Here is a 56,421-nt window from a genome sequence, read left to right as displayed (position 1 = left end):
TGAGTAAGGTGCTCCGGCATGAGCGCAACACGACGCGAGGTCGTGCGGGATGTCGTCGCCGACACGGCTCCGGGTGAGCTGGTTCTGCTCGACGGCATGAGATCCCTGAGTGACCGGCACGTCACGGACGTGCTGAAGCGCCGGGGCAGCCACCCGGACACCCTCGGCTTCGGGCTGACGGACGCCGTGGTCCTGGTCACACCGGTGGTGTGGCTCGTGGTGGACGAGGTGGTCAGGCGTGGGGTGGGCGCGGCCACGGACAGCGCGCTGGCCCGCCTCGGGGCTCCGCTGCGCAGACTGCTGCGCCGGTCCGACGACGACGCGGACACTGTGCCGGCGCTGACCGCACCCCAGCTGGACGCCGTCCACGGGCGGGTGCTGGAGCTGGCGGCCGACGCCGGGATGGAGCGGGGAACCGCGCAGGGCCTCGCCGACGCGGTGGTGTCCCGCCTGGCGCGCGAGACCGGCTCCGGCGCTGCGCCCGACGAGCGGTCCGACCCGGACGAGCCGGTCCGCGCCGCGCGCTGAATGCGGGGGACCCACCACGATGAACCGCGGGGAGAACCGGCGGAACGCGGGGCACGGCACGACGCGGCGCTTCGTGGTGCTGCTGTTCGTTCTCCTGTCGTCCTGCCTCACCATGCTGGACCGGGCGGCGCTCGCCCTGCGGTCGGAGTCCACGTTCCGCGCCTGCGTCCGCGGATCCGGAGCGGATCCCGACGCGCCGGTGTGGCGGGTCAGCCTCTCGATCTGGTTCGACGACGACTTCGAGCACTGCCGGGTCCAGGCCGCCACGGAGGCCCTCCGCCTCGCGGTGCTCGGCACGGCGGCCGTCGTCCTCGTTGCCCTGGTCGTCTACTGGCTGCTCCCCGTCTGGCGGGTACGCCGCGGCCGCCTGCTGCCCGCGGAGGACTTCGACGAAGTCCCCGCCCACGCATCCGGCGCAGCCCGCGCCCAGGCACCGAGCGCACCCGGCGAGCCCGACGCGGTCCTGTCCTCCAGGTTCTCGGAGGGCGGCTGGGTTTCTGTGCGCACCCTCCTGGAGTGGACGCCGCAGCCGGTGGCAGCCCTCCAGCCCCGGAAGCCGCGGGAACCGTTGTGGCGGCACCTGGCCGCGCTGAGCGAGCGGGCCGAGGTGCCCCGCGCCCCTCGCTTCGTCGTCGACATGCGCCCGGCCAAGGCTTCCACCGCCGTCGCCTTCGGCCGCGCCGGCCGCTACCTCGTGGCCCTCCCGGCGGCCCTGCTCAGGGAACGCACTCACAGTCCGCGCAACTTCGAGGCCGTGGTCCTGCACGAGCTGGCCCACATCCGCAACCGTGACGTGGACATCACCTATCTCACCGTCGCCCTCTGGCGGACCTACTGCGTCCTGGTGCTCCTTCCCTACGCGGCGCTCCAGGGTTGGCTGGTCTTCCAGGAGACCGCGCTGGGCCGGGACCGGGTCTACTGGGCCGACGCCGCACCCTGGCTGGGCGAGGTGCTGTTCGCCGCCTTCCTCGTGGCCCAGGTGCAGCTCGGCCGCGCCGACGTGCTCCGCAGCCGTGAGTTGTGCGCCGACCTGGACGCCGTCGACTCCGGCGCCGACCCGAACGTATGGAAGGAGCAGCACGCGAGGGTCCGGGAGACGGGGCGGCTGCCGGAGTGGGCGGCGGACGCGGTCGGTTGGTCGGCGGGCCTGTGGCGCACGCACCCCGACTGGGCCCATCGGCACACCACGGTCATCCGGTCCACGCCGAGCGACCCGGGCGGCAGCTGGCTCCAGGCGGTCCTCTTCTTCAGCTCGCTCGCCGTCCTGCTCCGCGTGCCCAGCGCTCAATCGCGGTCCTGGGCGGCGGAGCTGCTGGACAACGCGATCTATGTGGCGGTGCCGCTGCTGGTGGCGACCTGGTTCGCGGTACGGCCGCCCAAGGACCCGACGAGAGGCAGGTTCGGAGGTGTCCCGAAGCAGCCGAGGCCCCGCAGGCAGCCGCGTCCCCGTCGCACCGCGATTCTCGTGGCGCTCTCCATCGGTGCCCTCCTCGTCATGGACCCGCTGTCCCCGGACGTCGGCGACAAGGCCGAGGACAGCCTGACCCGCACTCTGGAGGCCTTCGAGAAGCTGCCGGCCGAGTACCGGCCGGAGCCCCTGCCCTCGGTGGACGACGAGACCCGCGCGCGGGTGACCGAGTGGTCCGAGGGCGGCGGCCGCGACGCCGCCACCGGGCTGATCCGGGCCCTCGCCCTGCGGTCGTCCGGTCTGGACGACATGAAGGACAAGGGGCCGGACCGGTATGTGCCCTCCGTGCCCGACGGCTACTGTCCGGCCGTACTGACGGCCCTGTCGGTCGCCGACGCGCAGCCGCGGTATCCGGAGCCCGAGGGCAGGGAGAGCTGGGAGACCGGCCTGCGGAAGGCCCGTAGCGGCAGCGGCGTCCTGTGCGGACCCGACCTGGCCGGCACCGAGCCGGAACGGCTCTTCGCCCTGGAGTTGCACCTCCTCACGGCCAAGACGGCACTGGAGGCCCTCACCCTGAAGCTGGCGTACTTCACGGGGGACAGCCCGCCGACCGATCTCCCCTCACCCTCCACGTGGTAGCCACCGCACGCCGAAGGGCCGCCGCGGAATCCGCGACGGCCCTTCCACGACCTGGGGGTCGGCGTCCTATCGGGCCTTCGGTCCGCCCTTCGGGAGCTTCATGCCCTTGGGCATCGGACCCTTCGGGAGCGGCATGTTGCTCATCAGGTCACCGAGGGCGCGCAGCCGGTCGTTGGTGGCCGTCACCTGCGGGCCGGTCAGCACGCGCGGCAGCTTCAGCATGGTCGTGCGCAGCTTCTTCAGCGGGACCTGGCCCTCGCTGGTGCCCACCATCAGGTCGTGCACCGGCACGTCCGCGACGATGCGGTTCATCTTCTTCTTCTCCGCGGCCAGCAGGCTCTTCACCCGGTTCGGGTTGCCCTCGGCGACCAGGACGATGCCGGCCTTGCCGACGGCCCGGTGCACCACGTCCTGGCTGCGGTTCATCGCCACCGCGGGGGTGGTCGTCCAGCCCCGGCCGATGTTGTCGAGTACCGCCGCTGCCGCGCCCGGCTGGCCCTCCATTTGCCCGAAGGCCGCTCGCTCGGCCCGGCGCCCGAACACGATCGCCGACGCGAGGAAGGCGAGCAGGAGGCCCAGAATGCCGAGATAGATGGGGTGACCGATCAAGAAACCGATCGCGAGGAAGACACCGAAGGTGACGATTCCGACCGCCGCGAGTACAAGACCGATCTTCTTGTCGGCCTTGCGGGTCATCTTGTAGGTCAGAGCGATCTGCTTGAGTCGCCCGGGGTTCGCAGCGTCCGCTGCCGTGTCCTTCCTCGCCATGGCACGAAGTCTACGTGCCCCCGGGAGCGCCGACGACGGCAGTGCCCCGAGGAGCGGGGAACGGGTGCTTCAGAGGCGTGCGGTGGTGAACGTCTGCTCCAGGACGCGCTGGGCCTCGACCCGGTCCTTGGCGCGGCGGCGGTCCTCCTGGACGGACGTCCAGGCATTGCGGCGTGCGGTGCGCTGGCCACTGCTCAGAAGCAGGGATTCGACGGCGCGGAGTGCGTCGGTGAACGTCGGGATCGGTGTGGCGCGTACGGGCGCGGCCTGCATGATGGAGGTCCCCCTCGATACCGCTGCGGGTATGGGTGTACGTGGTGTAAGTCCAGGGTCACTGATTGGTGTTACCAGGGCATGACCGACCGGTCAAACGCCAATGAAGCCTTGACGCGGGGCCCTTGAACGACGACGCGGCCCTGACGTACGCCCTCATCAGCGAGGACGGTCAGGACCGCGTCGTATCGGTCACTACTGGTGGGTAGCCTCTTGTGCGCGAATTCACACGCTTGCCGCACACCCTGCTCGGAAGGCGGGTGACGGTGTGTCAGTGGAGCGGGGTGTCAGGAATCAGACTGCCTGCGAGGCGACGTACGAACCGCGCTTCTCGACGGCCATCTGGTACAGCCGCCCGGCGCGGTACGAGGAACGGACCAGCGGACCGGACATCACACCGGAGAAGCCGATCTGCTCGGCCTCCTCCTTCAGCTCCACGAACTCGTGCGGCTTGACCCAGCGCTCGACCGGGTGGTGGCGCACGGACGGGCGCAGGTACTGCGTGATCGTCACCAGCTCGCAGCCCGCGTCGTGCAACTGCCGGAGCGCCTCGCTGACCTCCTCGCGGGTCTCGCCCATGCCGAGGATCAGGTTCGACTTGGTGACCAGGCCGTAGTCGCGGGCGTCGGTGATGACCTTCAGCGAGCGCTCGTAGCGGAAGCCGGGGCGGATGCGCTTGAAGATCCGGGGGACCGTCTCGACGTTGTGCGCGAAGACCTCGGGGCGGGAGGCGAAGACCTCCGCCAGGAGCTCCGGTACGGCGTTGAAGTCCGGGGCGAGGAGCTCCACCTTGGTGCGGCCGGCCTCGCGGGAGGCCGTCTGCTCGTGGATCTGGCGGACCGTCTCGGCGTAGAGCCAGGCGCCGCCGTCCTCCAGGTCGTCGCGGGCGACGCCGGTGATCGTGGCGTAGTTCAGGTCCATGGTGACCACGGACTCGCCCACGCGCCGGGGCTCGTCGCGGTCGAGCGCCTCGGGCTTGCCGGTGTCGATCTGGCAGAAGTCGCAGCGCCGGGTGCACTGGTCGCCGCCGATGAGGAACGTGGCCTCGCGGTCTTCCCAGCACTCGTAGATGTTGGGGCAGCCGGCTTCCTGGCAGACCGTGTGCAGGCCCTCGCTCTTCACGAGGTTCTGCATCTTGGTGTATTCGGGACCCATTTTCGCCCGGGTCTTGATCCACTCGGGCTTGCGCTCGATGGGGGTCTGGCTGTTGCGGACCTCCAGGCGCAGCATCTTGCGTCCGTCGGGTGCGACTGCGGACACATCGGCTCCCTGTAGCTTCGATTCTTCGGCGTACACCAGGGTACGCCCGTGCGTTTTCGGTCCCCGGGGTGGGCAACCTTGCGGAACTGTGGGGCATTCCCGTGCCCGGCGCCGGTGCGGGCGTCTGGTGCCGCACCTCTCGACCCACCGAGTCGGGTTACGCCGGTGCCCGCTCCACCAGCCGCGGCTTCAGTTCCGCGTTCTCCAGCACATCCAGAAGGTGCCGCTCCACGACGGGCAGCACCTCCTCGATCGTCACCTCGCGCCCCAGCTCGTTCGCGAGGGAGGCGACCCCTGCGTCCCGGATCCCGCACGGGATGATCCGGTCGAACCACCGGTTGTCGGGGTTCACGTTCAGCGCGAAGCCGTGCATCGTGACGCCCTTGGCCACCCGGATGCCGATCGCGGCGATCTTGCGGTCCTCGCGGCGCTGGCCGGCGTTGGAGGGGGCGTACTCCGGCCCGTTCATGCGCGGGTCGAACTCCTCGTCGTGCAGGCGCGGGTCGAAGTCCAGGGACAGACCGCCGAGCGTCGGCCGCGTCTCGACCGGGTCGCCGAGCACCCACACCCCGCTGCGGCCCTCGACCCGGGACGTCTCGATCCCGAACTCCGCGCAGGTGCGGATCAGGGCCTCTTCCAGGCGCCGTACGTGCGCCACGACGTCCACCGGGCGCGGGAGCTTCTGGATGGGGTAGCCGACCAGCTGGCCGGGGCCGTGCCAGGTGATCTTGCCGCCACGGTCGACGTCGATGACGGGAGTGCCGTCGAGCGGCCGCTCGCTGTCCGCCGTACGCCGGCCGGCCGTGTACACCGGCGGGTGCTCCAGCAGCAGCACGGTGTCGGCGATCTCGTCGGCGAACCGCGCCGCGTGCACCCGGCGTTGCTCGTCCCACGCCTCCTGGTACTCGACGGCGTCCGCACCGAATCCCATCCGGACGAACCGCAACTCACTCACGGCAAGCGCCTCCTAGCAGCCCTGGCAGTCGTAAGGCACAAAGCGTGCCTACGCCACTGTACGACCGAGCGCCGCGCGTCAGCCGTGCGGTCAATCCTCACACGATCGGATGAACGAGCGTCGAAGTGTGCGATCGCCTGCTCACTCTCCGCTACATTCGCGCCGTTCACAGAGGCCATAAGGGCTGCTCACAGGCAATCCGGGCAACGCAGGCACCGCAGGCACGAAGCGGCCTCAGCGAGGCCCGAAGGCAGGAGACCGCACCGCAGATGACGGAACGACCCGCGCAGCGCACTCCCAACCGCCAGCTCGCCGCGCTCATCGCAGAAGCGGGGTTCTCCAACGCGGGACTCGCCCGTCGAGTGGACCAGCTCGGACTCGAACACGGGCTGGACCTGAGATACGACAAGACGTCCGTGACCCGGTGGCTGCGCGGCCAGCAGCCCCGCGGCACCACCCCCGCCCTCATCGCCGAGGTCTTCACCCGCCGCCTCGGCCGCAGGCTCACCGCCCAGGACCTCGGGCTCGACGCCTGCGCTCCTGTCTACGCGGGCCTGGAGTTCGCCGCCACGCCCGAAGAGGCCGTCGACATCATCAGCGGGCTGTGGCGCAAGGACTCCGGCAGTCACGCCGAACTCCGCAAGATCGCGTTCACCCCGGCCGGCCTGGTCGTCCCCAGCCGGGACTGGCTGATCGGACGGGCCGACGACAGGGTGGCCCGCGGCGAGCCGCTCGTCCGCGTCCCCGCGCAGGGGCGCCCCGGGGTGCCGCGTCAGCGCGGCGCCGCCGAGCGCGGTCCCGGCCAGAAGGTCACCGGCGGCGACATCGCCGCCCTCCGCTCGGTCGGCGAGCTGTTCCGCTCCCTCGACGACATGTACGGCGGCGGCCACGCCCGCCAGGCCCTCGTGCGCTACCTGGAGCACGAGTGCGAGCCGATGCTGCGCGGCACCTACGGCGAGCAGACCGGCCGCCGCCTGTTCGCCGCCGCCGCCGACCTCACGAGGCTCGCGGGCTGGACGTCGTACGACATCGCCGCGCACGGCCTCGCCCAGCGCTACTTCGTGCAGGCGCTGCGGCTCGCGCAGGCGGCCGGGGACCGGGCGTACGGCTCCTATGTGCTGGTCACGATGAGCCGGCAGGCCGTCTACCTCGGGCACGGGCGCGAGGCCGTGCAGCTCGCGCGGGTGGCCCAGCAGGGGGTCGGGACCAACGCCCCGCCCGTCGTGCAGGCACTGCTGCACGCGGTCGAGGCGCGCGGGCACGGGGTGCTCGGCGAGGTGCGCGCCTGCACCGCGTCGCTGGTACGGGCCGAGCGGGCCCTGGAGACGGCCCGGCCCGGTGACGAAGTCCCGCACTGGGCGCGGTTCTTCGACGAGGCGCAGCTCGCCGACGAGTTCGGGCACTGCCACCGGGACCTCCAGCAGTTCCGCTCGGCCGCCCAGCACGCCGAGCGCTCCCTGCAGCTGCGCGCCCCCTCCTACGCCCGCAGCCGTCTGTTCTGCCGTGTCGTCCTCGCCTCCGCGCGCCTGGGCCTGGGCGAACTCGACCAGGCCTGCGCGCTGGGCGCGGAGGCGGCCGGCCAGGCGGCGGAGATGCGGTCGGTGCGGGCCGTCGAGTACGTACGGGACTTCGAGCGGAGGCTGGAGCCGTACAAGGACGCGGCACCGGTGCGGGGGTATCGCGACAAGGTCGCGGCACTGGGGTAGGGGTATCGCCGCAGGGCTGACTGCTGTGTGCCCGGTGCGGGCTCGTTGCGGCTGGTCGCGCCCCGCGGCGGAGCCGCACATGTCACAGTCCCGCGCCCCTTCCGGGGCGCTTCAGGCGGCCTGTGTTGTGGGCAGCGGGTCCGCCCGGTGCAGTGACGACCCCGCCGCCCCCAGGTCCGCCAGGATCGCCGCCGACGCCCGGTGGGCCGAGTGCAGCGCGCCCTGGACGGTGCTGGTGTCCCGGTGGTCGCCGCACACGTACAGGCCCGCCAGCAGCCGTACCGGACGGCGCAGGTCGTGCGGTGGGCGCATCGCGGGGACCGCCTCGATGGTGTGGTGGACGGCGAGGGTCTCCCAGCGGCGGGTGGAGGTGCCGTAGAGGCGGGACAGGTGCATACGGACGGCGGTGTCCAGGTCGGACGGCGGCGGGCCGAGGACCGTCGAGGAGACGAGGGTGCGGCCCGCGGGGGCGCGGGACGGGTCGACGCGGCTGATCACCGCCGTGTGCGCGACCGGGCCGCCCCGGTCCGCGTCGAGCAGTAGGGCCGCGCCCGTCGCCGGCGGCTCGTCCGTCGTGTGGTGGACCACCGTCACCGGGTGGAAGTCCGGCACCCGCAGGCCGGGCAGCAGCTCGGCGGCGGGCCGGGCGTCGGTCGCGATCAGGACGGCACGGCAGCGGATCTCGCCGTGCTCGGCCGTCGTCACCGAGGTCGTGGAGATCGAGGTGGCCCGGACACCGGTGTGCACGGTGCCCGGCGGCAGCGTCTGTGCGAGCAGCTCCGGCAGTACCTCGGCGCCGCCCTCCGGCACGCACAGCCGCCCGGCCGCGAACGCCCTGAGCGCGAGGTCCGCGCACCGGCTGGACGTGGTCAGCTCCGGGTCGCACAGCAGGGCCGCGAGCAGCGGACGCAGAAACCCGTCGATCGTGCGGGCCGGCACACCGCGGGCGGCGAGGGCCTGCCCGGCGGGCAGTTCGGGACGGGCCAGCAGGCGCTCGACGGGAGTGTTCGCGATCCGGGTCAGTGCGGCACCGAGCCGAGCCTGGTCGACGGCGGTGCCCAGCGGGGCGGTCGCCCCGGCCTTCGGCACGGAGGCCGGCCGGAGGGCCGTACGCCCTTTGGCGGGCGCACCTGCCAGGGCGCGTACCGCGTGGAGTGCGCCCCGTGCGCCCCCCGCGTTCGGGGGCGGTGCGGCTCGGTGGTGGCGGCCGTCGCTGTGGAGCAGGACGCCCGGCGCGAAGGGCCGCAGCACGAGCGCGTCGAGCCCTGGGGTCAGCCGTAGTTCGGGATACGCCGTGGACAGCAGCTGTCCGATGCGGTCGAGCCGGAAGCCGTCGACCTTCTCGGTCGTCATCCGGCCGCCCACACACGGGGCGGCCTCCAGCACCGCGGTCGTCACTCCTGCGCTGGTCAGCCGATGCGCCGCGGACAGCCCGGCGACCCCGGCTCCCACGATCACGACGTCCGCCTGGTACGCGGGCTCAAGCACGTGCCCCTCCTCGAGGTTGCGCGGCCGGTGGAGACGTCATGCCCCCAACTGGCTCCGGGGAAAGCCGAGTTCGCGTCGAGGGTAGGGCCGTGATCGGTCCGTGGCAGTCGCGCATCGACAGGGCACGGTCGCACGACGGTCGCATACGATCGCAAGGGTCACTTCGCCGCCCGGATCGCCTCCTCGATCTCCGGGAACGCGAAAGTGAACCCCGACTCCAACAGCCGCATCGGCAACACCCGTTGGCTGCCCAGCACGTCCCCGGCCATCTCGCCGAGCACCGCCCGCAACACCGGCGCGGGCACCGTGAAAAGGGTCGGCCGGTGCAGCACACGCCCCATCGCGGCGGTGATCTCGGCGTTCGTCAGCGGGTGCGGCGCGGTCACGTTGAACGGCCCCGACAGGCCGTCGGTGTCGATGAGATGGCGGATCGCGGCCACCTCGTCGTGCAGCGAGACGAACGACCAGTACTGCCGCCCGTCTCCCATCCGCCCGCCGAGCCCGGCCTTGAACAGGGGGAAGAGCCTTCCCCACGCCCCGCCCTCGCGGGACACCACCAGGCCGGTCCGGGTGAACACCGTCCGCACGCCCGCCGCCCGGGCCGGTGCCGCGGCCCCTTCCCACTCCACGCACAGCTCGGGCAGGAAGCCCTCCCCGGGCGGGGCGTCCTCGTCCACGGCACGGTCGCCGGTCTCGCCGTAGATGCCCATCGCGCTGCCGTTGACGAACACCCGCGGCGGCCGGTCCAGGGAGGCGACCGCCTCGGCGAGGGCCGTCGTGCCCAGCACCCGGCTGTCCCGGATCCTCGCCTTGTACGCGTCCGTCCAGCGGCGCGACCCCACGTTCGCCCCGGCCAGGTTGACCACCGCGTCGCACCCGGCGAGCCCGGCCGGGTCGACGTACTTCCGCTCGGGGTCCCAGCGCACCTCGTCCGGCGTCCTGGGCTCCCGGCGCACCAGGCGCACCACCTCGTGTCCGTCGGCGGCCAGGGACCGCACCAGGGCTGCGCCGATGAGACCGGACGCGCCGGCCACCGCGATTCGCGAACGTTCCATGAGGACCATCCTTGCTCAGCCGCCGCGAAAAACCCCGGCGGGGTCCGCGGACCGCCGTCGTAGGGTGACCGGATGCCGGTTCCGTACATACGCCATGCCACCTCCGACGACGAGGAGCCGCTGGCCCGCCTCGACCGCGACACCTGGTCTCCGCTGCACGCCGTCCAGCCCCGCCCGCAGCCGCCCTACGAGCCCTTCTTCAACGAGCGGTTCGGCCCGCTGGACCATCTGGTCGCGGAGCTCGGCGGCAGCCTCGTCGGCTACGTCCGGCTGGCCTATCCGACCTCGCTCGCCTGCAACACCCACGTCCGCCAGATCCAGGGCCTCGCCGTCGCCGACAAGGCACGCGGCACCGGGGTCGGCCGGGCGCTGCTGCGGGCCGCGCAGGACGAGGCCCGGCGGCAGGGGGCGCGCCGCATCACCCTGCGTGTGCTCGGCCACAACACGCCGGCCCGGGGGCTCTACGAGTCCGAGGGCTTCGTCGTGGAGGGCGTGCTGCCCGAGGAGTTCTTCCTGGACGGCCGGTACGTCGACGACGTGCTCATGGGCCGCAGTCTCTGACCTGGTCCGCCGAGGCGGTCGTACGACGCCTGCGCGCCACCAGATACAGCGGCACCCCCGCCACCGCGGCCGCCGTGGCGAAACCGGCGAGCACCCAGCCCTTGCCGCCGGAGTCCGGCGCCGGAGCGGCGGCGGTGAGGGTGAGCAGGGAGACCAGGGCCAGGGCGGCGGCGGGACGGAGCGCGCCGAGAGCACGAGACATGGCTCAGAGGTACGCCCGGGAGTGTCCCGGCCGAGGGCATTGATCCGTACGAGGGCGACGCGAGGGGCGTCGAGTCAGGACGTGCCGGGCCCGTCACTCCGTCAGCGGCCGCATCCCGCCCATCAGCTCCCGCAGGCACCGTACGGCCAGCTCCGCGGGCGACCCCGGTCCCGTCAGGCCGGCGTCCGTGGCGGCCCACACCTCCAGTGCCACCCGGACGGCGTCGGTGGCCGCGGCGGCGGCCAGGCGGATCCCCAGCTCGTCCGCGTCCGGGCCCGCCAGTCGCGTCAGTACGGGGAGCAGCTGCTCCCCGTACTGACGGGTCTCCTGGTTCACCCGGTACCAGACGGCCCGCAGGGGTGGGTCGTCGGCGGCCGCCCGCAGCAGCGCCCGGGTCTGCCGGAGACCGTCGGCCGCGGGCGCGTCCGGGGCGGCGAGCGCCTCCCGCATGGCTCGCTCCAGCGCCTCGGGCACGGCCGCGCCCGGCTCGATCGCCGCGAGCAGCCCTCGCCAGCGGTCGCCGCCGGCCGCGAGCAGGGGGCCCACCGCGTCCTGCTTGTTGCGGAAGTAGCGGTAGAAGGTGCGCAGCGCGACCCCGGCCCGCTCGGCGACGTCCTCCGCCGTCGTGCCGTCCGGGCCGTGCTCGGTGAAGAGCTCGGCGGCGGCACGCGCGATGTCCAGCTGGGTCGCCGCCTTGCGGCGCTCGGTCAGCGAGGGTGGCTTGGCGCTCACCCGCCGAAGCGTACGCAAGCCGGGAGACCGCCAGGAAGCGCTTGCACTCATCTCGGGCGCCCCCGCCGGCCTCCCCCGAGGGCAGCTAGGACGTCACCAGCTCGCCCGTGTCCACCGGCGCCGTCGCGTCCGCCGCGCGTTCGGCGTCGGAGGCGACCTCGTCCGCCGTCAGGACGTAACCCGTCTCGGCGTCGGAGGTGGAGCGGGCGAAGACGACGCCGAAGACCTTGCCGTCGGTGGTGAGGAGCGGGCCGCCGGAGTTGCCGGGGCGGACGGTGGAGCGGATCGAGTAGATCTCGCGGGTGACGGTCGCGTCGCTGTAGATGTTCTGCCCGTTCGCCTGGACCCGGCCCGCGACGGTGGCCGCCTGCAGGTTCAGGTCGCCGTCCTGCGGATAGCCCGCGACGACGGCCGAGTCGCCGCGGGCGGCGGTGTCGTCGAAGCTCAGGACGGGGGCGCTCAGGTCGGGCACGTACAGCACGGCCACGTCCTTGTCCGGGTCGAAGAGCACCACGCGTGACTCGTACGACCGCCCGACCCCGCCGATCCGCACGCTCGGGTCGTCGATGCCGGCCACCACGTGGGCGTTGGTCATCACATGCTGCGGCGCGTACACGAACCCGCTGCCCTCGCGGCCCTGGGTGCCCGAGACGCCCTCGATCTTCACCGTGCTGAGCTTGGCGGCGTTGGTGGCGCTCGCGGTGACGCTGTCGCCGGTGGGCTCGGCGACCTCGGCCGTCGACTCGTTCTCGAAGGGGTTGAAGACCTGCGGGAAACCCGCCTCGGTGAGCGCGGACGTGGCCCGCGAGAACCAGGCGGGGGTGGTGTCCGGCATGGTGTTCTGCACGGCGCCGAGCAGGGCCGAGTCCCGGATCGCGGTCGTGACCAGCGGCGACGAGGACGCGCCGAGCACGCTCGCGGCCACCCACGCCACGATCAGCACGGCCACCGAGTTGGCCGCGGCGCCGCCGACCCCGTCGGCCACTCTGAGCGGACCGAGACTGGCACGGCCCAGCTCCCGCCGCAGCCGGAGCGCGAGCCGCCCCGCCAGCTCGTGTCCGACCGCGGCCGGGCCGAGCACCGTCAGCACCGCGGTCACCGTCGCCGCGGTCGTGCCCGGTGACGCCAGGTCCATCACCCAGGGCAGCGCCCACACACCGATGACCGCGCCGCCCACGAACCCGGCCAGTGAGACACAGCCGGCGACCAGACCGCGCCGGTAGCCGGCGGCCGCGTAGGCGAGGATCACCAGCAACAGCAGGATGTCGAGCAGGTCCACTGAGCCGCCTTTCTCCAGGAACCCTTAGTACGCACGGGATGCGCCCAGTGATCAGCCACGCGCGCGTGGCGTCCGGAACCCGCCACGCGTGCGTGCACCTGGAAAAACGTCCCGGACCGGGACGATGGTTCCACCGGGTGGCACAGCACACATCGCGGGCGGACCGGATCGGTCGGACAGTGGAAACCATGCGTGTCCGAAGACCGAAGGGTGCCCGGAAAACACGCGCGGTGCACATACCGAGGGCCGCGCTGGTGCTCCTCGGCTGTCTGCCCGGCCTCGCCGCGGCCGTCGTCCTGGTGCTGTGCGCGGGCGGCGTCGAGCGCTCGGCCGCCGCCGGTGCCCGGCAGGCCGAGGCCCGCCCCGCCGCGGCCCGCTCCGCGACCAGACCGCACATCGTGCCGCGCTCGGTCTGGGCGGGGGAGGACAGCACCCGCACCCGGCCGCCGCCGCGCTACGACGACAAGGTCCTCGCGGTGTTCATCCACCACACGGACTCGCCCAACGCCTACGACTGCGCCGAGGCGCCCCGCATCATCCGCTACCTCGCCGCGGGCATGACCGAATCCCGTCACTGGGACGACATCGGCTACAACTTCCTCGTCGACCGCTGCGGCACCATCTACGAAGGCCGCGCGGGCGGCACCGACCGCCCCGTCACCGGCGCCCACACCCAGGGCTTCAACCACCGCACCACCGGCATCGCCGCCCTCGGCACCTTCACCTCCCAAGTGCCGGTCCCGAAGGTGATGACCGACGCGATCGCCCACCTCGCCGCCTGGAAGCTGGGCCTCGCCGACATCGACCCCCGGCGGACGGTCCGTCTGGTCTCCAGCAACGGCCACAGCCGCTACGCCGCCGGCACCGCCGCCGCCCTCCCCGCCCTGGCCGGCCACGACGACGGCTACATGACCAGCTGCCCGGGCGCGGCCCTCAGCGCCCGCCTCCCGGAGATCAGAGACCTGGCGGCCCGCCTGCAGGGCAGGACGTAGCGGCGACCGGCTCACAGGCTTCTCCCAGCCCGCTCACCGATTCCCCCGAGGCGGCCGCCATAGCGTCAGTGACACGCACTGACCGGAGGTGGGGATCATGAACAGCAGTCGTATGAACACCAAGGAGACCGCAGGTGGTTGGGCCAGGACCGCCCGCGGCCCCTGGGCCGTCGTCTGCGCGGTCGCCGCCGTCGTGCTGGGCCCGGCCGCCGTCACCGCCTCCGCCCTGGACCAGGCCAACGCGGCACCGCTGTACCACGCGGTGAAGGCCGACAACACCCAGGCGTACCTCCCGACGGACACCAACCGCCGCCGGATCACGGCCACTTGATGACGCCGTGGCTCGGACGCACGCGGTAATCGGGCTTGTTTGCAACTTGGCGCACAACTTCGGAGAGCCTAACCTTTCAGGACAAATGTGGGGCAGGAGTGTGTGACCTGCGGTCCGGTTGTGCCGCGCACTGGCCACTCCCGCCGTCATCCTGCGAGGCTTCCGGCGCCTGCGATACGGTGCGCCGAAGCCGGCAAGAGCGGGAAATACGGGGGTTTCCAGGCGAGGCGCAGCCCTGTTCCGCGCGGTCACCGGCCTGGTGGGGCGAGGGAGTCAGGGGTGGGCGATGGTGACCTGCTCGTACTCGACTGGCGCAAAAGCAGTGCCTGCGATCCGGTTGATTGCGTGGAAGTCGCCCTGATGGCCAGGGGGGTTCGCGTGCGTGAGTCGACTCGTCCGGAGGGGAATGTCATCTCCGTGGGGGCCGTGGCCTGGAGGGATTTTCTCGGGGCGTTATGTGCCAGAACCCTGGAAGGACCGCTGTGATGGGCGGTTTTCGGCCACAGGGACAGAGGGAGCATAGGGGCGGGGGGTGCCTGTGGTTCGATTGAGCCCAGCAGTGACGCGGCGTCCGGATCACCACCAGAGTCACACACAGCCGTCTGGGGACGACATGGGGGATTCCACAGGGCCACAGGCTTCCAACGGCCACGCGCACGGACCTGTTACAAGACCGCTGTTGCCGCTGGCCGCGTTGCTGGGCGCCTACTTCCTGGTGTCCGGAGGAACCGGCACGCTGGTGGGCGTCCTCCTCTCCTTCGCGGTGGCTCCCGCGCTGCGCCCATGGGTGTGGGCCTCGGCCGGCGTGATCGTGGCGAGTGTCGCGGGCCTGCTGCTCGATCGCGGAACTACGGCTGCTGTCCGCCGGTTTCCGAGTCTGGGGCTGGGCCTGCGTCCGGTGTCCGAGGGACGGGTTCGGTCCCGGAAGTAACGGTGGCGGAGGGCGCGGTGCCATCGCCGACGGCGGGATCGGCCTTGGGACGCCTGCGTATTCGAAGTATTCGCACCCAGACAGCGCCGACCAGCGTGCCGAGGCTGCCGAGTCCGAACACGCTTGCCGCCAAGACGCGGAACGAGGGAGCGGACCCCGGGGCGATGGTGTGGAGGATGACGTAGAGCACCGACGCCGCGAAGCCGGTGGTCCCGCAGAACACCAGGGCGAACCACCCGACCAGCCCGCGGAGGTTCTTCAGAGCCGAGTCCGAGTGCATGACCGTGTGGAGTGTGTACATCACCACGTCGAGTACGGAGAGCTGCCGGTCCGGCAGCACCTCCGCCGGAGTCTGCGGTCCGGTGGGGTCGGTCGGCCGATCCGCCGGAAGGGCCTCGACGAACACGATCGACGCCTTCGTCGGCCGGGGGTTCGCGACAGGTTCCGACGCGCCGATCTCGCTCGACTCGCTGACGGCGGTCGGCTCGACGGCATCGGTCGACGACCCCTGCGTGTCGGGGCGGGCACGTTTCCGTGCCAGCCTGTCGCGTATCCGTGTGAAGACACCCTTCACGGGCCTCTCCCGGTCTCGGTCCGACGTGTCGCCGGTGCGGGGGGCGAAGCTCCTGCTAGGACGGGGCGTCCCGCAGGGCGTTCGACGCGGTCGCAGGGCCGTGCGGGTACTGGGCCAGCACCTCGTCGATGAAGCGGACCGCAGCGCTGCCCGAGAGGGCATCGGTGCGGGACTTGTCGAACTTCGTCAGGTAGCCGACGACACTGTCCTGGTCGTCGCGGGTGGTCAGCGCGCCGTTCGGACCTTCCACGAAGAGAACGTCGTTGTTGTCGTCCTTGAACGTCAGGGCGATCGAGCCGTTGCGCAGCACTGGGTGCAGACCGATGGCGAAGGGAACCACGCCGAGGCTCACGTGGCTGAGTTCCGCGAGCGACTTCAGGTGCCGCAACTGCTCGCGCATCACGGCCGGTCCACCGATCAAGCGCCGTAGCGCGGCCTCGTCGACCAGGAAGTTCAGCCGAGGCTCCGAGGCCTCGCGCAGCAGCCGGTCCTGGCGCTCCGTCCGCAGCGCCACGATCGCGTCGCTCTTCTCGGCGGAGTGCCGGCTGTTGAGCAGCGCGCGCGTGTACGCCTCGGTCTGGAGCAGTCCCGGGACGAACGTGGGGTCGTAGGCGTACAACTCGGCGGCCACGCTCTCGAAGCCGAGGTATACGGCGAACTGGGGGTCCACCACGTCCCGGTAGGGGCTCCACCACGGAGGCTTCCGGCTCTCACGGGCGGCCTCCTCGAGCTGTTGCCGGACATCGGACTCCGTAATGCCGTAGAGATCGAGCAGGGCACGCAGATCGGTCACGGACACACCGACCGAGCCGCCTTCGATGCGGATCACCTTGGACGGTGACCAGGACAGGGCCTGCGCCACGTCCGGTTGGTTCAGTCCCGCCTCGTTGCGGAACGTGCGCAGGGCCAGCCGCACCCGGCGCCGCTCCACGGCGGGATCCTTCGAAGCCATCTCCTCGTAGTCCCACCTTCCGAGGGTGACGGAGTGTTCCAGGGTGGTTGCCACCTGGCAGGTTGCCGGTGGGCAGACTGCCAGGTGGCACACTGCCCGGGTACGGCTTGCCACCTGGCTGCCCCGGTGGATTGCCCTACCCTACCTCCAGAGCACGAGGAAAGGGGAACACGCCCCTACGGCAGGATTTCTGACGGTCCGTCCAGCGCTGAGGGCGAGCGGGTTCCGGGCGCGAAGTCCCCGTTCAGGGCGTCGGCCGGGGTCAGCCCCTGAACCGCTCCCACAGCTTCGGATACCGCCCGGCCAGCACCGACTCGTCCTCGAAGTCGAGCGGTGTGCCCTCCGGCTCGGAGGGGGCGGGCGCGATGCCCAGGTCGGGGGCGACGGTGCCGGTGAGCTGCTCGTAGGCCTCGTCCGCCGCGTAGCCGAGTTCCTCGCCGTCGCCGTCGATCTCCTCGTCGAAGTCGTCCAGGAGGTCGGCGAGCGAGTCGGGGGCGTGCACCGCGCCCTCGTACACCTCGCGGCCCTGGCCGATCAGCCAGCACCGGAAGAAGTCGAAGGCGTCGTCGCTCGCGCCGTCCAGCAGGACCCAGGCGGCGCCCCACAGGTCCCAGGTGTAGGCGCGGTTGTAGCGGGCCTCGAAGTGACGGGCGAAGTCGAGGACCATGTCCGGGTCCAGCTGGATAAGACGGTCCACGAGCAGGTCCGCCTGCTCCTCGGGGTCGCCCTCGGCGGCCTCGCGGGTGGCGTCCACCAGCTCCCAGAACTCCGTCTCGTCCATCACGGGTCCAGCATCGGCCCTGAAGAGGTGGGACGCACGTGGAGTGGGGCGGATTGTTATGTCCCGTACAGCGAGGCCAGTCTGGCCGCGTCGCCGGCGAAACGCGCCCGCAGGCTCTCCGGTGCCAGCACCTCCGCCTCCGGCCCGAGCGCCGCGAGCTGCGTGTGCGCGACCTCCTCGGACTCCACCGGCAGGGTCACCGTCACCCGCCCGTCGCGGTCCGGGGCACCGGCCGCTGCCAGCGCCTCCCGGGCCGACGGGGGATCGACCGTGTACGGCAGTCTCCGCACCCCGTCCCCGGACAGCCGCACCACCACCTCCGCCCGCAGCAGCGACCGGGCGAACTGCTCGGCCCGCTCCTCCCAGAAGCCCGGCAGATCGAACTCCTCGTCCCGGTCGAACCGCTCCTCGCCGACCGTCACCACGGCGAACCGGTCGATCCGGTACACCCGGTAGGAGTCGCTCTGCCCCGCCACCCGCGCGCACAGGTACCAGACGCCCGCCTTGAGGACGAGCCCGTACGGCTCCAGCTCGCGCACGACGTCCTGCGAGCGCTCCGCTTCCCGGCCGCGATAGCGCGCGGTGATCCGCCGGTCGTCCCACACCGCGTCCGCGACGGCGGGCAGCAGTTCGGGGGTCTTCGGCTCCTTGAACCAGCTCGGCGCGTCCAGGTGGAAGCGCTGCGCGGCGGTTCGGGAGGCGTCGCTCAACGACGGCAGCAGGGCCGCCGACACCTTCAGCCGGGCCGCCGAGGCCGCGTCCTCCAGGCCCATCTCCCGCAGCGCCCCCGGCACCCCGGACAGGAACAGCGCCTCGGCCTCGCCGCGGGCCAGTCCGGTCAGCCGGGTGCGGTACCCGCCGATCAGCCGGTAGCCGCCGGCCCGCCCCCGGTCCGCGTACACCGGCACCCCCGCCTCCGACAGCGCCTGCGCGTCGCGGGTGACGGTCCGCTCGGACACCTCCAGCTCCCGCGCCAGCTCGGCGGCGGTCATGGACGGCCGGGACTGGAGCAGCAGCACCATTTTGATCAGACGGGCAGCACGCATACGGCCATGATGCCGGGCGCCACTGACAACGAAGGGGCACGGCGGTAGCCGTACCCCTTCATCGATGTCAGCGGACCTCAGGTCCTACAGGTCCTACAGGCCGTACTTCGCCCGCGCTTCCTTCACCGCGGTCGCCTTGACCTCGCCGCGCTTCGCGAGCTGGGCCAGGGCGGCGACGACGATCGACTCGGCGTCGACACCGAAGTGGCGGCGGGCCGCGTCACGGGTGTCCGAGAGGCCGAAGCCGTCGGCGCCCAGCGAGGAGTAGTCCTGCTCCACCCACTGCGCGATCTGGTCGGGGACCTGGCGCATATAGTCGGAGACCGCGAGCACCGGGCCCTCGGCGCCGTGCAGCGCCTGACGGACGTACGGCACCCGCTCCTCGCCCTCCAGGAGAGCCGCGTCGGCCTCCAGCGCGTCGCGGCGCAACTCGGTCCAGGAGGTCGCGGACCACACGTCGGCGGCCACACCCCACTCCTCGGCGAGCAGCTTCTGCGCCTTGATCGCCCAGTGGATCGCGGTGCCGGAGCCCAGCAGCTGGATGCGCGGCGCGTTGGCGACCGGGGACAGCCCCGCCGACTCCGCCGTGCTGAACCGGTACAGGCCCTTGACGATGCCCTCGTCGATGCCGAGGCCCGACGGTTTCGCGGGCTGCGGCAGCGGCTCGTTGTAGACGGTCAGGTAGTAGAAGACGTTCTGGTCCTCACCCGGGGCCGCCTCGCCGTACATCCGGCGCAGACCGTCCTTGACGATCGTCGCGACCTCGTAGGCGAACGCCGGGTCGTACGTCAGGGCGGCGGGGTTCGTCGCCGCGATGACCGGCGAGTGGCCGTCGGCGTGCTGGAGACCCTCGCCCGTCAGGGTCGTCCGGCCCGCCGTGGCGCCGACGAGGAAGCCGCGGCCGAGCTGGTCGCCGAGCTGCCACATCTGGTCGGCCGTGCGCTGCCAGCCGAACATCGAGTAGAAGATGTAGAACGGGATCATCGCTTCGCCGTGCGTGGAGTACGCGGTGGACGCGGCGATGAAGTCGGCCATCGAACCGGCCTCGGTGATCCCCTCGTTGAGGATCTGGCCGTTCGTGGCCTCCTTGTAGTACATCAGCTGGTCGCGGTCGACCGGCTCGTACGTCTGGCCCTTGGGCGAGTAGATCCCGAGCGACGGGAACAGGCTCTCCATGCCGAAGGTGCGCGCCTCGTCGGGGACGATCGGCACCCAGCGCTTGCCGGACTCCTTGTCGCGGACCAGGTCCTTGACGAGCCGGACGAAGGCCATCGTGGTCGCGACGTTCTGCGTGCCGGAGCCCTTGTCGAAGGAGGCGAACGCCTTCTCCGACGGGGCCGGCAGCGGGGCCAGCGGCTGCGTGCGGCGGGCCGGGGCCGGGCCGCCGAGGGCCGCGCGGCGCTCCTGGAGGTAGCGGACCTCGGGGGAGTCGGCGCCCGGGTGGCCGTACGGCACGACCCCGTCGACGAACTGGCTGTCCGAGATCGGCAGCTCCAGCAGGTCGCGCATCGTCTTGAACTCGTCCACCGAGAGCTTCTTCATCTGGTGGTTGGCGTTCTTCGACGCGAAGCCCTCGCCGAGGGTGTGGCCCTTGACCGTCTGGGCCAGGATGACCGTCGGGGCGCCCTTGAAGTCCACGGCCGCCTTGTACGCCGCGTACACCTTGCGCGCCTCGTGGCCACCGCGGGAGAGGTGGAAGCACTCGAGGATCTTGTCGTCGCTCAGCAGCTTCGCCATCTCGACGAGCGCCGGGTCCTTGCCGAAGAAGTCCTGGCGGATGTAGGCGGCGTCGCGGGTCTGGTACGTCTGCACCTGGGCGTCGGGTACCTCGCGCAGGCGGCGTACCAGCGCGCCCGTGGTGTCGAGCTGGAACAGCTCGTCCCAGGCCGAACCCCACAGCGTCTTGATGACGTTCCAGCCGGCGCCGCGGAACTGGGCCTCCAGCTCCTGCACGATCTTGAAGTTCGCGCGGACCGGGCCGTCGAGGCGCTGCAGGTTGCAGTTGATGACGAAGGTCAGGTTGTCCAGACCCTCGCGGGAGGCCAGTGCGAGGGCCGCCGTCGACTCGGGTTCGTCCATCTCGCCGTCGCCCAGGAAGGCCCAGACGTGCGACTGGGAGACGTCCTTGATGCCGCGGGCGGTCAGGTAGCGGTTGAAGCGCGCCTGGTAGATCGCGGAGAGCGGGCCGAGGCCCATCGACACCGTCGGGAACTCCCACAGCCAGGGCAGGCGGCGGGGGTGCGGATACGACGGGAGGCCGTTGCCGCCGGACTCGCGGCGGAAGTTGTCGAGGTGGTCCTCGTTGAGCCGGCCGTCGAGGAAGGCGCGGGCGTAGATACCGGGGGAGGCGTGGCCCTGGATGTACAGCTGGTCGCCGGAGCCGGGCGCTTCCTGGGATTCCTTGCCCTTGAAGAAGTGGTTGAAGCCCGTCTCGTACAGCCAGGCGGCGGAGGCGAAGGTGGCGATGTGGCCGCCGACGCCGTACTTGCTGCCCCGGCTGACCATCGCCGCCGCGTTCCAGCGGTTCCAGGCGGTGATCCGGGCTTCCATCGCCTCGTCACCGGGCGCGGACGGCTCGGCGGCGGTCGGGATGGTGTTGACGTAGTCGGTCTCGAGGAGCTTGGGCAGCGCGATGCCGGTGCCCTCGGCCCGCTCCAGCGTGCGCCGCATCAGGTACGCCGCGCGGTGCGGCCCGGCCGCCTTGGCGACCGCGTCCAGTGAGGCCTGCCATTCGGCGGTCTCCTCCGGGTCCCGGTCCGGGAGCTGGTCGAGCGCGCTCGGCTGGATGGCGTTGGGGTCGGTCATGTCGCCGCCTTCCTCAGTCGAAGGGGGTTCCCAATGAGGGTTTCAGGGGTGCCCTTTGTCTTTGGCAGGACAGGGCTGGGGCCTCGGTGGAAGCCCGTCGAGACTCTAACTCCCTGATCGATGATCGATCAAAGGGTTGAGAGGCAAAACCTCTTGATCACGAGAAAGTAGGCACGGGGTGCCTTCAAGAAAGACACGGCGTGCCGCTCCTGGTGGGGGTTTTCGCAGGTCGGGACACGTTTGAGCGCGGTACCGCTCAGGGTTCAGGCCTGCGGTGCGCAGCCCAGGACGTGCGCTTTCACGATCTCGGCGATCCGGGGATCCCGGCGGCGGAAGGCGGCCACCAGCTCCTCGTGCTCCTCCGCGTACGACTGCTGGACCGTTCCCAGCCAGCGGATCGACAGCGCGGTGAAGACCTCGATGCCCAGGCCCTCCCAGGTGTGCAGCAGCACCGAGTTGCCCGCCGCCCGGACCATCTCCCGGTGGAAGGCCACCGTGTGCCGCACCTGGGCCGTCCCGTCCGACGCGCGGTCGGCCTCGTACAGCGCGGCGACATGCGGCTCCAGGGCCGAGCAGTCGTGCGCCAGCCGCCCCGCCGCCAGCTCCGCCGCGATCGCCTCCAGACCGGCCCGGACCGGGTAGCTCTCCTCCAGGTCGGCCGCGGTCAGGTTCCGCACCCGCACGCCCTTGTTCGGCGCCGACTCGATCAGCCGCAGCGACTCCAGCTCGCGCAGCGCCTCGCGCACCGGGGTCTGACTGACCTCCAGCTCGGTGGCGATACGGCGCTCCACGATCCGCTCGCCCGGCTTCCAGCGCCCGCTGACGATCCCCTCCACGATGTGCTCGCGGATCTGCTCGCGCAGCGAGTGGACGACGGGCGCGGTCATGAGGGCTCCTTAGGGAGGGGCCGCCCATCGGCCCCGGGGCGTTTGACGTTTAGACAATAAGGCCGCGGGCCCATGGGGGAGGGGCGCACGGGGGCGCTTTCGCGCAGGTGAGACGAGGCTTACACGCTCTCAGCTCGGCGTCTTCTGTCAATACGGGGAACCCCGCGGGCTCCTTCGGTGTCGCCGTCGGCAGAGGGCTCCCGCGCGGGGCGCCCTCGGCACGAGTGGGGGCGACATGAACATCGGGGGACGGCGTGGAGCACTGCGCTGGACGGCCGCGGCGGCCGTGATCGGCGCGCTGGTGGGGGTGACGGGCTGCCAGCAGACGCCCACCCGGGCGGAGGCGAAGCCGGGCCGCACGATCACGGAAGAGAGCACGGAAGAGAGCACGGAAGAGAGCACGGAAGAGGCCACGGAACGGATCACGGGAATGGCGGGCGCAGCCCGGGGACAGGGCGGCGCCTGTGTCTTCGTCAAGCCGGACGGGGCGCAGAAGTTCGGCCACGTCGGCTGGGGCTTCCGGATCACCGGGACCGACCGCTGGGTGTACGGCGCGGTCGAGAACCCGAGCGGCAGGCTGTACACGCCGCCGGGCGGCGACATCGGTGCCTGGCAGGCGGAGGGGACGTACGCGCGCATGCTCAGCGAGATGTCCCGGGACGCGCACTATCCCGGCAGGTCCGAGCACCCGTACAGCCGTTACCGCTGCACGTCCTCCTCGACGAGCGACGTGCCGGCGGCGCGGGCGATGATCCGTACCGTCGCCGAACGCGGCTTCCTCGTGGGCGTCGACCCGAGGACCGGGAAGCTCACCTCGCGGGACTGCCTGGACGCCACGTCCGACGTACTGAAGGCGTACCGGACGCGGCGCCTGGTGCCCGCGCCGAAGCTGGCCGTTCCCAATGTGTGGGTGGAGTCGCTGGTGGGGTGGTCGGACAAGAGGCTGACGCCCCGGTGACAGCGCGGTGCCCCGCCCGGAGGACTCCGGACGGGGCACCGTACAAGCGAAGAGCCTCAGAGGCCGAGCTCGACCTCGAACTCGCCCGCCTCCAGGATCGCCTTGACCGCGGTCAGGTAACGGGCCGCGTCGGCGCCGTCCACCAGACGGTGGTCGTAGGAGAGGGTCAGGTACGTCATGTCGCGGATACCGATGACCGTGCCCTCCTCCGTCTCGATGACGGCCGGACGCTTGACCGTGGCACCGATACCGAGGATCGCGACCTGGCCCGGCGGCACGATGATCGTGTCGAAGAGCGCGCCGCGCGACCCGGTGTTGCTGATGGTGAAGGTCGCGCCGGACAGCTCGTCCGGGGTGATCTTGTTGGCGCGGACCTTGCCCGCGAGCTCCGCCGTGGCCTTGGCGATGCCGGCGATGTTGAGGTCACCGGCGTGCTTGATGACCGGGGTCATCAGGCCCTTCTCGGAGTCCACCGCGATACCGATGCTCTCGGTGTCGAAGTAGGTGATCGTGCCCTCGTCCACGTTGATCCGGGCGTTGACGGGCGCGTGCGCCTTCAGCGCCTGGGCCGCCGCCTTGACGAAGAACGGCATCGGGGAGAGCTTGACGCCCTCACGGGCCGCGAACGCGTCCTTGGCCCGGGCGCGCAGCTTCATCAGGCGCGTGACGTCGACCTCGACGACCGAGGACAGCTGCGCCTGCTCGTGCAGGGCCTTGACCATGTTGTCGCCGATGACCTTGCGGATGCGCGGCATCTTGACGGTCTGGCCACGCAGCGGGGAGGCCTCGAGAACCGGCGCCTTCTTGGCAGCGGCGGCAGCCGGAGCGGCAGCGGCCGGAGCCGGAGCAGCGGCGGCGGCCTTCGCGGCCTCGGCGGCGGCGATGACGTCCTGCTTGCGGACGCGGCCGCCGACGCCGGTGCCCTTGACGGTGGCCAGGTCGACGCCGTTCTCGGCGGCGAGCTTGCGCACCAGCGGGGTCACGTAGGCGCCGTCGTCACCGGAGGTGGCGGCGGGCGCGGCGGCCGGGGTGACCGGAGCCGGGGCGGCCGGCGCGGGAGCCGGAGCGGCCGGAGCCGCGGGGGCGGGCGCCGGAGCCGGGGTAGGAGCCTCGGCGGCGGGCGCGGGAGCCGGAGCCGCGGGGGCCGGAGCGGCGGCCGGAGCCGCGCCCGGGGCGCCGATGACGGCCAGCTTGGCGCCGACCTCGGCGGTCTCGTCCTCGGCGACCGTGATCTCGAGCAGCACACCGGAGGTGGGCGCCGGGATCTCGGTGTCGACCTTGTCCGTGGAGACCTCGAGCAGCGGCTCGTCGGCCTCGACGGAGTCGCCGACCTCCTTGAGCCAGCGGGTGACGGTGCCCTCGGTGACGGACTCGCCGAGCGCGGGCAGGACGACGTCCGTGCCCTCGGCGGAGCCGCCGCCGGAGGCGGCCTCGGCGGTGGGAGCAGGCGCCGGGGCGGCCTGCTCGGTGGACGGGGCGGCCTGCGGAGCCGGCTCGGGAGCGGCAGCAGGGGCCGGCTCGGCGGCCGGGGCCGGAGCGGCAGCGGGTGCGCCCGTGCCGTCGTCGATGACGGCCAGTTCGGCGCCGACCTCGACGGTCTCGTCCTCGGCAACCTTGATGGACGCCAGGACACCGGCGGCGGGCGAGGGGATCTCGGTGTCGACCTTGTCGGTCGACACCTCGAGCAGCGGCTCGTCGGCCTCGACGCGCTCACCCTCGGCCTTCAGCCAGCGGGTGACAGTGCCCTCGGTGACGCTCTCACCGAGCGCAGGAAGGGTTACGGAAACCGCCATGGTTTCGGTTGCTCCTTACAAGTGCGGAAGTCTGGGGGTTCGTCGACCGAGGGGTCAGTCGTGCGAGTGGAGGGGCTTGCCGGCCAGGGCCAGGTGGGCCTCGCCGAGCGCTTCGCTCTGCGTCGGGTGGGCGTGGATGAGCTGCGCGACCTCGGCGGGCAGCGCCTCCCAGTTGTAGATCAGCTGGGCTTCGCCGACCTGCTCGCCCATGCGGTCACCGACCATGTGGACGCCGACCACGGCACCGTCCTTGACCTGGACGAGCTTGATCTCGCCCGAGGTGTTCAGGATCTTGCTCTTGCCGTTGCCCGCGAGGTTGTACTTCAGAGCGACGACCTTGTCCGCACCGTAGATCTCCTTGGCCTTGGCCTCGGTGATGCCCACGGAGGCGACCTCGGGGTGGCAGTACGTCACCCGCGGGACACCGTCGTAGTCGATCGGAACGGTCTTCAGACCGGCCAGACGCTCCGCCACCAGGATGCCCTCGGCGAAGCCGACGTGCGCGAGCTGGAGCGTGGGGACCAGGTCACCGACGGCGGAGATGGTCGGGACGTTGGTGCGCATGTACTCGTCGACCAGGACGTAGCCGCGGTCCATGGCGACGCCCTGCTCCTCGTAGCCGAGACCGGCGGAGACGGGCCCGCGGCCCACCGCGACCAGCAGCAGCTCGGCCTCGAACTCCTTGCCGTCGGCGAGGGTGACCTTGACGCCGTCGGCGGTGTACTCGGCCTTCGAGAAGAAGGTGCCCAGGTTGAACTTGATGCCACGCTTGCGGAACGCGCGCTCAAGAAGCTTGGAGGAGTTCTCGTCCTCGAGGGGGGCGAGGTGCTTGAGGCCCTCGATGATCGTGATGTCCGTGCCGAAGGACTTCCACGCGGAGGCGAACTCGACGCCGATGACCCCGCCGCCGAGGACGATCGCCGACTTCGGCACCCGGTCCAGGACGAGGGCGTGGTCGGAGGAGATGATCCGGTTGCCGTCGATCTCCAGGCCCGGCAGCGACTTCGGCACGGAGCCGGTCGCCAGCAGGACGTGGCGGCCCTGGATGCGCTGGCCGTTCACGTCGACGGAGGTGGGGGAGGAGAGGCGGCCCTCACCCTCGATGTACGTCACCTTGCGGGAGGCGACGAGACCCTGGAGCCCCTTGTACAGGCCGGCGATGACGCCGTCCTTGTACTTGTGGACCCCGGCCATGTCGATGCCCTCGAAGGCGGTCTTCACACCGAACTGCTCGCTCTCGCGGGCCTGGTCGGCGATCTCGCCCGCGTGCAGCAGGGCCTTGGTGGGGATGCACCCCCGGTGCAGGCAGGTACCGCCGACCTTGTCCTTCTCGATCAGGGCGACGTCCAGGCCCAGCTGAGCCCCGCGCAGGGCCGCGGCGTAACCACCGCTACCACCGCCGAGGATCACTAGGTCGAAAACGGTGCTGGCGTCGTTCGCCACGTCACGTCCTCCATGCATGTGCGCCACGCCGGTCTGCGGTGACCGGTCGGCGGCTGGTGTCCGGCCGCTCGTTCTTCGGCCCTTTGGTGGGGCCCTGTCCTGCCGAGGCCCATCTTCGCACTTGTCGGCGCGGGAAGAGACGCCGGGCTGGTGTGTGAGACGTCGCACTCTCCTGTGCCGTCCCATGTGCCACGGCAAGGCGACGGGGCCCCGCCCTACCCGCGCGCGGGGCCCCGTCACCGAAAAGGCCTCAGCCCAGGTCGCCCGCGGCCGTCAGTTCGGCCAGCCGGACCAGAGTCCGCACCGCCGTCCCCGTGCCGCCCTTCGGCGTGTACCCGAAGGGCCCGCCCTCGTTGAAGGCCGGTCCCGCGATGTCCAGGTGCGCCCAGGTGATCCCCTCACCCACGAACTCCCGCAGGAACAGACCGGCGACCAGGCCGCCGCCCATCCGCTCACCCATGTTGGCGATGTCGGCCGTGGCGGAGTCCATCCCCTTGCGCAGGTGCTCCGGCAGCGGCATCGGCCAGGCCGGCTCGCCGACCTCCTCCGCGGCCTCGTGGATCGCGGAGCGGAACGCCTCGTCGTTCGCCATGATCCCGAACGTCCGGTTGCCCAGCGCCAGCATCATCGCGCCGGTCAGCGTCGCCACGTCCACGATCGCGTCCGGCTTCTCCTGCGAGGCGGCCCACAGCGCGTCGGCGAGGACCAGCCGGCCCTCGGCGTCGGTGTTGAGCACCTCCACGGTCTTGCCGCTGTACATGCGCAGCACGTCACCGGGCCGGGTCGCGGAGCCCGAGGGCATGTTCTCGGCCAGCGCCAGCCAGCCGGTGACGTTGACCTCGAGCCCCAGCCGCGCGGCGGCGACCACCGCGGCGAACACCGCGGCCGCCCCGCTCATGTCGCACTTCATGGTCTCGTTGTGGCCGGCCGGCTTGAGCGAGATGCCGCCCGAGTCGTAGGTGATGCCCTTGCCGACGAAGGCGAGGTGCTTGCTCGCCTTCGAGGAGGTGTACGACAGCTTCACCAGCCGCGGGCCTGCCGCCGACCCGGCGCCGACGCCCAGGATGCCGCCGTAGCCGCCCTTGACCAGGGCCTTCTCGTCGAGCACCTGCACCTTGATGCCGTGCTCCTTGGCCGCGGTCTGCGCGACGGCGGCGAACGCCTCGGGGTCGAGGTCGTTCGGCGGCATGTTGATCAGGTCGCGGGCGCGGTTGAGCTCCTCGGCCACCGCGGCGGCCCGCTCGATCGCCGCCTTGTAGGCGCGGTCGCGGGGCTTGCCGCCGAGCAGGGAGGCCTCGGCGAGCGGCGCCTTGCCGTTCTTGGCCTTGGCGTCGCTCTTGCCGTTCTCCTTGTAGGTGTCGAAGGAGTACGCCCCGAGGAGGATGCCCTCGGCCACCACACCGGCGTCCGCGGCGTCCGCGAGCGGCAGCGCGAACGCCGCCTTCTTGGCGCCGGAGAGGGTGCGGGCGGCCACGCCGGCGGCCCGGCGCAGCGCCTCCGCGTCGAAGCCGGAGTCCTTCTCGGGCTCGGCGCCCAGGCCCACCGCCACTACGAGCGGCGCCTTGAAGCCGGCCGGCGCGGGCAGCTTCGTCACCTCGCCCTCGGCACCGGAGGCACCGAGGGTCTCCAGGACGCCGGCGAGCCTGCCGTCGTACGCCTTGTCCACGGCCTCGGCGCCCGGTGCGACGACCGGGCCTTCGGCACCCTTGGCCACACCGATCACGATCGCGTCGGCCCGAAGGCCGGGCGCCGCGGCGGTGCTGAGAGTGAGAGCAGTCACGGTGGTGAAATCTCGCTTCCTTGGAAGTCCTGTGCGGCCGGACAAGGGTGGGTCGGCCGAGCCCGAAAACCGACCCTGGAACTCTCTTGCGGCCTGGTCTTTACCAGGGCAGGTAAACACCCGCCCTGAGCCTACGCTCGGGCTCGCTGTCGATCATTCCTCCGGCCATTCACCCATCGGTGGCGTCCTGGCCACTTCTTGATCTCCAGTCGCGGTGAGCTGAGTCACACTCGTCTGGTTCAGGCGAGCGTACGCCTCGCCGCTTTGCATGATTTCCACGGATCCTCCTCTGATCGACCACAGTGGGGATCCACAGGGGGAGGGGACGACCCATGGCGCATCGCGCGCACGCACACAGCTGGAGAACCACGGCCGCCGTACTGACGGCCGCCGGGCTCATGGCGCTGGGACTGGGCATACCCGGCGCGTCGGCGGCCGAGGAGCCGCGCATCGATCTCAGGGTGCTGGTGGTGGACAACGGCGACAGCCCGGTCCAGGCCATCACCGCCCAGCTGAAGAGCACCGGCATCCCGTACACGACGGTGAACCTGAACGACGCCGACCGTCCGGCCATCACGGACACGTTCCTCAGCGACACGGTGGGCGGCACGCCGCGCGCCAAGTACCAGGGCGTGGTGCTGCCCAACGAGGCCCCGTTCGGGGCGGGCTCGGCCGAGCAGACCGCCCTGGAGACCTACGAGCGGACGTACGGCATCCCGCAGGTCGACGCCTACACCTGGGCGCACCCGGGAGTCGGCCTCGACTACACGAGTCAGGGCGGCTGGGCCGGCACCCTCGACGGGCGTGAGGCGGCCGTGACCACGGCCGGCCAGGCGGGGTACTTCGGCTATCTGGACGGCGCCCTCACCTTCGAGGACAACGACGCCTCGACGCAGGAGAGCTACGGCTTCGTCGCCAAGCCCCGTACGGGATTCACCAGTTACGTCGACATCCCGGTGCCCGCCGGGGAGGGCACCGGCAGCCTGATCGGCGAGTACGCGCACGACGGACGCCGTGAACTCGTCGTCACCTTCGCCTACAACCAGTACCAGGAGCAGTTCCGGGTACTCGCCCGTGGCATTGTCGAATGGCTGACTCAGGGCGTACACCTCGGGCAGAGCAGGAACTACTTCGCCGTCCATGTCGACGACGTCTTCGCGCCCGACAGCCGCTGGGACACCGAACGCAACTGCACCCCCGGCGACTTCGACTGCGCGGGCGGTGACGGCGAGGGAACCACGCCGATCCGTATGACCGCGGCCGACGCGCAGTACGCGGCGCGGTGGCAGCAGGAGCACGGCTTCACGCTCGACATGGTCTACAACGCCGGCTCCGGCGAGGAGTGGAAGAGCGAGCACGGCGGCAGCGACCCGCTCACCGACCAGCTGCTCGCCGACAAGGAGCAGTACCGCTGGATCAACCACACCTACACGCACCAGTACCTGGGCTGCGTCCAGGACACCAGCACCGTGCCGTGGAGCTGCGCGAAGAACGCCGACGGCTCGACGCGGTACCTGAGCCGCGCCGACATCTCGGCGGAGATCTCCGCCAACTACAACTGGGGGCTGACGCAGGGCCTTCCGATGGACCGCTCCGAGCTGGTCACCGGCGAGCACTCGGGCCTCAGGACGCTGCCGCAGCAGCCCGACGACAACCCGAACCTGGCCGGCGCCCTCGCCGACAACGGCATCGCCTGGACCGCCTCGGACAACTCCCGCGAGGCCGAGCAACGTCCGGTCGGCACCAGCACGCGGACCGTGCCGCGCTATCCGATGAACGTGTACTACAACGTGGGCACCGACGCCGAGATGGCCGACGAGTACAACTGGATCTACGCCTCGGCGGCCGACGGCGGCAGCGGCGTCTGCGAGAACAACCCCACGTCCACCTGCCTCGACGAGCCGCTGGACACCGCCACCGGCTACGACGAGTACATCGTCCCGCTGGAGGCACGCACCGCCCTCGGACACGTCGTCGCGGGCGACCCGCGCCCGCACTACGCCCACCAGTCCAACCTCGCCGAGGACCGGACGCTCTACCCGGTCATGGACCAGGTGCTGGCCGACTACGCGGCCCTCTTCGCCGACAACACCCCGGTGCAGAACCTCGCGCAGAGCGCCATCGGCACCGAGCTGCAACGACGCGCCGCCTGGCAGACCGCTGTCACGAACGGCCAGGTCACCGCGTACCGCATCGGGAACGAGGTCACCGTCACCGCACCGTCCGGGACCAGGATTCCGGTGACCGCACCAGAGGGGACCACCAAGCAACTGACCCTGGGCACCGCGGCGTTCGGGACGCCGTACGCGGGACAGCGCTCGGCCTGGACCACGCCGGAGCTGCTGCAGACCGCGGTCACGCTGAACCTGCCCTGACCTGCATCAAGCGCGCCCCGGCACCCCACTGCCGGGGCGCGTGACCGAGCCGTCAACGTTCCACAGGGGGAACTTCGCATGATGCGTACGGGCCGTCATGTCACCATGCTCACCGAAGGCACCTATCCGCATGTCCACGGCGGGGTCAGCACCTGGTGCGACCAGCTCGTCAAGGGCATGCCGGAGGTCGACTTCCACGTCCTGTCGCTCACCGGCAGCGGCCGCGAACCCGTGACCTGGGAGCTGCCGCCCAACGTCTACCGGCACACCTCCGTGCCGACCTGGGGCCCGCGGCCCGGGCGCGCACGGGCGCCGCTCGGCCGGGCCCGCCGCCGCTTCCTCGAGTCGTACGAGCGTTTCCTGCTCTCCTTCCTCGCCCCCGAGGCGAACCGCGACTTCGGCGAGGCGCTGTACGAGCTCGCCGAACTCGCCCGCGACGGACGCCTGTCGGCGGCGCTGCGCACCGAGTCCGCGCTGCGTTCGCTGATGTGGATATGGACGATGCCGCATCTGGCGACCGCCGCGGCCCGCCCGACCGTCCACGACGCGCTGACCGCGACCGACCTGCTCGAACACGCCCTCAGGCCGCTCGGTGTCCGCATCCCGGAGGACTCCGTCGCCCACGCCGTCAGCAGCGGCCTGGCGACCCTGCCCGCGCTCGCCGCCCGCAAGCTGGACGGCGTGCCCTTCCTGCTCACCGAGCACGGCATCTATCTGCGCGAGCGCTACCTCGGCTACCGCAGCGGCGAACAGCGCTGGCCGGTCAAGGCGTTCATGCTCGGCTTCTACCGCGAGCTCAACTCCCTGGGCTACCGCGCCGCCGACCTGATCACCCCGTGCAACCAGTACAACCGCCGCTGGGAGGAGCGCGGCGGCGCCGACGCCGACAAGATCCGCACGGTCTACAACGGCGTCGACCCGGCCGCCTTCCCGCACGCGGGGCCCGAACCCGAGGTGCCCACGCTCACCTGGTGCGGCCGCGTCGACCCCATCAAGGACCTCGAAACGCTTCTCCGCGCGTACGCCCTCGTCCGCGCCGAGATCCCCGAGACCCGGCTCAGGCTGTTCGGCCCGGTCCCGGCCGGCGGCGAGGCCTACCACACCAAGCTGGAGAAGCTCGCCGCCGAGCTCGGGGTGAGGGACGGACTGACCTTCGAGGGCCGTATCAGCGAGGTCTGGCGGGCCTACGCGGCCGGTCACGTCGTCATGCTGTCGTCGATCTCCGAGGGCTTCCCGTTCTCCATCATCGAGGCCATGTCCTGCGGCCGTACGACGGTCTCGACCGACGTCGGGGGAGTGCGCGAGGCCGTGGGCGACACGGGTCTGGTGGTGCCCCCGCGCGAGCCGGAGAAGATGGCCGCGGCCGCGCTCACCCTCCTCCGGGACGACGAACGGCGCCTGGAACTGGGCGAACTGGCCCGCCAGCGGGTCATCGACCGCTTCACGCTCCGCCGCAGCGTGGACGCCTTCCGGACGATCTACCAGGAGCTCGCGGGCCTGCCCGAGGTCTACGAGCCCACCCTGGAGACCGTCGCCGACTGGACCCTCGAACTGCGCGACCCGTGGTACGCGGCGGTCGCGACGGACGGAACCGGCTGGTGAGCGGAAGCCTCTGGATGCCCCCGGGCGCCCGCCCGGACACCCTCCCGTTCATCCCCCGGCAGCACACCCCGAGTTGGGCGCAGCCCGACCCGGTCGACGAACTCGCCGAGCGGCTCGACGACGTCATAGCCGCGGCCGTCCACCCGGACGAGATAGCCGCCGTGCTGGAGTCCGACGGCCTCTCGGACGACCAGATACGCGAGCGGTACGGCGTGAAGAACTCCTTCGCGCTCGCCGAGGAGCTGTACGAGCGCGTCGAACGCCGTTACCCCGAGCCGGACGGCCCGCTCCACGACCCCTGGCGGATCGCCCTCCTCGGCTGCCTCCTGCGCGGGATCGTCTTCGCCCTGCCGGGCTTCGGCTACGTCCTCGGCGCACCCCTGCTCGCCGGCCCCGAGGGCGACCTCGGCCTCCCGGCCGGCACGGTCCCGCTGCTGGCCGGCGCCCTGTGCGGCTGGACCTGGAACCAGGGCCTCGCCCACCGGGCCTACTCCTGGCTCGGGCTCGGCGACCGCTTGGCCGCCCGCCGCTCCCTGCTCCTGGGAGCGCCGGCCGGCGCGCTGCTCGGCGCCCTGATCGCCCTCGCCGTGGCCGGTACGGCCCACCCGGCGGCGATCGTCTTCGCCGCCGGCCAGTCCGGCTACCTGGGCGCGGCCACCGTCCTGCTGGTGATGGGCCGCGAACGGGCCCTGCTGATCGCCCTCGTGCCGATGGCGACGGGCGCGGCCGTCACCGTGGCCCAGCCCGTGCCCGACGCGGCGAGACTCGCCCTGCTGCTCGGCTCGCTGGCCGTGGTGGGAGTCCTCGCACTGCGCGAAGTGGCGCCCGCTCTACGGGACTTGGGTGAGGGCAGTAGCTGGACCGCCGGACTGACCGCGCTGCTGCCCTTCGGCGCGTTCGGGCCGGTCCCCGAGCACCGGCGCACCGCGGCCCCCCGGCTCGCGGCCTCCCTGCCGTACGCCCTGTTCGGGCTCGGCAGCGGGGTCCTCGTCGTCTACGGGGCGCTGGGGGACGTCCTGGCCGGCGAGGAACAGAGCGCGATCGCCGCGCCCGCCGCCGTGGCGCTCACCCTCAGCATGGGCCCGGCCGAATGGCTGCTGTACCGCTTCCGCAGCAGCGGCCTGGCCGGACTGCGCTCCAGCAGCACCCCGAAGGCGTTCTGGCGGACCACGGCACGCACCGTCGTCCAGTGCCTGACCGGCTACCTGGCCAGCCTGCTGGCCCTCAGCCTCGCCACCTCGGCCCTGTGGCCGCACGCCCAGGGCCTCACCGGCGTCCGCCTGGCCGGGCTGCTCCTGCTCGGCGTGGTCCTGTGGACGGGCCTGCTGCTCCAGTCCTTCGGCGCGGTCACCGGCGCGGCGGCGGTGTGCTGCGCGGCGGCCCTCGCCCAGACCGTCGCCCTCGTCACGCACACCGGCGACCCGCACTGGGTCGGCCTGATCGTGTACGGCACGGCCGCGGTCACCCAGGCGGGCCTGGTCTGCGCCCTGTTGGGAAGGGCGACCGCCCACCGATGAGCACCCTGCTGGTTCCCTACTACGAGCACCCGTCCGTCCGCCCGGCCGAATGGGACGCGATCGTGGCGGCGGCCCCCCGCCTCCACGGCGTCGTCCTCAACCCGGCCAGCGGCCCCGGCGACCGCCCCGACCCGGCCTTCGCCGAGACCGCCGCCCGACTGCGGGCGGCGGGCGCGCGCGTGCTCGGCTACACCGACACCGACTACGGCCGCAGACCCCACACCGACGTCGTCCGCGACCTCACGCGGTACCGCGACTGGTACGGCACCGACGGCGCCTTCCTCGACCAAGTCAGCGCGGGTCCCGAGGAGTTCCCGCACTACCAAAGGCTCGCGGTGGCCGCCTGGGGCCTCGGCTGCACCACCCTGGTCCTCAACCACGGCACCCCGCCGCACCCCTCCTACGCCAGGATCGCCGACGTCCTCGTCACCTTCGAGGGCACCTGGGACTCGTACCGCCGCCTCCCACCACAGCCCCGGCCCGGCACCACCGGCGTACGGCTGTGCCACCTCGTGTACGACGTCCCGACCGACGTCGACCTGGCGGGGCTCGCCCGCGCGCGGGGCGCCTCGGTGCACTGTGCGGTGCCGGGCGCGGGAGATCATCCCTGGGGTACGTTGCCGCACACCCTGGAGCCCGCCCGGTGAGACGCCCGATCCTGCACCTTGTTCTGCTGAGGGTTCTGCCGAGCGTTCTGCTGAGCGCCTCGCTTCTGCTGTCGGCGGCCTGCACGACCGTTCCCGACAAGGACGCCGACGAGCCGAGCGGCGAGCGCTGGCAGCCGCGCCCCGGCCTCTCCTGGCAGTGGCAGCTCAGCGGCCGGATCGACACGAGCGTCGACGTCCCGGTCTACGACATCGACGGCTTCGACCAGCCCGAGGCGACCGTCACCGCGCTGCACCGCGAGGACCGCAAGGTCATCTGCTACCTCTCGACCGGCGCCTGGGAGGACTGGCGCCCCGACGCGAAGAAGTTCCCCAAGTCGGTCCTGGGCCGCGGCAACGGCTGGGAGGGCGAGCGCTGGCTCGACATCCGCCGCACCGACGTCCTGGAACCCCTGATGGCGGCCCGTGTCGACATGTGCCGCGAGAAGGGCTTCGACGCGGTCGAGCCCGACAACATGGACGGCTACCGCAACCGCACCGGCTTCCCCCTGAAGGCCGCCGACCAGCTCCGCTACAACCGCCTGATCGCGAAACTCGCCCACGACCGCGGCCTGGCCGTGGGCCTGAAGAACGACCTGGACCAGATCCCCGAGCTGGTGGACGACTTCGACTTCGCGGTCAACGAACAGTGTGCCCAGTACGACGAATGCGCCGACCTGTTGCCCTTCATCGCCGCGGGCAAGGCCGTCTTCCACGTCGAGTACGAACTGCCGACCGGCCGCTTCTGCGCCGACTCCCGCAGCCTGAAACTGAGTTCGATGCTCAAGAAGTACGAACTGGGGGTGTGGCGCCGGGCCTGCTGAACGGGCCGGCACCCCAGGGTCAGCCGCCCCAGCGTCAGCGCCCCAGGGTCAGCGCGACGAGCGCCGCCGTGGCCGCCGTCTCCGCGAGCCCCCCGAACACGTCCCCGGTCACCCCGCCGAACCGCCGGACGCAGTGCCGCAGCAGGAGTTCGGCGACGCCGAGGGCGACGAGGACGGCGAGGGCCGTGCCGACCGCGTCGTACGGCCCGACGAGCGCCCCCGCACCGGCTGCCACCAGCGTGACGGCGATGGCGGCGACCGTCGCACCCCGCACCGGCACCACGCCCGCCACCGCCGCCCCCAGCCCCTCCGGCCGCGCCGCCGGTATCCCGGTGCGGGCGGCCAGGGTGAGCGCCAGGCGGGCGGCGGTCGCCGAGACGACGGCGGCCACGGCACCCCGGGTCCAGGAGTCGGCGTAGAGCTGGGACAGTGCGGCCACCTGGGCGAACAGCACGAGGACGAGGGTGATCACCCCGAACGGCCCGATGTCCGACTGCTTCATGATCCGCAACGCGTCCTCGGCGGGCTTGCCGCTGCCCAGCCCGTCCGCGGTGTCCGCGAGGCCGTCCAGGTGCAGTCCGCGGGTGAGGGCGGCGGGTACGGCGACGGAGGCGACGGCGGCGAGCAGCGGGCCCGCGCCCAGGAACAGCAGGAACACGCCGAGCACGGCCGCACCCGCGCCGACCGCCAGCCCGGCCGCAGGCGCGCACAGCATGCCGCCCCGGGCGGCCTCCCGGTCCCAGCGGGTCACCTTGACCGGGAGCACGGTGAGGGTGCCGAAGGCGAAGCGGAGGCCGTCGGGCCAGGAGGAGGGTGAGGAGGAGGGCGAGGAGGTCGGGGTCGTGGACACCGGCGCAGGTTACCCGGCGGTCGGGAGAGCGCCCAGGGCCTCCGTGGATAAAGTGCCCATATGGGACATTGGCTGGAGCGGAACATCATCGAGCCGGGCAAACTGCCCCTGCTGCTCGCCCTCGCCGCGTTCGTGCTGACATTCCTGATCACCCGGGTCGTCACGCGCATGATCCGGGCGGGCAAGGGGCCCTTCGGCAACGTCAGTGCCGGAGGAGTGCACCTCCACCACGTGGTCCCCGGGGTCGCCCTCACTGTCCTCGGCGGCTTCGGCGCCGTCGCCAGCACCCGGCACGGCTTCGGCTCGGCCGCGTTCGCCGTCGTCTTCGGCATCGGTGCGGGTCTGGTCCTCGACGAGTTCGCGCTGATCCTGCACCTCGACGACGTCTACTGGACCGAGGCGGGACGCAAGAGCGTCGAGGTCGTCGTACTCACCGCGGCCCTGGTCGGCCTGGTCCTGTGCGGCTTCGTACCCTTCGGGGTCAACGACCTCAACGACGACGAGCTCCAGGACCGCGGCTCCGTCATCGTGAGCGTGGCCGTGAACTTCGTCTTCTCGCTCCTCGCCCTGGCCAAGGGCAAGGCCCGCACCGCGATCTTCGGCGTGATCGTCCCCCTCATCGCACTCGTCGGCGCCCTCCGGCTGGCCCGCCCCGGCTCCCCCTGGGCCAAGCGCTTCTACGCCCGCCGCCCGCGCGCCCGCGCCAGGTCCACACTGCGCGCCTACCACCACGACCGCCGTTGGGCGGGCCCCAGCCGCACCGTTCAGGACTGGATCGGCGGCAGACCGGACGAGCCCGTCCGCGCCCTCGAACACCAGTGACGCAGCGCCGACACCCCGCACAGCACCAGCACGACCCCGATCGCCGCCAGATGCTCCTTGCCGGCCAGGTTCTCCCGCAGCACCACCTCGACCACCATCGCCGCGATCACCGCACCCGCCGTGACATGGGCGCCGCAGCGCCAACCGACGAACACGGCGAGGCCCACCACGGCCGCCGACGGCCCGGTGTCCACGACATGCGCGTCCGAGCCGGGCAGACCCAGCGGGCTGTCGGGACCCAGCCAGATACCCACGCGCGCGTACAGCGTGCCCGCGAGCGTGGCGGCGTACGCGAGAGTGAGCGTCCGCCACCGGCCCAGACAGATCTCGGCGATCCCGAACACCAGCAGGAGCTGCCCCAGGGCGCCCCAGACGGGCAGGTCCAGGGCGGGCACGAACAGGGACAAGGGAGTGCGCAGAAGGGCGAGCCACAGCGGGTCCTCGGCGCGCACGGCACCGAGGTTCTGCACGAGCTGATAGCCCGAGGACTGGTTGTGCGCGAAGTGCAGGACCGCCGTCAGACAGACCGCCCCGAGGGCCATGGGGACCGCCCGCCACCCGCGCTCGTGCAGCGCGTCGCGCACGGTGACGTACAGCAGTCCCCATTCGGCGCGGGCCCGGCGGGCGAGCGTGTTCATTCGGTGGTCCTCGTCGTTGTACCACCTGCGAAGACCGACCGGGACCGGGCGAAGTTGAGAGAGACCCGAGTGATCTCGATCTCGTGGGCTGTTACTCCTTCTCGGAAACCTCGGCGTCCGTCGGCTTCTCGGAAACCTCCGGCTTCTCGGAAACCTCCGGTTTCTCGGGGAGTTCGGCGGCCAGTGCCGCCGCGGCCTGGACCAGCGGCAGCGCCAGCAACGCCCCCGCGCCTTCCCCGACCGTCACCCCGTGGTCGAGCAGCGGCTCCAGCGCCATCCGGTCCAGCGCCTTGGCCTGGCCCGGCTCCCCGCTGTTCTGTCCGGCCAGCCACCAGTCCGGCGCCCGGAACGCGATCCGCTGCCCCACCAGCGCACAGGCGGCCACCACGACGCCGTCCAGGATCACCGGCATCTTCCGCACCGCACTCTGCAACAGGAACCCGGTCAGCGCGGCGAGGTCGGCCCCGCCCACCGTCGCCAGCAGCTGCAACTGGTCCCCGAGCACCGGCCGGGCCCGCCGCAGCGCGTCCCGGATCGCCGCGCACTTGCGCATCCACGCCAGGTCGTCGATCGCCTGCCCGCCCCGCCCGGTCACGACGGACGCGTCGGTCCCGCACAGCGCGGCGATCAGCGTGCCCGCCGCCGTGGTCCCGCCCACGCTCACATCGCCGAGCACCACCAGATCCGTACCGGAGTCGGCCTCCTCGTCGGCCACGGCGACCCCGGCCCGGAAGGCGGCCTCCGCCTCCTCCGGCGTGAGCGCGTCCTCGATGTCGATACGCCCGCTGCCGCGCCGCACCCGGTGCCCCGCGACCTCGGCCGGCAGCGTCTCGGGATCGCAGTCCAGCGACATGTCGACCAGCCGCACCGGCACGCCGAGCCGCCGGGCGAGCACCGACGCCGGCCGGCCGCCCTCCATGACCTCGCGCACCAACTCGGCGGCGCTGCCCGCGGGCCGCCCCGAAACGCCCAGTTCGGCGATGCCGTGGTCACCGGCGAACAGCACGACCTTCGGCCGTTCGATCGGCCGCACCGGCACGGCCGACTGCGCCGCGGCCAGCCACTCACCCAGTTCGTCCAGCCGTCCCAGCGCTCCGGGCGGCACGATCTGACGCTCCCGGCGTGCCTCGGCGTCACGGCGCATCCCGCCGTCCGGGCGCTCGATCAGATCGGTGAAGTCGTCGAGATTAAGCGAGCTCATTCGCCGAACAGTACCGGCCCTGATCGAACACGGCGGCGCCACATCGCCACGACGAGCGTGCGACGTCGTTGCGCTCAAGATCGCCATCCCATACGTTCCGGTTTGCAGCGGAATGTCGTACGCCCCCGGGAGCCGCCCATGTCCGCATCCTCCGCATCCTCCGCACCTCTGGCCCGGCGTCTGCGCTCCGTCGCCCGCGCGATACTGCCGTTCCCCGAACCGGAGAGCTGGCTGGACGTGGGCACGGGCGACGCCCGCTTCCCCGAGGCGGCCCGGCAGGTGTTCCCGTACACGTCCTTGGACGGCCTCGACCCCACCCCCCGTGTCGAGTGGGCCCGCCGCGCCGAACGCGTCGAGGAGGCCCACCTGGGCCGGCTGACCGACCCGCAGATCACCGCCCGCCTGCGCGCCCGCTACGACGTGGTCAGCATGATCCACCACCTGCCGCGCACCCCGGACCCGCGCGCCGAACTCCGGGCCGCCCTGGCCGTACTCCGCCCGGGCGGCCACCTCCTGCTCGAACTCCCCGACCCGCAGAGCGCGTTCGCCACGCTCCTCGGCAGCCGCTGGCTGCCGCGCCACCGCCGGCTCCACCTGCTGCCGCTGGCCGAGCTGCGCGCGGAACTGGAGTCCCAGGGCTGCGCGATCGTCACCGCGGACCGCCGGGCCGCACACATCCCCCGGGACCTGCCGGGCGCCCTGTTCCTGGTCCTGCCCAAGTCCCTGCCCACCTGGGCGAAGATCCCGCTGCTCGCCGCGGCCAAGGCGGTGGAGCAGGCCCTGGGCCCGCTGCTCGTACTGACCCGCTGCTCGAACACCTACCGGGTGATCGCCCGCCGGGAGGCGTCAGCCCCGTAGCACCAGCGCCTGCCCCGCCACCACCAGCAGCACCTGCTCGCATTCGGCCGCGAACGCCGCGTTGAGCCGCCCGAGTTCGTCCCGGTAGCGCCGTCCGGACGCCGTGGCCGGGACGATCCCCGACCCCACCTCGTTCGACACGGCGACGACGGTCCGCCGCGTGGCCCGCACCGCCTCCGTCAGGTCCCGCACCCGTGCCCGCAGCGCCCGCTCGCCGCCGTCGGCCCACTCCGCGTCGTCCCACGCCCCGACCGCGTCCATCGCGTCCGTCAGCCACAGGGACAGACAGTCGATGAGCAGCGGCGGCCCGTCGTCCTTCAGCAGCGGCACCAGGTCGCAGGTCTCGGCCGTACGCCACGACCCCGGCCGCCGCTCCCGGTGCGCGCTCACCCGCGCGGCCCACTCGCCGTCCCCGTTGCGGGCGCCGCCGGTCGCCACGTACAGCACGTCGGGGAACGCCTCAAGGCGCCGCTCGGCCTCCACCGACTTCCCGGACCGCGCCCCGCCCAGCACCAGCGTCCGCCGCGGCACATCCGGTACGTCCTCGTAGGCGCCGACGGCCAGAGTCGTGCCGTCCGGCACGGCCCGAGCCCCCGCCGCGGCGAGCCGCCGCCGCACCTCGGCCCCCGGCGGCACCTCGTGGTCGAGATGCACGGCGACGACGTCCGTCGTCGGCCCGATCGCCCGCACCGCCCGCAGCTTGGCGAGCGCGTCCGGCCGCGCCACCACATCGGCGAGCACCAGGTCGTACGTCTCGGCGAACCCGTTCTCCAGCCCGGCGGGCGCACCCCCGGGCGGCAGATACAGCAGCCGCTGCCCGTCCGGCCCGGTCACCGCGTACCCGGTCCCCGGCGCGTCCATCGCCACCGCCCGCACCCGATGCCCTGTCAGCAGCGCCAACTCCCGCCCATCCGGTACCCGCCCGGGCTGCGGCAGCCCGGCCGGCACCTCGACCGCCGGCCCGTCGTGCGGATGGGACAACAGCACCTGTCGTACGCCCCCCAGCGAACGTCCCGCCCGCGCCGCCGCGAACGCCGCCCCCGGCGTCAGATCGAGCATCAGTGCCCCGTCCACGAGCAACGAGGTCGCCGCCCGGGCATCCGCGCCTAGCGCGGCCGCGCAGGAAGCACAGGGGCAGTCGGGGTGAGGGAGCCCCGCGGGGCCGCCGGTGCCGAGCAAAGTAACGTCCACAGCCCCGATTCTCGCCGGTCGCCGTTGGTACCGCGCGTCTGGGACACCTTCCCAAGGGGCCGCGACCGGCCCCGGACGGCCCGCACTGTGACGACGACCCGCAGGTTCTTCAACAGCCCGCCCAGCGGAACGAATAGGCTCGGGGCGGGAGCCGGACCAAGATCCGGCTCCCGCTGTGCAAGGGCTCACACCAGGGAGGCGTACATGGCGGCATGGACGTGGCGGTTCGAGAAGTCCGACGGCACCGAGGTTCAGCCCGCGGTGGTGCCGGAGGAGTTCACCACGCAGGGGGACGCCGAGTCCTGGATCGGGGAGTACTGGAAGGACCTGCTCGAAGGCGGTGCGGACCAGGTGCACCTCTTCGAGGACGGGACGAAGATCTACGGTCCGATGAGCCTGCACGCCCAGGAGGCGTAGCCGGCCGGGGCGGCCGGACACCGGCCGCCCCTCGTCGTGTCACTGTCCGGCTCCCTCACTGCTCACCCAGCGTCACCTCCACGGTCTTCGTACGGCCGTCGCGGGTGAACGTCACCGACGTCCTGTCACCCGGCTTCTGCGCCGCCAGGGCCTCGGTCAGCGAGGTGATGGTCGTGATGGGCGGCCGGCGTCGGGATGCCGATGACCTGACCGTCGAGGTTGACGAGGGCGCCCCCGCTGTTGCCCGGGTTGATGGCCGCGGACGTCTGCACCATGTTGGCGATCGTCGCGCCCGTACCGCCGTCGGTGCGGCCCTCGCTGACGGTCCGTCCGGTCGCCGACGCGATGCCCTGCGTCACGCTGGACGACAGCCCGAGCGGTGAGCCCATGGCGAGGACGATCTGCCCGACCTCGACCTTCGAGGAGTCTGGCTTTTGGCGTCGTACACCACGCCCGAGCCCAGTTCACCGCCCACCTGGGTGGTCGACTTCTCCGTCTTCGACGAGGACCCCGAGTCGGAACACCCGCTGACGAGTGCGAGACCGCACGCGAGAACCACGACGGGGGCGGCCAGTCGCAGGGCACGGGTACGAGAGGCGTCCATGCCCCGAGCCTCGCTCCGGGGGTGTATGTCCGCCTTGTGCTGCGCGCCGGAACGGGCTCAGCCCCGCACCCCGCACAGATGCAGCAGCGCCGCGACTCCGCGATACGGGTCGGTCCGCCCGGCCCGCTCCTCGACCGTCAGCAGCGTCTCGACGTCGGCCGGGATGTCGGCGTCGTCCACCGCGGTGTCCGTGAAGACCCGCACGCCGTACCAGGCGGCGAGCGGCGCACCGATGCCCGCGAGGGTCGCGGTCAGCGTCGCCAGGCGGTCGGCGCGTACGTCGAGGCCGAGCCGGTTCGTGTAGGCGGTGGTGTCGAAGGCGGTCAGTGCCCCGGCCCAGTCGCCCGACAGCCCCGGCCGCATGGCCAGCGCGTCCGCGTTGCGCACGACCAGCGACAGCAGCCCGCCCTGGGCGAGCATCCGGGCCAGCCCCGCCAGCAGCGGATCAGGCTCCTCGACGTACATGAGCACGCCATGACACAGCACGACGTCGAAACTGCCCGGCAGGAAGTGCACTCCGGTGTCCCGGCCGTCGCTCTGGACGATCCGCACCCGCTCCCGGATCCCCTCGGGCTCGGCGGCGAGGGCCTCCCGCACGGCGGAGATCATCTTCGGGTCCTGCTCGACGCCGGTGACCTGATGCCCGGCCCGGGCCAGCCGCAACGCCTGCGTGCCCTGGCCCATCCCCACGTCGAGCACCCGCAGTCGCTGTCCCACCGGGAACCGCCCGACTATCTGCTCGTCGAGCTGCCGGGCCACCAGCTCCTGTCGTACGACGTCCCGCAGCCCGCCCAGCTTGCTCAGCCAGGCATCCGCCGCGCCCCCGGTGAACGGCGTAGTGCTCAGGGCCGCTCTCCGCGCTTGACCTGCGGCTTCGGCAGCCGGAGCCGACGCATCTGGAGGGAGCGCATCAGCGCGTAGGCCACAGCGCCGCGCCGGTTCTGGTCCGGGAAGCGCTCGGCCAGCCGCTTCTTCAGACGGAAGCCGCTGAGGGCCGAGTCGAGCACGATCAGCACGATCACGACCAGCCACAGCAGCAGCGCGATGCTCTGCAGCGCACCGACCTGCACCATGCTCAGCACGAGGATGACCACGGCCATCGGCAGGAAGAACTCGGCGATGTTGAACCGCGAGTCGATGGTGTCGCGCGCGAACTTGCGCACCGGGCCCTTGTCACGCGCGGGCAGGTACCGCTCGTCACCGCCGGCGAGCGCCTGGCGCTGCTTCTCCAGCTGCGCGCGACGCTCGTCGCGCTGACGCTTGGAGGCCTCCTTGCGCGACGTGGGCGTTTGGGCGACGCTGCGGCGCTGGGACTGGGCCTCACTGCGCTTGGGCGTGGGCCTGCCCTTCGGGGCCTGCGGGTCGCGGGTCTGCTTGGAGTCGGTCAGCGGCGCCTTGTCGGCGGCCGGGGCCTTCTCATCCTTGGCACGGCTTCGGAACACAAAACCCAAGGGTACGGGGTCAGGGGGCATGGACCCCAGCCCGGTGGGGAACGATCCGGCAACACCGGTCGTCTGTAGTGGGGAAGAGGGACCCTGATGGTCACCTACTCCTTACGCCGGAGCAGGGCCTTGGCCAGTCGTCCTTGGGGATGAGCGCATCCGTCCCCGAACAGTGCGGTAATGGATGCAGGGCCCGTACTGTGGGTTCTGTTGCAGAGCTGGAGCTGGAAGTCCGTCAGAAGGGGGCGCGCGAAGCCCATGAGCGGTGTCATGAAGCGTATGGGGATGATCTTCCGCGCGAAGGCGAACAAGGCCCTTGACCGGGCCGAGGACCCGCGCGAAACCCTCGATTACTCGTACCAGAAGCAGCTGGAACTGCTGCAGAAGGTGCGCCGAGGCGTGGCCGACGTGGCCACGTCCCGCAAGCGCCTGGAACTCCAGCTGAACCAGCTGCAGTCCCAGTCGTCCAAGCTGGAGGACCAGGGCCGCAAGGCGCTCGCGCTGGGTCGTGAGGACCTGGCCCGCGAGGCGCTCTCCCGCCGCGCCGCACTCCAGCAGCAGGTGACGGACCTCGAGACGCAGCACTCGACCCTCCAGGGCGAGGAGGAGAAGCTCACCCTCGCGGCCCAGCGGCTCCAGGCCAAGGTCGACGCCTTCCGCACCAAGAAGGAGACGATCAAGGCCACGTACACCGCGGCCCAGGCGCAGACCCGCATCGGCGAGGCGTTCTCCGGCATCTCCGAGGAGATGGGCGACGTCGGCCTGGCGATACAGCGTGCCGAGGACAAGACGGCCCAGCTCCAGGCGCGGGCCGGAGCCATCGACGAACTGCTCGCCTCCGGCGCCCTGGACGACCAGTCCGGCATGCACAAGGACGACATCCAGGCCGAGCTGGACCGCCTCTCCGGTGGTACGGATGTAGAGCTGGAGCTGCAGCGCATGAAGGCGGAGCTGGCTGGGGGCACCTCGTCCCAGCAGGCCATCGAAGGCGGCACGAGCCAGCAGCAGTCCCAGCAGCAGCCGCAGGACACCCCGCGCTTCGACAAGCAGTAACGCGGGCCGGGGCCCACGCCTAGGAGGGCGACATGATCGTACGGATCATGGGGGAGGGGCAGGTGAGGCTGGCCGACAGCCACCTCACCGAGCTGAACAAGCTGGACGACGAACTCCTCAGGGAGATGGAGAACGGCGACGGCCCCGGATTCCGCCGCACCTTGCAGGCCCTGCTGGCCAAGGTGCGGGAACTGGGCGACCCCCTGCCCGACGACTCCCTGGAACCGTCCGAACTGATCCTGCCGTCGCCGGACGCGACGCTGGAGGAGGTACGGGAACTGCTGAGCGACGACGGCCTGATCCCGGGCTGAGGTGAGGGGGAACGTACAGGTAGCCCCCGTTCCGCCGCCCGCGGAGCCCCCGTACCGTTGGCAGACGTGAGCACCCTCGAGCGAGCCCGGCGTCATCTCAAAGCGCACCCCATGACGCTGGACGCGGCCCTCGCGGCCGGCGTGCTCGCCTGCATGGTGGCCGGCTCGTTCGTCGACCCGCGCAGCAAACACGACGTCAGCTGGATCCTGCGCACCCCCGACCCGCTCAGCCTCGTCCTCATCGTGCTCGCCGCCGTCACCCTCGTGTTCCGCCGCCGCGCCCCGATGACGGTCCTCGCCCTCACCGGCGGCTTCGCCCTCGTGGAGGCCGTCACCGGCGACCCCCGTGCCCCCGTCGCCATGTCCGCGGTCATCGCGCTCTACACCGTCGCCTCCACCACCGACCGCCCCACCACCTGGCGCGTCGGCCTGCTCACCATGACCGTCCTCACCGGCGCCTCCATGCTCGCCGGGCCGCTTCCGTGGTACGCCCAGGAGAACCTGGCGATCTTCGCCTGGACCGGCATCGGCGCCACCGCGGGCGACGCCGTCCGCAGCCGCCGCGCCTTCGTCCACGCCATAAGGGAGCGCGCCGAACGGGCCGAGCGCACCCGCGAGGAGGAGGCCCGCCGCCGGGTCGCGGAGGAACGGCTGCGCATTGCCCGCGACCTGCACGACGTGGTCGCCCACCACATCGCCCTGGTCAACGTCCAGGCCGGAGTCGCCGCCCATGTCATGGACAAGCGGCCCGACCAGGCCAAGGAGGCCCTGGCCCACGTACGGGAGGCCAGCCGCTCGGCGCTGAACGAGCTGCGCGCCACCGTCGGGCTGCTCAGACAGTCCGGCGACCCGGAGGCCCCGACCGAACCCGCGCCCGGACTGGACCGGCTCGACGAACTCGTCGGCACCTTCCGCAGCGCGGGGCTGCACGTCGAGGTGGCCCGCGCGGACAGCGGGATCACCCTGCCCGCCGCCGTCGGCCTGGCCGCCTACCGCGTGATCCAGGAAGCCCTCACCAACGTGCAGAAGCACGCCGGGACCGAGGCGAAGGCCGAGGTGAGCGTCGTACGCGTGGGACCGAACATCGAGATCACCGTCCTCGACAACGGCGCGGGCGAGGACCACGACCCGGAGACCCTCGGCGGCCACGGCCTGCTCGGCATGCGCGAGCGCGTCACCGCCCTGCGCGGCACCCTCACCACCGGTCCTCGCTACGGAGGCGGCTTCCGCGTCCATGCGATCCTGCCGATCAAGACCCGCACAGCCGTCACCGGAAAGCCGGGGGAACCCGTATGACCATCCGTGTCCTGCTCGCCGACGACCAGGCCCTGCTGCGCAGCGCCTTCCGCGTGCTCGTCGACTCCGAGCCCGACATGGAGGTCGTGGGCGAGGCGTCCGACGGAGCCGAGGCGGTGCGGCTGACCAAGGTGGAGCGGGCCGACGTCGTCCTGATGGACATCCGGATGCCCGGCACCGACGGCCTCGCGGCGACCCGCATGATCAGCGCCGACCCCTCGCTCACCCATGTCCGGGTGGTCATCCTGACGACCTTCGAGGTCGACGACTACGTCGTGCAGTCGCTGCGCGCGGGCGCCTCCGGCTTCCTCGGCAAGGGCTCCGAGCCGGAGGAACTCCTCAGCGCGATCCGGGTCGCGGCGGGCGGCGAGGCGCTGCTGTCCCCGACGGCGACGAAGGGGCTCATCGCCCGCTTCCTCGCCCAGGGCGACGCGGGGGACGACGAGCGCGACCCCGCTCGCGCGCAGCGCCTCGCCGCGCTGACCGTGCGGGAGCGCGAGGTCCTGGTCCAGGTTGCCGGGGGGCACTCCAACGACGAGATCGCCGAGCGCCTCGAAGTCAGCCCGCTCACCGTGAAGACGCACGTCAACCGGGCCATGGCCAAACTGGGCGCGCGGGACCGGGCGCAGCTCGTGGTGATCGCGTACGAGTCGGGGCTGGTACGTCCAAGGGTGGACTGACCTCGATCCGGCCGTACTGCGCCGCCAGGCGGAGTAAGTTGCGTCACTGCCAGCGAGGGCGACGCCGTGATCATGGCGTCCTTCGACTACGGCAACGACACCCAGCAGCTCGTCGCCGACGTCCAGCAGGCCGTCAACCGCGCCCGCGTCCAGCTCCCGGACGACGTGGACCCGCAGGTCGTCGCGGGATCGACGGACGACGTCCCGACCGTCGTCCTCGCCGTCACCTCCGACCAGGGCCAGCAGGCGCTGGCCGACCGGCTCACCGGACCGTCGTACCGGACCTGAAGGCCATCGACGGCGTCGGCCAGGTGACCGTCGACGGTGTACGGGACCTCCAGGTCACCGTCATCCCCCGACGACGCGAAGCTCGCCGAGGCGGGCCTGAGCACGCAGGCCCTCACGCCGGCGCTCCAGGCGGGCGGCGCGACCGTCCGGGCCGGCTCCTTCGACGAGGACGGCAGCAACCGGACCGCGAGGAAGCGCGAGGAGAAGCGGGCGCGGAAGGCCGGGGAGTCGTCCCGGCAGGCGCCGTCGGACGAGCCGGAGCCCGTGTCCGTCTGATCCGTCCGGACAGGCCGGGCGGCGAACCCCCATGGTTCGCCGTCCCGGCCTTGCCCGTTTCCCCGTTACGTATCCTGTGGCCCGAACGGCTTTGCGGGGGAAGGGAATTCGGACGGTGCCACTGCACAAGGACGACCCGAGGTCGGTCGGCGGGTACAAGCTGGTCGACCGCCTCGGCGCCGGCGGCATGGGAGCCGTCTACCGGGGCAGATCGCGGTCGGGCCGCGAGGTCGCCGTCAAGGTGGTGCACGCCCAGTACGCCGAGGACGCCGTCTTCCGCACCCGGTTCCGGCAGGAGATCGAGGCCGTCCGCAAGGTGAGCGGCGCCTTCACCGCCCCGGTCGTGGACGCCGACCCGGACGCGGCCCGGCCCTGGATGGCGACCCAGTACGTGCCCGGAAGCTCGCTAGCCCAGCGGATCCGCGACCGGGGCGCGCTCCGCGGCGGCGAACTGCGGCAGCTTGCGCTGGGTTTGGTGGAGGCTCTGAGGGACATCCACCGGGCCGGTGTGGTGCACCGGGACCTGAAGCCGGCGAACGTCCTGATGGCCGAGGGCGGCCCCCGCGTCATCGACTTCGGCATCTCCCGCGCGGCGGAGAACCACAACACCCTCACCGAGACCGGCCAGATGATCGGCACCCCGCCGTTCATGTCCCCGGAGCAGCTCACCGACGCCCGAACGGTCGGCCCGGCCTCCGACGTCTTCTCGCTCGGCGCGCTGCTGGTGTACGCCACGACCGGGCGGGGCCCGTTCGACACCGACAGCCCCTATCTCACGGCCTACCGGGTGGTCCACGACGAACCCGTGCTGGACGGGGTGGGGCAGCCGCTGCGCGGGGTCCTGGAGCGCTGTCTGGTCAAGGAGGCCACGCAGCGGCCCGGACTCGACGAGCTGGCCCGGGAGTTCGCCACCGCCCTGCCCGAACCGGACGCGGGCGACCCGGCCACCGTGTCGCTGCGCCTGCGGGAGCTGCCGGCCACGCCGGACACCCACCTCGGGACCCTCGCCGACGCGACGGTCGGCACCGGCCCCGGCACCGGCCGCCGGGGCCGCCGTATCCGCCCGCTGCTGGCCGCCACCGGCACGGTCGGCGCGCTCGCCCTCGGACTGACGGCCTATCTGATGCTCGGGCCGGGATGGGCGGAGAGCGGCGGCGGGACGGCCTCGCGGTGGTCGGCGCCGCCCAGCGGCTGGAAGCCGTGGGAGACGACGGTGTTCAAGACGGCGCCGCTCGGCGTCAAGAAGGCGCTGGGAGCGCAGGAGGGCCTGCTGTCGGGCGAGCCCGAGTGTCTGCTGCACGAGGACGCCGTCTACTGCGTGGGCGAGAGCATCCTTCCGGTACGCCTGGACGCCCGGACCGGCCAGACCGTCTGGCGCGCCGAGGTCGCACCGTCCCGGATCGAGAGCGGGATGTACTCCGCCTCGCTGCTCGGCGTCCAGGACGGCACGCTGCTCCTGCGCCAGTCCATCTCCAGCGAAGCCGCCGAGACCGACCCGGTCGACGTCTTCGCCCTCGACGTCGAGACCGGCGCCGAGCGGTGGCACCGCAGGGTGAACGAGGCGGACCTCGAGCTGGTCCTGTCCGGCGACATCGTCCTGACCTCCGACACCGGCCGGGAGGCGACGGCCCGGTCGCCGCGCACCGGCGCCGTGCGCTGGACCGCCCCGCTGCCCGCCGGCTACTACTGCTCGTTCCTGACGGCCGGCGACGGGCTGTACGCGAACTGCAGCCCGGCCGAGGCCGATCAGAAGACCGCCCGGCTCCTGGAGGTGGACCGGACCGACGGTTCGGTGCGGACCCTGAACATCCCGGCCACCAGCGGCATCCTCGGGGCCCTCGACGACCGGCTGCTCCTGATGGAGATGGACGCGGAGGACCTGACGTACACCCGGATCCTGCTGGTGGACCCGAAAACCGGCGCGCGTACCTCGACGAAGCTGGCGGACACGTACGGGGACAACGTGACGCTGACGGACAGCACCCTGTGGTTCACCGAGTCCGACGGACAGGTGACCGCCGTGTCGGCGCGTACGGGCAAGGAGCTGTGGAAGACCAGCACCAGCCTGGAACAACCGGGAGAGGCACGGTACGACCCGCGGGCCGGTGTCCTGTACATGGCCAGTGCCAGCGGCCGCGTCGCGGCCCTCGACGGCCGTCGGGGAACGGTGCTGTGGGAGACACTGCCGCGCACCGAGTCGGTGGTGTCCAGCCTGTACCCGCCCGAGGTGCTGCTCCACGAGGGCGCGCTCGTCGTGTTCACGCCGAACGGCACCGTCTTCAGCCTCGACCCCGCCCACCCCGAGCGGAAACCCGCCGCGGGATGAACGGGGCCGGGCAGCGGGCTACGGCAGCGCCAGCATCCGCTCCAGCGCCAGCTTCGCGAACGCCTCGGTCTCCTTGTCGACCTCGATGCGGTTGACCAGGTTGCCCTCGGCGAGGGACTCCAGGGTCCACACCAGGTGGGGGAGGTCGATGCGGTTCATCGTCGAGCAGAAGCAGACCGTCTTGTCGAGGAAGACGATCTCCTTGCCCTCGGGAGCGAAACGGTTCGCCAGGCGGCGTACGAGGTTCAGCTCGGTCCCGATGGCCCACTTGGAACCGGCCGGAGCGGCCTCCAGCGCCTTGATGATGTACTCGGTCGAGCCGACGTAGTCCGCGGCCGCCACGACCTCGTTCTTGCACTCGGGGTGGACGAGGACGTTGACGCCGGGGATGCGCTCGCGCACATCCCGCACCGACTCCAGGCTGAAGCGGCCGTGCACCGAGCAGTGGCCCCGCCACAGGATCATCTTCGCGGCGCGCAGCTGCTCGGCGGTCAGGCCGCCGTTGGGCTTGTGCGGGTTGTAGAGGACGCAGTCCTCCAGCGACATCCCCAGGTCCCGCACGGCGGTGTTGCGGCCGAGGTGCTGGTCGGGCAGGAAGAGCACCTTTGTTGAATGGGGCTCCCCCTGCTCGAAGGCCCACTCCAGGGCCCGCTGGGCGTTCGACGACGTGCAGATCGTGCCGCCGTGCTTGCCGGTGAACGCCTTGATGTCCGCGGAGGAGTTCATGTACGAGACGGGCACGACCTGCTCGGCTATGCCGGCCTCGGTCAGCACGTCCCAGCACTCGGCGACCTGCTCGGCCGTCGCCATGTCGGCCATCGAGCAGCCGGCGGCGAGGTCGGGCAGGACCACCTTCTGGTCGTCGGACGTCAGGATGTCCGCGGACTCGGCCATGAAGTGCACACCGCAGAACACGATGTACTCGGCCTCCGGGCGGGCGGCCGCGTCGCGGGCCAGCTTGAAGGAGTCGCCCGTGACGTCGGCGAACTGGATGACCTCGTCGCGCTGGTAGTGGTGGCCGAGGACGAACACCTTGTCGCCGAGCTTCTCCTTGGCCGCGCGGGCGCGCTCGACCAGGTCCGGATCGGAGGGCGAGGGCAGGTCGCCGGGACACTCGACGCCCCGCTCGCTCCTCGGGTCGGCCTCGCGGCCGAGCAGCAACAGGGCGAGCGGAGTCGGCTGTACGTCGAGCTCCGTGGTCTGGGCGGTGGTCACGTCACGCACCCTTTCTACTTTTCGTCGAACTGACGTTATCTATCATAACCCGCTTCACGTCACTTTGACGATGGTCATAACGTCGATGTGACGTGAATCCCGAAGCCGGGATCCGAGCCCCACCTGGGTCGCTGTTCGCTTCGGCGCGGGTGTGCGAGCATGAAGGAACAGGCGAAAGAAGTGCCCGGCCCGGAATGAATCCGCGGCCCCGACGGTTGCAACCGTCGGCAAGCAGTCTCCGTACAACCCGGGAGAGATGTAGATGTCCGTATCGGACGAGACCAGCACCGTCACCGACGGCATCATCCTGTCCGACGCCGCCGCGGCGAAGGTCAAGGCCCTGCTCGACCAGGAAGGCCGTGACGACCTGGCCCTGCGCGTCGCCGTTCAGCCCGGCGGCTGCTCCGGCCTGCGCTACCAGCTCTTCTTCGACGAGCGTTCGCTCGACGGCGACGTGCTGAAGGACTTCGGCGGTGTCAAGGTCGTCACCGACCGCATGAGCGCCCCGTACCTGGGCGGCGCCTCCATCGACTTCGTCGACACCATCGAGAAGCAGGGCTTCACGATCGACAACCCGAACGCGACGGGCTCCTGCGCCTGCGGCGACTCCTTCAGCTAAGCCCCACAGCTGAACTGCCGCTGAGCGGCAAGAAGGCGGCGGCCCCCTCCGACAGGGCCGCCGCCTTCGCGCATGTCCGGTGCCGCGCTACCGCGCCCCGGACGTCTCCGGGAGCCGCGCCCCCGACTTCTCCAGCGGGATCTCCTTGCCGGCCGCGCCCACGACCTTGCGGGCGCCGAGCGGCTCGTCCAGCTGCACGGTCTGGTGGTACACCTTGGCGATCATGATGCAGACCTTGTCCGGCCAGGGCGTCTCGGTCACCGTGACCGTCACCTCGTCCGTGCCCTCGATCGCCGTCGCCTTGTAGTCGGCGCACACCCCGCCGGTGAAGCTCACGGTCAGCTCCGTCCCCTCGGCCGTGTAGCCCTCCACCTGGACGTCCCGGGTGGCCGGCGCGGCCGTCGGCTCGTCACCGGGCGACGTCGGCCGCGGGCTGGGCTGTGCGGACGCCGTCGTGGACGTCAGGTACTCCGGATCGACCGCCGGATACGTCACCTCGAAGGTGTCCTGCGCGCCCGTCGCCCGCACCTCGAACAGCCAGGACGGCACCAGCGCCTGCCGCCCGTCCACGGACTGCGACGCCAGTCCGAACACGGCCTTCTCGACCGTGATCGTCGCCTTCCGCTCCGCCTTCGGTGCGGTGGCGGACTCTCCGCAGGGGGCTTCCGCCTGGTCCTTCAGCGGTACGGGGCTGGCGCAGCCGCCGATGCCCATGCGGGGGTCGGTGCCCGGCGCCGCGTTCATCAGGCCCAGGGTCTTCTCCGCGCTCAGCACGGGGTACGTGTCGCCCTTCACCGGCGTCCGCAACTGGCCGTTGCCGCCCACCACCTCGCCCTGGGCGCCGACGGTGACGCCGGTCGTCCAGCCGTGCGTGGGCAGCCCGCCGACCACCGGATCGGCGTTCACGATCCGGTGGTCGCCCGCCACCTGGCTCGCGTCCAGCTTCGCGTCGTCCTGACCCAACGCCTTCAGCACGGGCGCGGCCGCCTGCTTCGCGACCGCCTCGCTCACCGGGTCGGCGGACGGGTCCACGGGGTCGCTCGCACACATGGTCTCGCTCTGGCAGGCATCGGGGCCGGGCGCGTACCGGTGGAACGTCCAGGTGCCCGGCGCCTGCCGGTCCACCTGCAGACTCGGCCCCGCCCCGTCCTGCGCCCCGACCGTCCAGGCCTGCCCCTGCACCACCGGCTTCCCCTCGACGCCGAGCGCCTTCGCCAGCCCGGCCACCTGCTCCTCGCTGACGGTGCCGGCCGACCGGTACACGGGCGCCGAGCCGGGCCCCTTTGGGAGCGTGCCGTCGGCGCGGTAGGTGGCGCCGTACGGGTTGGGCTCGCCGGGCGCGATGCCGTTCGAGCCGGCGCCCTCGGAGTAGCCGTCGAGGGCGAGCGGCGGGGGAGTGCCGTCGCCGCCGGCCCCGGACGTCGCACGGTCGCCGGAACCCCCGGAGGCGGAGGTGGCGAGGTACGCCCCGCCACCCCCGACGAGCAGCACGGCGGCGGCCACGGAGGCGGCGACCAGGGTGGGGCGGCGCCGGGGTCGGGCATCGGCGTGGGGACCGTCGCTGGCGGGCGCGGTGGCGTCCGGAGCCGGGGACGCGTGGGACTCAGGGGCGGCGGAGGACACGTCGGTGTCGGGAGCCGGGGGCAGGTCGGGCTCGGAGGCCGAGGAGGCGTCGGTCTCAGGGGCGTTTGCGAAGGCTTCCTGCTCCGAGGGCGCCTCGGCGGCTTCGGGAGCTTCCTCCGGCTCCGGGGCCGGCTCACCTGCTTCCGGGGCTTCTTCCCGCTCCGAGGCCGTGGCAGCGGCTTCCGGGGCTTCTCCCCGCTCCAGGTCCGGCTCGCCGGCTTCCCGGGGCTCCTCCCGCTCCGAGGCAGACCCGGGAGCGTCCGGCGTCTCCTCCCGCTCCGGGGCGCCCTCCTGCGCGGCGGGCCCGGTGGAGGCATCGGCGTCCCGCGGCGTACCGGCCTTCTCGGCGGCGCCGTCCTCCGGGCCGACGTCGTCGTTGTCGGGTCGCTCGGTGTTCACCGCATCGCTCCTTCGGCTGTGCATCTGTCCCGTAACCCTGACCCGACCCTGTCAAAGAAGTCGGCCCACGGGTCGTATCCCGCATCCCCTTTACGGGGGACGCCGATGGGACGCAGCGGGGGAGCGCGCGGTTCCCTTAAAAGCGCTGCCTCAGTCTCCGTACTCCGACATCGCGTCCAGCAGCCGCGCCGACGCCGGGGGCACGGTCACGCCGTGGATGCGCGAGGGGGAGACGGGAAGAGCTGTGATCCGGTCGGGAACCGCCCAGTGGGGAGCCATCCGCGCGCAGTCGCCGCGCAGCGACGCCAGGTCGCCGTCCAGGTCGGCCGGGACGGGAGCATGGACCTCGAGGTTCGTCATAACGGCACGGTAGGCACGGTCGAGCCGGCGAAGAAAGATCTACTATCGGGTAGTTTTGACCTCTTCAGTGCCCATCAGTGCCTCGCAGAGCCCCGCACCAACCCGATAGCGTGAACCGTCAACCCGCCCTCCCGTCTCCCCACAGGAGAGTCAACGCCGTGCGCATCGCAGTCACCGGCTCCATCGCCACCGACCACCTCATGACCTTCCCCGGCCGCTTCGCCGACCAGCTCGTCGCGGACCAACTGCACACGGTCTCGCTCTCCTTCCTGGTCGACAACCTCGACGTCCGCCGGGGCGGCGTCGGCGCCAACATCGCCTTCGGCATGGGCCAGCTGGGCACCGCGCCGATCCTGGTCGGGGCCGCGGGCTTCGACTTCGACGAGTACCGCGCCTGGCTGGACCGGCACGGCGTCGACACCGCCTCGGTACGCATCTCCGAGACGCTGCACACCGCCCGCTTCGTGTGCACCACCGACGCCGACCACAACCAGATCGGCTCCTTCTACACCGGCGCGATGAGCGAGGCCCGCCTCATCGAGCTCAAGACCGTCGCCGACCGCGTCGGCGGCCTCGACCTGGTGCTGATCGGCGCCGACGACCCGGAGGGGATGCTCCGCCACACGGAGGAGTGCCGCTCCCGGTCCATCCCCTTCGCCGCCGACTTCTCCCAGCAGATCGCCCGCATGGGCGGCGACGAGATCCGGATACTGCTGGACGGGGCGACGTACCTCTTCTCGAACGAGTACGAAAAGGGCCTCATCGAGTCCAAGACGGGCTGGACGGACGAGGAGATCCTGTCGAAGGTCGGTCACCGCGTCACCACCCTCGGCGCACAGGGCGTCCGCATCGAGCGGGCCGGCGAGGAGCCGATCGTCGTCGGCTGCCCGGAGGAGGAGCGCAAGGCCGACCCCACCGGCGTCGGCGACGCCTTCCGCGCCGGCTTCCTCTCCGGCCTCGCCTGGGGCGTCTCCCTGGAGCGCGCCGCCCAGGTCGGCTGCATGCTCGCCACGCTCGTCATCGAGACGGTCGGCACCCAGGAGTACCAGCTGCGCCGCGGCCACTTCATGGAGCGCTTCACCAAGGCGTACGGCGACGAAGCCGCCGCCGAGGTCCAGAAGCACCTCGCGTAGTCACGAGAGTCGGCGGACCACATAGGCCGAACCCCGGTCCGCCGGCTCCTCACCGACGTACTCCTGGCCCCGCATCTCGCACCATGCCGGGATGTCCAGCCGCGCGGCCTCGTCGTCCGAGAGCACCCGGACGAGGCCGCCCACCGGCACCTCGCCGATGACCTTGGCCAGCTCGATGACCGGGATCGGGCAGCGCTTGCCCAGCGAGTCGACGACCAGGGCGTCGTCACGTACGACGGCCTCGGCGACCGGCGCTCCCAGCTTCTCCCTGACCCCGGCCACCGCCCCCGGCAGCACCTCCAGGAACCGCTCCACGTCCTCCTCCGGTGCCCCCAGCGGCAGCGAGACCCGCACATTCCCCTCACTCAGCACCCCCATCGCCTTCAGCACATGGCTGGGCGTCAGCGTGCTGCTCGTACAGGATGATCCGGACGAGACGGAGAAACCGGCGCGGTCCAGCTCGTGCAGCAGTGTCTCCCCGTCGACATAGAGACAGGAGAAGGTGACGACACCGGGCAGCCGCCGCTCCGGATCGCCGACCACCTCCACGTCCGGCACCAGCCGCGGCACCCGGGCCCGGATCCGCTCCGTCAGCTCCCGCAGCCGCGCAGCCTCTTGCGCCGCCTCGGCCCGCACCGCCCGCAGCGAGGCCGCGGCCGCCACGATCGCCGGAATGTTCTCGAACCCGGCCGCCCGCCCCGACTCCCGCTCGTCCACGGGCCCTTGAGCAGCGAACCGCACTCCCTTGCGCACCACGAGCAGCCCGACCCCCGACGGCCCGCCCCACTTGTGCGCGCTCGCCGCCAGCAGCGACCAGTCACCCTCGACCCGTCCCCACCCGAGCGACTGGGCCGCGTCCACCAGCAACGGCACCCCGGCCGCCCGGCACACCTCGGCGACGCCCGCCACCGGCTGCTCCGTCCCCACCTCGTGATTGGCCGACTGAAGACAGGCCAGCGCGGTGTCGGGCCGCAGAGCCTCCGCGTACGCCTCCACGGTCACCGCTCCCGAACGCAGCACCGGCACCTCGGTCACCGACCCGCCGTCCGCCTGGTGCACTTCGGCCGAATGGAGCACCGAGGAGTGTTCGACGGCTGACACGATCAGGTGACGCCCGACCCGCCGCCGCCCCGCGAGCGCCCCGGCGATCCCGGAGTGCACGGCCCGCGTACCGGAGGGGGTGAACGCCAGTTCGTCCGGCCGGCACCCGACGGCCTCGGCCGCGGCCTCCCGCGCCGCGTCCAGCAACATCCGCGCCCGCCGCCCCTCCCGGTAAAGCCGGGCAGGATCCGCCCACCCCTCGTCGAGTGAAGCCATCAGAGCCTGACGGGCAACGGGATGAAGAGGAGCAGAGGAAGCGGCATCAAGGTAGGACATACAGCAACGCTATGCGCCCCGAAGGGGCGCGGGGAACTGCGCGAGAAACCACGACGCACCCGTGCCGCCAACTCACAGAACCTTCCGAGCGACTGGGCGCCCCGCACAACCCACGGCGAGTTGCCGACCCCTCCCCGCGCACCCCCAAATCGCGTCGGCTAGGGTTTGGTCCGCATAAACATCCAAACCCCTGCCCGACGCAGGGCGGCGACCGACCAGCGAGAAGGCCGCAGCTCAATCCGCGCGGGCGAGACTCTCGGGAAGGCGCTACGTGAGTCCCAACGGCTCCGACCGCTCGCCGCGGCGCCCGATGCGGCGGAAGCTGCTGCAGGCGATGACCGCCGGCCTGGTCC

At 71.8% G+C, this 56,421-nt stretch carries 52 protein-coding genes and 2 pseudogenes (1 of these 54 cut by a window edge); 25 read left to right on the top strand and 29 right to left on the bottom strand.

The window, feature by feature from the left end; genetic code table 11:
• Positions 1-18 precede the first annotated feature (18 nt).
• Both QFZ76_RS15335 and QFZ76_RS15330 read left to right on the top strand, forming a co-directional pair.
• Entirely contained in the window at positions 19-528 is a 510-nt protein-coding gene (locus QFZ76_RS15335; protein WP_307674260.1) for a hypothetical protein, read from the top strand.
• A 19-nt stretch (positions 529-547) separates the two neighbouring features.
• The gene (locus QFZ76_RS15330; protein WP_307674258.1) at positions 548-2,575 is read left to right on the top strand and encodes a M56 family metallopeptidase; all 2,028 of its coding nucleotides are present in this window, start codon (positions 548-550) and stop codon (positions 2,573-2,575) included.
• Between the two features lie 66 nt (positions 2,576-2,641).
• Here QFZ76_RS15330 and QFZ76_RS15325 read toward each other — a convergent pair whose 3' ends face one another.
• From QFZ76_RS15325 to lipB, 4 genes are all read right to left on the bottom strand, one after another.
• Positions 2,642-3,343 carry a DUF4191 domain-containing protein gene (locus QFZ76_RS15325; protein WP_307674257.1) on the bottom strand — a complete coding sequence of 234 codons (702 nt, stop codon included), beginning with the start codon at positions 3,341-3,343 and terminating at the stop codon, positions 2,642-2,644.
• A gap of 69 nt (positions 3,344-3,412) precedes the next feature.
• Entirely contained in the window at positions 3,413-3,616 is a 204-nt protein-coding gene (locus QFZ76_RS15320; RefSeq protein WP_307674256.1) for a hypothetical protein, read from the bottom strand.
• A 294-nt stretch (positions 3,617-3,910) separates the two neighbouring features.
• Positions 3,911-4,876 (bottom strand): lipoyl synthase, encoded by a 966-nt coding sequence (lipA, locus tag QFZ76_RS15315; RefSeq protein WP_307674255.1) that lies wholly within the window; start codon positions 4,874-4,876, stop codon positions 3,911-3,913.
• A gap of 157 nt (positions 4,877-5,033) precedes the next feature.
• Positions 5,034-5,831, bottom strand: coding sequence for a lipoyl(octanoyl) transferase LipB (gene lipB, locus QFZ76_RS15310; RefSeq protein WP_307674254.1), 798 nt, complete (start codon positions 5,829-5,831; stop codon positions 5,034-5,036).
• A 269-nt stretch (positions 5,832-6,100) separates the two neighbouring features.
• Between lipB and QFZ76_RS15305 the strand changes: the two genes are divergently transcribed.
• Positions 6,101-7,537, top strand: coding sequence for a regulator (locus tag QFZ76_RS15305; RefSeq protein WP_307674253.1), 1,437 nt, complete (start codon positions 6,101-6,103; stop codon positions 7,535-7,537).
• A 111-nt stretch (positions 7,538-7,648) separates the two neighbouring features.
• Here the strand turns inward: QFZ76_RS15305 and QFZ76_RS15300 are convergent, their stop codons facing one another.
• Positions 7,649-9,025 (bottom strand): NAD(P)/FAD-dependent oxidoreductase, encoded by a 1,377-nt coding sequence (locus QFZ76_RS15300; RefSeq protein WP_307674252.1) that lies wholly within the window; start codon positions 9,023-9,025, stop codon positions 7,649-7,651.
• Positions 9,026-9,183: 158 nt separating this feature from the next.
• Positions 9,184-10,080, bottom strand: a complete 897-nt coding sequence (locus QFZ76_RS15295) for a TIGR01777 family oxidoreductase (RefSeq protein WP_307674251.1) — start codon at positions 10,078-10,080, stop codon at positions 9,184-9,186.
• Between the two features lie 72 nt (positions 10,081-10,152).
• Here QFZ76_RS15295 and QFZ76_RS15290 point away from each other — a divergent pair, with 72 nt between their 5' ends.
• Complete coding sequence (locus QFZ76_RS15290) at positions 10,153-10,641, top strand: GNAT family N-acetyltransferase (RefSeq protein ID WP_307674250.1); 489 nt, start codon at positions 10,153-10,155, stop codon at positions 10,639-10,641.
• On the opposite strand, the gene QFZ76_RS15285 is transcribed toward QFZ76_RS15290, so the two are convergent.
• From QFZ76_RS15285 to QFZ76_RS15275, 3 genes are all read right to left on the bottom strand, one after another.
• A complete protein-coding gene (locus QFZ76_RS15285; RefSeq protein ID WP_307674249.1) occupies positions 10,622-10,843 on the bottom strand; it encodes a hypothetical protein in 222 nt (73 codons plus the stop codon). The two genes, QFZ76_RS15290 and QFZ76_RS15285, sit on opposite strands and share 20 nt — an antisense overlap.
• A gap of 93 nt (positions 10,844-10,936) precedes the next feature.
• The gene (locus QFZ76_RS15280) at positions 10,937-11,575 is read right to left on the bottom strand and encodes a TetR/AcrR family transcriptional regulator (RefSeq protein WP_307674248.1); all 639 of its coding nucleotides are present in this window, start codon (positions 11,573-11,575) and stop codon (positions 10,937-10,939) included.
• 85 nt (positions 11,576-11,660) lie between these two features.
• On the bottom strand, positions 11,661-12,854 hold the full coding sequence (locus QFZ76_RS15275; RefSeq protein ID WP_307674247.1) for a MarP family serine protease: 1,194 nt from the start codon (positions 12,852-12,854) through the stop codon (positions 11,661-11,663).
• Between the two features lie 188 nt (positions 12,855-13,042).
• Here QFZ76_RS15275 and QFZ76_RS15270 point away from each other — a divergent pair, with 188 nt between their 5' ends.
• The 3 genes from QFZ76_RS15270 (at position 13,043) to QFZ76_RS15260 (ending at position 14,663) form a co-directional block, all read left to right on the top strand.
• Positions 13,043-13,846 carry a peptidoglycan recognition protein gene (locus QFZ76_RS15270; protein ID WP_307674246.1) on the top strand — a complete coding sequence of 268 codons (804 nt, stop codon included), beginning with the start codon at positions 13,043-13,045 and terminating at the stop codon, positions 13,844-13,846.
• A 97-nt stretch (positions 13,847-13,943) separates the two neighbouring features.
• Positions 13,944-14,177 (top strand): hypothetical protein, encoded by a 234-nt coding sequence (locus QFZ76_RS15265; protein WP_307674245.1) that lies wholly within the window; start codon positions 13,944-13,946, stop codon positions 14,175-14,177.
• Positions 14,178-14,264: 87 nt separating this feature from the next.
• Positions 14,265-14,663: a DUF397 domain-containing protein gene (locus QFZ76_RS15260; protein ID WP_307674244.1), complete on the top strand. Its 399-nt coding sequence runs from the start codon at positions 14,265-14,267 to the stop codon at positions 14,661-14,663.
• Between the two features lie 362 nt (positions 14,664-15,025).
• On the opposite strand, the gene QFZ76_RS15255 is transcribed toward QFZ76_RS15260, so the two are convergent.
• From QFZ76_RS15255 to QFZ76_RS15230, 6 genes are all read right to left on the bottom strand, one after another.
• Entirely contained in the window at positions 15,026-15,682 is a 657-nt protein-coding gene (locus QFZ76_RS15255; RefSeq protein ID WP_307674243.1) for a hypothetical protein, read from the bottom strand.
• A gap of 55 nt (positions 15,683-15,737) precedes the next feature.
• The gene (locus QFZ76_RS15250; protein ID WP_307674242.1) at positions 15,738-16,634 is read right to left on the bottom strand and encodes a helix-turn-helix transcriptional regulator; all 897 of its coding nucleotides are present in this window, start codon (positions 16,632-16,634) and stop codon (positions 15,738-15,740) included.
• Positions 16,635-16,896: 262 nt separating this feature from the next.
• Positions 16,897-17,415, bottom strand: a complete 519-nt coding sequence (locus tag QFZ76_RS15245; protein WP_307680019.1) for a DUF4240 domain-containing protein — start codon at positions 17,413-17,415, stop codon at positions 16,897-16,899.
• A gap of 56 nt (positions 17,416-17,471) precedes the next feature.
• Positions 17,472-18,461 (bottom strand): YafY family protein, encoded by a 990-nt coding sequence (locus QFZ76_RS15240; RefSeq protein ID WP_307674241.1) that lies wholly within the window; start codon positions 18,459-18,461, stop codon positions 17,472-17,474.
• A gap of 93 nt (positions 18,462-18,554) precedes the next feature.
• Positions 18,555-21,266: a pyruvate dehydrogenase (acetyl-transferring), homodimeric type gene (gene aceE / locus QFZ76_RS15235; RefSeq protein ID WP_307674240.1), complete on the bottom strand. Its 2,712-nt coding sequence runs from the start codon at positions 21,264-21,266 to the stop codon at positions 18,555-18,557.
• A 263-nt stretch (positions 21,267-21,529) separates the two neighbouring features.
• Positions 21,530-22,153: a GntR family transcriptional regulator gene (locus tag QFZ76_RS15230; RefSeq protein WP_307674239.1), complete on the bottom strand. Its 624-nt coding sequence runs from the start codon at positions 22,151-22,153 to the stop codon at positions 21,530-21,532.
• A gap of 235 nt (positions 22,154-22,388) precedes the next feature.
• Between QFZ76_RS15230 and QFZ76_RS15225 the strand changes: the two genes are divergently transcribed.
• A complete protein-coding gene (locus QFZ76_RS15225) occupies positions 22,389-23,111 on the top strand; it encodes a hypothetical protein (protein ID WP_307674238.1) in 723 nt (240 codons plus the stop codon).
• Between the two features lie 56 nt (positions 23,112-23,167).
• Here QFZ76_RS15225 and sucB read toward each other — a convergent pair whose 3' ends face one another.
• From sucB to QFZ76_RS15210, 3 genes are all read right to left on the bottom strand, one after another.
• On the bottom strand, positions 23,168-24,904 hold the full coding sequence (gene sucB, locus QFZ76_RS15220) for a 2-oxoglutarate dehydrogenase, E2 component, dihydrolipoamide succinyltransferase (protein ID WP_307674237.1): 1,737 nt from the start codon (positions 24,902-24,904) through the stop codon (positions 23,168-23,170).
• A 54-nt stretch (positions 24,905-24,958) separates the two neighbouring features.
• Positions 24,959-26,347 (bottom strand): dihydrolipoyl dehydrogenase, encoded by a 1,389-nt coding sequence (gene lpdA / locus QFZ76_RS15215; RefSeq protein ID WP_307674236.1) that lies wholly within the window; start codon positions 26,345-26,347, stop codon positions 24,959-24,961.
• A 250-nt stretch (positions 26,348-26,597) separates the two neighbouring features.
• Positions 26,598-28,127 carry a leucyl aminopeptidase gene (locus tag QFZ76_RS15210; protein ID WP_307674235.1) on the bottom strand — a complete coding sequence of 510 codons (1,530 nt, stop codon included), beginning with the start codon at positions 28,125-28,127 and terminating at the stop codon, positions 26,598-26,600.
• Between the two features lie 332 nt (positions 28,128-28,459).
• On the opposite strand from QFZ76_RS15210, the gene QFZ76_RS15205 reads away from it, so the two are divergent.
• The 5 genes from QFZ76_RS15205 (at position 28,460) to QFZ76_RS15185 (ending at position 35,089) form a co-directional block, all read left to right on the top strand.
• Positions 28,460-30,502 (top strand): hypothetical protein, encoded by a 2,043-nt coding sequence (locus QFZ76_RS15205; RefSeq protein ID WP_307674234.1) that lies wholly within the window; start codon positions 28,460-28,462, stop codon positions 30,500-30,502.
• A gap of 78 nt (positions 30,503-30,580) precedes the next feature.
• Positions 30,581-32,104 (top strand): GT4 family glycosyltransferase PelF, encoded by a 1,524-nt coding sequence (gene pelF / locus QFZ76_RS15200; RefSeq protein WP_307674233.1) that lies wholly within the window; start codon positions 30,581-30,583, stop codon positions 32,102-32,104.
• Complete coding sequence (locus QFZ76_RS15195; RefSeq protein ID WP_307674232.1) at positions 32,101-33,621, top strand: hypothetical protein; 1,521 nt, start codon at positions 32,101-32,103, stop codon at positions 33,619-33,621. The genes pelF and QFZ76_RS15195 overlap by 4 nt, the downstream gene beginning before the upstream one ends.
• The gene (locus QFZ76_RS15190; protein WP_307674231.1) at positions 33,618-34,268 is read left to right on the top strand and encodes a spherulation-specific family 4 protein; all 651 of its coding nucleotides are present in this window, start codon (positions 33,618-33,620) and stop codon (positions 34,266-34,268) included. The genes QFZ76_RS15195 and QFZ76_RS15190 overlap by 4 nt, the downstream gene beginning before the upstream one ends.
• A complete protein-coding gene (locus tag QFZ76_RS15185; RefSeq protein WP_307674230.1) occupies positions 34,265-35,089 on the top strand; it encodes an endo alpha-1,4 polygalactosaminidase in 825 nt (274 codons plus the stop codon). Before QFZ76_RS15190 ends, QFZ76_RS15185 begins: the two co-directional genes overlap by 4 nt.
• Before the next feature lie 34 nt (positions 35,090-35,123).
• Here QFZ76_RS15185 and QFZ76_RS15180 read toward each other — a convergent pair whose 3' ends face one another.
• Positions 35,124-35,939 carry an adenosylcobinamide-GDP ribazoletransferase gene (locus QFZ76_RS15180; RefSeq protein WP_307674229.1) on the bottom strand — a complete coding sequence of 272 codons (816 nt, stop codon included), beginning with the start codon at positions 35,937-35,939 and terminating at the stop codon, positions 35,124-35,126.
• Positions 35,940-35,999: 60 nt separating this feature from the next.
• Here QFZ76_RS15180 and QFZ76_RS15175 point away from each other — a divergent pair, with 60 nt between their 5' ends.
• Positions 36,000-36,761 carry a hypothetical protein gene (locus QFZ76_RS15175; RefSeq protein ID WP_307674228.1) on the top strand — a complete coding sequence of 254 codons (762 nt, stop codon included), beginning with the start codon at positions 36,000-36,002 and terminating at the stop codon, positions 36,759-36,761.
• Here the strand turns inward: QFZ76_RS15175 and QFZ76_RS15170 are convergent.
• Together QFZ76_RS15170 and cobT are read right to left on the bottom strand one after the other, a co-directional pair.
• On the bottom strand, positions 36,704-37,399 hold the full coding sequence (locus tag QFZ76_RS15170; protein ID WP_307674227.1) for a hypothetical protein: 696 nt from the start codon (positions 37,397-37,399) through the stop codon (positions 36,704-36,706). The genes QFZ76_RS15175 and QFZ76_RS15170 overlap by 58 nt on opposite strands.
• Positions 37,400-37,490: 91 nt before the next feature.
• Positions 37,491-38,600, bottom strand: coding sequence for a nicotinate-nucleotide--dimethylbenzimidazole phosphoribosyltransferase (gene cobT, locus QFZ76_RS15165; RefSeq protein WP_307674226.1), 1,110 nt, complete (start codon positions 38,598-38,600; stop codon positions 37,491-37,493).
• Positions 38,601-38,738: 138 nt separating this feature from the next.
• On the opposite strand from cobT, the gene QFZ76_RS15160 reads away from it, so the two are divergent.
• Complete coding sequence (locus QFZ76_RS15160; protein ID WP_307674225.1) at positions 38,739-39,458, top strand: class I SAM-dependent methyltransferase; 720 nt, start codon at positions 38,739-38,741, stop codon at positions 39,456-39,458.
• Here QFZ76_RS15160 and QFZ76_RS15155 read toward each other — a convergent pair.
• On the bottom strand, positions 39,447-40,649 hold the full coding sequence (locus tag QFZ76_RS15155) for a bifunctional adenosylcobinamide kinase/adenosylcobinamide-phosphate guanylyltransferase (protein ID WP_307674224.1): 1,203 nt from the start codon (positions 40,647-40,649) through the stop codon (positions 39,447-39,449). The two genes, QFZ76_RS15160 and QFZ76_RS15155, sit on opposite strands and share 12 nt — an antisense overlap.
• A gap of 204 nt (positions 40,650-40,853) precedes the next feature.
• On the opposite strand from QFZ76_RS15155, the gene QFZ76_RS15150 reads away from it, so the two are divergent.
• Positions 40,854-41,066, top strand: a complete 213-nt coding sequence (locus QFZ76_RS15150) for a hypothetical protein (RefSeq protein WP_266440745.1) — start codon at positions 40,854-40,856, stop codon at positions 41,064-41,066.
• A gap of 55 nt (positions 41,067-41,121) precedes the next feature.
• Here the strand turns inward: QFZ76_RS15150 and QFZ76_RS15145 are convergent.
• From QFZ76_RS15145 to QFZ76_RS15135, 3 genes and pseudogenes are all read right to left on the bottom strand, one after another.
• Positions 41,122-41,494: pseudogene (locus QFZ76_RS15145) on the bottom strand (S1C family serine protease); the annotation flags it as partial.
• A 233-nt stretch (positions 41,495-41,727) separates the two neighbouring features.
• Positions 41,728-42,429: a bifunctional 2-polyprenyl-6-hydroxyphenol methylase/3-demethylubiquinol 3-O-methyltransferase UbiG gene (locus QFZ76_RS15140; RefSeq protein WP_307674223.1), complete on the bottom strand. Its 702-nt coding sequence runs from the start codon at positions 42,427-42,429 to the stop codon at positions 41,728-41,730.
• Between the two features lie 83 nt (positions 42,430-42,512).
• Positions 42,513-43,142 carry a DUF3043 domain-containing protein gene (locus QFZ76_RS15135; RefSeq protein WP_307674222.1) on the bottom strand — a complete coding sequence of 210 codons (630 nt, stop codon included), beginning with the start codon at positions 43,140-43,142 and terminating at the stop codon, positions 42,513-42,515.
• A gap of 249 nt (positions 43,143-43,391) precedes the next feature.
• Here QFZ76_RS15135 and QFZ76_RS15130 point away from each other — a divergent pair, with 249 nt between their 5' ends.
• The 6 genes and pseudogenes from QFZ76_RS15130 to QFZ76_RS15105 all read left to right on the top strand — a co-directional run bounded on the left by QFZ76_RS15130 (position 43,392) and on the right by QFZ76_RS15105 (position 49,342).
• Complete coding sequence (locus QFZ76_RS15130; protein ID WP_373464516.1) at positions 43,392-44,165, top strand: PspA/IM30 family protein; 774 nt, start codon at positions 43,392-43,394, stop codon at positions 44,163-44,165.
• A gap of 32 nt (positions 44,166-44,197) precedes the next feature.
• Positions 44,198-44,476 carry a hypothetical protein gene (locus tag QFZ76_RS15125; protein WP_266440758.1) on the top strand — a complete coding sequence of 93 codons (279 nt, stop codon included), beginning with the start codon at positions 44,198-44,200 and terminating at the stop codon, positions 44,474-44,476.
• 66 nt (positions 44,477-44,542) lie between these two features.
• Complete coding sequence (locus QFZ76_RS15120) at positions 44,543-45,772, top strand: sensor histidine kinase (RefSeq protein WP_307674220.1); 1,230 nt, start codon at positions 44,543-44,545, stop codon at positions 45,770-45,772.
• Positions 45,769-46,452: a response regulator transcription factor gene (locus tag QFZ76_RS15115; RefSeq protein WP_307674219.1), complete on the top strand. Its 684-nt coding sequence runs from the start codon at positions 45,769-45,771 to the stop codon at positions 46,450-46,452. The genes QFZ76_RS15120 and QFZ76_RS15115 overlap by 4 nt, the downstream gene beginning before the upstream one ends.
• 45 nt (positions 46,453-46,497) lie before the next feature.
• Positions 46,498-46,932 (top strand): annotated as a pseudogene (locus tag QFZ76_RS15110) (efflux RND transporter permease subunit); the annotation flags it as partial.
• Between the two features lie 199 nt (positions 46,933-47,131).
• The gene (locus QFZ76_RS15105; protein ID WP_307674218.1) at positions 47,132-49,342 is read left to right on the top strand and encodes a protein kinase; all 2,211 of its coding nucleotides are present in this window, start codon (positions 47,132-47,134) and stop codon (positions 49,340-49,342) included.
• An 18-nt stretch (positions 49,343-49,360) separates the two neighbouring features.
• Here the strand turns inward: QFZ76_RS15105 and nadA are convergent, their stop codons facing one another.
• Positions 49,361-50,557 carry a quinolinate synthase NadA gene (gene nadA, locus QFZ76_RS15100; RefSeq protein WP_307674217.1) on the bottom strand — a complete coding sequence of 399 codons (1,197 nt, stop codon included), beginning with the start codon at positions 50,555-50,557 and terminating at the stop codon, positions 49,361-49,363.
• Between the two features lie 262 nt (positions 50,558-50,819).
• Between nadA and QFZ76_RS15095 the strand changes: the two genes are divergently transcribed.
• The gene (locus tag QFZ76_RS15095; RefSeq protein WP_030596804.1) at positions 50,820-51,176 is read left to right on the top strand and encodes an iron-sulfur cluster assembly accessory protein; all 357 of its coding nucleotides are present in this window, start codon (positions 50,820-50,822) and stop codon (positions 51,174-51,176) included.
• 87 nt (positions 51,177-51,263) lie between these two features.
• Here the strand turns inward: QFZ76_RS15095 and QFZ76_RS15090 are convergent, their stop codons facing one another.
• Both QFZ76_RS15090 and QFZ76_RS15085 read right to left on the bottom strand, forming a co-directional pair.
• The gene (locus QFZ76_RS15090; protein WP_307674216.1) at positions 51,264-53,198 is read right to left on the bottom strand and encodes a hypothetical protein; all 1,935 of its coding nucleotides are present in this window, start codon (positions 53,196-53,198) and stop codon (positions 51,264-51,266) included.
• 150 nt (positions 53,199-53,348) lie between these two features.
• Entirely contained in the window at positions 53,349-53,558 is a 210-nt protein-coding gene (locus QFZ76_RS15085) for a hypothetical protein (RefSeq protein WP_307674215.1), read from the bottom strand.
• Positions 53,559-53,716: 158 nt separating this feature from the next.
• Between QFZ76_RS15085 and QFZ76_RS15080 the strand changes: the two genes are divergently transcribed.
• Complete coding sequence (locus QFZ76_RS15080) at positions 53,717-54,691, top strand: carbohydrate kinase family protein (protein WP_266440783.1); 975 nt, start codon at positions 53,717-53,719, stop codon at positions 54,689-54,691.
• On the opposite strand, the gene QFZ76_RS15075 is transcribed toward QFZ76_RS15080, so the two are convergent.
• Complete coding sequence (locus QFZ76_RS15075; RefSeq protein WP_307674214.1) at positions 54,692-56,068, bottom strand: cysteine desulfurase/sulfurtransferase TusA family protein; 1,377 nt, start codon at positions 56,066-56,068, stop codon at positions 54,692-54,694. It lies immediately after the preceding gene.
• 271 nt (positions 56,069-56,339) lie between these two features.
• Between QFZ76_RS15075 and coxB the strand changes: the two genes are divergently transcribed.
• On the top strand, positions 56,340-56,421 hold the beginning of the coding sequence (gene coxB / locus QFZ76_RS15070) for a cytochrome c oxidase subunit II (protein ID WP_307674213.1). The gene runs 878 nt beyond the window's last position; 82 of the gene's 960 nt are visible here — the first part of the coding sequence; it begins with the start codon at positions 56,340-56,342; the stop codon falls past the right edge of the window.

The sequence above is a fragment of the Streptomyces sp. V4I2 genome (genome assembly GCF_030817655.1).
In the GTDB taxonomy this organism is placed as follows: Bacteria; Actinomycetota; Actinomycetes; order Streptomycetales; family Streptomycetaceae; genus Streptomyces; species Streptomyces plumbiresistens.
This window is presented reverse-complemented; position numbering and strand designations above follow the sequence as displayed.

Coding starts and splice junctions, on each gene's coding strand:
- QFZ76_RS15075 (WP_307674214.1), bottom strand. CDS start 56,068: ATGTCCTACCTTGATGCCGCTTCCTCTGCTCCTCTTCATCCCGTTGCC.
- QFZ76_RS15250 (WP_307674242.1), bottom strand. CDS start 16,634: ATGGCTTCGAAGGATCCCGCCGTGGAGCGGCGCCGGGTGCGGCTGGCC.
- QFZ76_RS15150 (WP_266440745.1), top strand. CDS start 40,854: ATGGCGGCATGGACGTGGCGGTTCGAGAAGTCCGACGGCACCGAGGTT.
- QFZ76_RS15160 (WP_307674225.1), top strand. CDS start 38,739: ATGTCCGCATCCTCCGCATCCTCCGCACCTCTGGCCCGGCGTCTGCGC.
- QFZ76_RS15290 (WP_307674250.1), top strand. CDS start 10,153: ATGCCGGTTCCGTACATACGCCATGCCACCTCCGACGACGAGGAGCCG.
- QFZ76_RS15135 (WP_307674222.1), bottom strand. CDS start 43,142: ATGCCCCCTGACCCCGTACCCTTGGGTTTTGTGTTCCGAAGCCGTGCC.
- cobT (WP_307674226.1), bottom strand. CDS start 38,600: ATGAGCTCGCTTAATCTCGACGACTTCACCGATCTGATCGAGCGCCCG.
- QFZ76_RS15175 (WP_307674228.1), top strand. CDS start 36,000: ATGGGACATTGGCTGGAGCGGAACATCATCGAGCCGGGCAAACTGCCC.
- QFZ76_RS15320 (WP_307674256.1), bottom strand. CDS start 3,616: ATGCAGGCCGCGCCCGTACGCGCCACACCGATCCCGACGTTCACCGAC.
- QFZ76_RS15330 (WP_307674258.1), top strand. CDS start 548: ATGAACCGCGGGGAGAACCGGCGGAACGCGGGGCACGGCACGACGCGG.
- QFZ76_RS15240 (WP_307674241.1), bottom strand. CDS start 18,461: ATGCGTGCTGCCCGTCTGATCAAAATGGTGCTGCTGCTCCAGTCCCGG.
- QFZ76_RS15190 (WP_307674231.1), top strand. CDS start 33,618: ATGAGCACCCTGCTGGTTCCCTACTACGAGCACCCGTCCGTCCGCCCG.
- QFZ76_RS15335 (WP_307674260.1), top strand. CDS start 19: ATGAGCGCAACACGACGCGAGGTCGTGCGGGATGTCGTCGCCGACACG.
- QFZ76_RS15205 (WP_307674234.1), top strand. CDS start 28,460: ATGGCGCATCGCGCGCACGCACACAGCTGGAGAACCACGGCCGCCGTA.
- pelF (WP_307674233.1), top strand. CDS start 30,581: ATGATGCGTACGGGCCGTCATGTCACCATGCTCACCGAAGGCACCTAT.
- QFZ76_RS15245 (WP_307680019.1), bottom strand. CDS start 17,415: ATGGACGAGACGGAGTTCTGGGAGCTGGTGGACGCCACCCGCGAGGCC.
- QFZ76_RS15095 (WP_030596804.1), top strand. CDS start 50,820: ATGTCCGTATCGGACGAGACCAGCACCGTCACCGACGGCATCATCCTG.
- QFZ76_RS15085 (WP_307674215.1), bottom strand. CDS start 53,558: ATGACGAACCTCGAGGTCCATGCTCCCGTCCCGGCCGACCTGGACGGC.
- QFZ76_RS15295 (WP_307674251.1), bottom strand. CDS start 10,080: ATGGAACGTTCGCGAATCGCGGTGGCCGGCGCGTCCGGTCTCATCGGC.
- QFZ76_RS15230 (WP_307674239.1), bottom strand. CDS start 22,153: ATGACCGCGCCCGTCGTCCACTCGCTGCGCGAGCAGATCCGCGAGCAC.
- QFZ76_RS15305 (WP_307674253.1), top strand. CDS start 6,101: ATGACGGAACGACCCGCGCAGCGCACTCCCAACCGCCAGCTCGCCGCG.
- QFZ76_RS15225 (WP_307674238.1), top strand. CDS start 22,389: ATGAACATCGGGGGACGGCGTGGAGCACTGCGCTGGACGGCCGCGGCG.
- QFZ76_RS15130 (WP_373464516.1), top strand. CDS start 43,392: ATGGGGATGATCTTCCGCGCGAAGGCGAACAAGGCCCTTGACCGGGCC.
- QFZ76_RS15125 (WP_266440758.1), top strand. CDS start 44,198: ATGATCGTACGGATCATGGGGGAGGGGCAGGTGAGGCTGGCCGACAGC.
- QFZ76_RS15170 (WP_307674227.1), bottom strand. CDS start 37,399: ATGAACACGCTCGCCCGCCGGGCCCGCGCCGAATGGGGACTGCTGTAC.
- QFZ76_RS15270 (WP_307674246.1), top strand. CDS start 13,043: ATGCGTGTCCGAAGACCGAAGGGTGCCCGGAAAACACGCGCGGTGCAC.
- QFZ76_RS15115 (WP_307674219.1), top strand. CDS start 45,769: ATGACCATCCGTGTCCTGCTCGCCGACGACCAGGCCCTGCTGCGCAGC.
- QFZ76_RS15285 (WP_307674249.1), bottom strand. CDS start 10,843: ATGTCTCGTGCTCTCGGCGCGCTCCGTCCCGCCGCCGCCCTGGCCCTG.
- QFZ76_RS15265 (WP_307674245.1), top strand. CDS start 13,944: ATGAACAGCAGTCGTATGAACACCAAGGAGACCGCAGGTGGTTGGGCC.
- QFZ76_RS15325 (WP_307674257.1), bottom strand. CDS start 3,343: ATGGCGAGGAAGGACACGGCAGCGGACGCTGCGAACCCCGGGCGACTC.
- aceE (WP_307674240.1), bottom strand. CDS start 21,266: ATGACCGACCCCAACGCCATCCAGCCGAGCGCGCTCGACCAGCTCCCG.
- sucB (WP_307674237.1), bottom strand. CDS start 24,904: ATGGCGGTTTCCGTAACCCTTCCTGCGCTCGGTGAGAGCGTCACCGAG.